49 protein-coding genes, 5 tRNA genes, 6 rRNA genes, 1 other RNA gene and 1 other annotated feature (1 of these 62 running past the window's edge) are annotated in these 57,671 nt (G+C 42.8%); of the genes, 54 read left to right on the forward strand and 7 right to left on the reverse strand.

Features of this window, described 5'->3' with window-relative positions; translation table 11 throughout:
* The 12 genes from dnaA to rrf (MHB69_RS00060) all read left to right on the forward strand — a co-directional run bounded on the left by dnaA (window position 1) and on the right by rrf (MHB69_RS00060) (window position 14,524).
* Entirely contained in the window at window positions 1–1,341 is a 1,341-nt protein-coding gene (gene dnaA / locus MHB69_RS00005) for a chromosomal replication initiator protein DnaA (protein ID WP_024424073.1), read from the forward strand.
* A gap of 196 nt (window positions 1,342–1,537) precedes the next feature.
* The gene (gene dnaN / locus MHB69_RS00010) at window positions 1,538–2,674 is read left to right on the forward strand and encodes a DNA polymerase III subunit beta (RefSeq protein WP_024424074.1); all 1,137 of its coding nucleotides are present in this window, start codon (window positions 1,538–1,540) and stop codon (window positions 2,672–2,674) included.
* 150 nt (window positions 2,675–2,824) lie between these two features.
* Complete coding sequence (gene yaaA / locus MHB69_RS00015; protein ID WP_144496518.1) at window positions 2,825–3,040, forward strand: S4 domain-containing protein YaaA; 216 nt, start codon at window positions 2,825–2,827, stop codon at window positions 3,038–3,040.
* A gap of 16 nt (window positions 3,041–3,056) precedes the next feature.
* A complete protein-coding gene (gene recF / locus MHB69_RS00020; protein WP_041105878.1) occupies window positions 3,057–4,169 on the forward strand; it encodes a DNA replication/repair protein RecF in 1,113 nt (370 codons plus the stop codon).
* 17 nt (window positions 4,170–4,186) lie between these two features.
* Complete coding sequence (locus tag MHB69_RS00025) at window positions 4,187–4,432, forward strand: extracellular matrix/biofilm biosynthesis regulator RemA family protein (RefSeq protein ID WP_034283648.1); 246 nt, start codon at window positions 4,187–4,189, stop codon at window positions 4,430–4,432.
* Between the two features lie 57 nt (window positions 4,433–4,489).
* On the forward strand, window positions 4,490–6,406 hold the full coding sequence (gyrB, locus tag MHB69_RS00030; protein ID WP_034283656.1) for a DNA topoisomerase (ATP-hydrolyzing) subunit B: 1,917 nt from the start codon (window positions 4,490–4,492) through the stop codon (window positions 6,404–6,406).
* A gap of 232 nt (window positions 6,407–6,638) precedes the next feature.
* Entirely contained in the window at window positions 6,639–9,143 is a 2,505-nt protein-coding gene (gene gyrA, locus MHB69_RS00035; RefSeq protein WP_034283649.1) for a DNA gyrase subunit A, read from the forward strand.
* 364 nt (window positions 9,144–9,507) lie between these two features.
* Window positions 9,508–11,056 (forward strand): 16S ribosomal RNA (locus MHB69_RS00040).
* Window positions 11,057–11,151: 95 nt separating this feature from the next.
* Window positions 11,152–11,228 (forward strand) — tRNA-Ile (locus MHB69_RS00045).
* Between the two features lie 14 nt (window positions 11,229–11,242).
* A tRNA-Ala gene (locus tag MHB69_RS00050) sits at window positions 11,243–11,318 on the forward strand.
* A gap of 98 nt (window positions 11,319–11,416) precedes the next feature.
* Window positions 11,417–14,347, forward strand: a 23S ribosomal RNA gene (locus tag MHB69_RS00055).
* Window positions 14,348–14,408: 61 nt separating this feature from the next.
* Window positions 14,409–14,524, forward strand: a 5S ribosomal RNA gene (gene rrf, locus MHB69_RS00060).
* Together the 16S, 23S and 5S rRNA genes with 2 tRNA genes alongside form the textbook arrangement of a ribosomal RNA operon.
* Window positions 14,525–14,535: 11 nt before the next feature.
* Here the strand turns inward: rrf (MHB69_RS00060) and MHB69_RS00065 are convergent.
* A complete protein-coding gene (locus tag MHB69_RS00065; protein WP_024426750.1) occupies window positions 14,536–15,504 on the reverse strand; it encodes a YaaC family protein in 969 nt (322 codons plus the stop codon).
* A 121-nt stretch (window positions 15,505–15,625) separates the two neighbouring features.
* On the opposite strand from MHB69_RS00065, the gene guaB reads away from it, so the two are divergent.
* Window positions 15,626–17,092, forward strand: coding sequence for an IMP dehydrogenase (gene guaB / locus MHB69_RS00070; RefSeq protein ID WP_024426749.1), 1,467 nt, complete (start codon window positions 15,626–15,628; stop codon window positions 17,090–17,092).
* Between the two features lie 160 nt (window positions 17,093–17,252).
* A complete protein-coding gene (locus tag MHB69_RS00075) occupies window positions 17,253–18,578 on the forward strand; it encodes a D-alanyl-D-alanine carboxypeptidase family protein (RefSeq protein WP_065214475.1) in 1,326 nt (441 codons plus the stop codon).
* A 41-nt stretch (window positions 18,579–18,619) separates the two neighbouring features.
* On the opposite strand, the gene MHB69_RS00080 is transcribed toward MHB69_RS00075, so the two are convergent.
* Window positions 18,620–20,098: a PLP-dependent aminotransferase family protein gene (locus MHB69_RS00080; RefSeq protein WP_342495879.1), complete on the reverse strand. Its 1,479-nt coding sequence runs from the start codon at window positions 20,096–20,098 to the stop codon at window positions 18,620–18,622.
* A 246-nt stretch (window positions 20,099–20,344) separates the two neighbouring features.
* Between MHB69_RS00080 and pdxS the strand changes: the two genes are divergently transcribed.
* The 5 genes from pdxS to MHB69_RS00105 all read left to right on the forward strand — a co-directional run bounded on the left by pdxS (window position 20,345) and on the right by MHB69_RS00105 (window position 24,784).
* Window positions 20,345–21,229: a pyridoxal 5'-phosphate synthase lyase subunit PdxS gene (pdxS, locus tag MHB69_RS00085; protein ID WP_039175840.1), complete on the forward strand. Its 885-nt coding sequence runs from the start codon at window positions 20,345–20,347 to the stop codon at window positions 21,227–21,229.
* Between the two features lie 20 nt (window positions 21,230–21,249).
* A complete protein-coding gene (gene pdxT, locus MHB69_RS00090; protein ID WP_025092700.1) occupies window positions 21,250–21,840 on the forward strand; it encodes a pyridoxal 5'-phosphate synthase glutaminase subunit PdxT in 591 nt (196 codons plus the stop codon).
* 53 nt (window positions 21,841–21,893) lie between these two features.
* Window positions 21,894–22,110, forward strand: a binding site (T-box leader).
* A 49-nt stretch (window positions 22,111–22,159) separates the two neighbouring features.
* Entirely contained in the window at window positions 22,160–23,434 is a 1,275-nt protein-coding gene (gene serS, locus MHB69_RS00095) for a serine--tRNA ligase (RefSeq protein WP_024426746.1), read from the forward strand.
* Between the two features lie 101 nt (window positions 23,435–23,535).
* A complete protein-coding gene (locus MHB69_RS00100) occupies window positions 23,536–24,366 on the forward strand; it encodes a methyl-accepting chemotaxis protein (RefSeq protein ID WP_024425758.1) in 831 nt (276 codons plus the stop codon).
* A 325-nt stretch (window positions 24,367–24,691) separates the two neighbouring features.
* Window positions 24,692–24,784: transfer RNA gene (locus tag MHB69_RS00105), tRNA-Ser, on the forward strand.
* 89 nt (window positions 24,785–24,873) lie between these two features.
* Here MHB69_RS00105 and MHB69_RS00110 read toward each other — a convergent pair.
* The 4 genes from MHB69_RS00110 to MHB69_RS00125 all read right to left on the reverse strand — a co-directional run bounded on the left by MHB69_RS00110 (window position 24,874) and on the right by MHB69_RS00125 (window position 28,140).
* The gene (locus tag MHB69_RS00110) at window positions 24,874–25,533 is read right to left on the reverse strand and encodes a deoxynucleoside kinase (RefSeq protein ID WP_003218104.1); all 660 of its coding nucleotides are present in this window, start codon (window positions 25,531–25,533) and stop codon (window positions 24,874–24,876) included.
* Window positions 25,530–26,153, reverse strand: coding sequence for a deoxynucleoside kinase (locus MHB69_RS00115; protein WP_024425759.1), 624 nt, complete (start codon window positions 26,151–26,153; stop codon window positions 25,530–25,532). The genes MHB69_RS00110 and MHB69_RS00115 overlap by 4 nt, the downstream gene beginning before the upstream one ends.
* 85 nt (window positions 26,154–26,238) lie before the next feature.
* A complete protein-coding gene (locus MHB69_RS00120) occupies window positions 26,239–27,540 on the reverse strand; it encodes a glycoside hydrolase family 18 protein (protein WP_342495880.1) in 1,302 nt (433 codons plus the stop codon).
* Window positions 27,541–27,585: 45 nt separating this feature from the next.
* Window positions 27,586–28,140 carry an isochorismatase family cysteine hydrolase gene (locus tag MHB69_RS00125; RefSeq protein WP_034284265.1) on the reverse strand — a complete coding sequence of 185 codons (555 nt, stop codon included), beginning with the start codon at window positions 28,138–28,140 and terminating at the stop codon, window positions 27,586–27,588.
* A 79-nt stretch (window positions 28,141–28,219) separates the two neighbouring features.
* On the opposite strand from MHB69_RS00125, the gene tadA reads away from it, so the two are divergent.
* The 25 genes from tadA to rsmI all read left to right on the forward strand — a co-directional run bounded on the left by tadA (window position 28,220) and on the right by rsmI (window position 47,222).
* Window positions 28,220–28,696, forward strand: coding sequence for a tRNA adenosine(34) deaminase TadA (gene tadA, locus MHB69_RS00130; RefSeq protein WP_034284264.1), 477 nt, complete (start codon window positions 28,220–28,222; stop codon window positions 28,694–28,696).
* Window positions 28,697–28,772: 76 nt separating this feature from the next.
* Window positions 28,773–29,037: signal recognition particle sRNA large type (ffs, locus tag MHB69_RS00135), an RNA gene on the forward strand.
* 330 nt (window positions 29,038–29,367) lie between these two features.
* Window positions 29,368–31,080, forward strand: a complete 1,713-nt coding sequence (gene dnaX, locus MHB69_RS00140) for a DNA polymerase III subunit gamma/tau (RefSeq protein WP_342495881.1) — start codon at window positions 29,368–29,370, stop codon at window positions 31,078–31,080.
* Window positions 31,081–31,106: 26 nt separating this feature from the next.
* Window positions 31,107–31,430, forward strand: a complete 324-nt coding sequence (locus MHB69_RS00145) for a YbaB/EbfC family nucleoid-associated protein (RefSeq protein WP_008342011.1) — start codon at window positions 31,107–31,109, stop codon at window positions 31,428–31,430.
* 15 nt (window positions 31,431–31,445) lie between these two features.
* A complete protein-coding gene (gene recR, locus MHB69_RS00150; protein WP_003218094.1) occupies window positions 31,446–32,042 on the forward strand; it encodes a recombination protein RecR in 597 nt (198 codons plus the stop codon).
* 18 nt (window positions 32,043–32,060) lie between these two features.
* Window positions 32,061–32,285, forward strand: a complete 225-nt coding sequence (locus tag MHB69_RS00155; protein WP_034284262.1) for a YaaL family protein — start codon at window positions 32,061–32,063, stop codon at window positions 32,283–32,285.
* A 66-nt stretch (window positions 32,286–32,351) separates the two neighbouring features.
* The gene (locus tag MHB69_RS00160; protein WP_034284261.1) at window positions 32,352–32,615 is read left to right on the forward strand and encodes a pro-sigmaK processing inhibitor BofA family protein; all 264 of its coding nucleotides are present in this window, start codon (window positions 32,352–32,354) and stop codon (window positions 32,613–32,615) included.
* 274 nt (window positions 32,616–32,889) lie between these two features.
* Window positions 32,890–34,438 (forward strand): 16S ribosomal RNA (locus MHB69_RS00165).
* 95 nt (window positions 34,439–34,533) lie between these two features.
* Window positions 34,534–34,610, forward strand: a tRNA-Ile gene (locus tag MHB69_RS00170).
* Between the two features lie 14 nt (window positions 34,611–34,624).
* A tRNA-Ala gene (locus MHB69_RS00175) sits at window positions 34,625–34,700 on the forward strand.
* 98 nt (window positions 34,701–34,798) lie between these two features.
* Window positions 34,799–37,729, forward strand: a 23S ribosomal RNA gene (locus MHB69_RS00180).
* 61 nt (window positions 37,730–37,790) lie between these two features.
* Window positions 37,791–37,906: ribosomal RNA gene (gene rrf / locus MHB69_RS00185) — 5S ribosomal RNA — on the forward strand.
* A gap of 171 nt (window positions 37,907–38,077) precedes the next feature.
* Complete coding sequence (locus MHB69_RS00190; protein WP_024425620.1) at window positions 38,078–38,269, forward strand: sigma factor G inhibitor Gin; 192 nt, start codon at window positions 38,078–38,080, stop codon at window positions 38,267–38,269.
* Between the two features lie 131 nt (window positions 38,270–38,400).
* Complete coding sequence (locus MHB69_RS00195) at window positions 38,401–39,015, forward strand: 5-bromo-4-chloroindolyl phosphate hydrolysis family protein (RefSeq protein WP_342495882.1); 615 nt, start codon at window positions 38,401–38,403, stop codon at window positions 39,013–39,015.
* Between the two features lie 18 nt (window positions 39,016–39,033).
* Entirely contained in the window at window positions 39,034–40,098 is a 1,065-nt protein-coding gene (locus MHB69_RS00200; RefSeq protein WP_034284132.1) for a toxic anion resistance protein, read from the forward strand.
* 77 nt (window positions 40,099–40,175) lie between these two features.
* Complete coding sequence (locus MHB69_RS00205; RefSeq protein WP_034284133.1) at window positions 40,176–41,585, forward strand: aminotransferase class I/II-fold pyridoxal phosphate-dependent enzyme; 1,410 nt, start codon at window positions 40,176–40,178, stop codon at window positions 41,583–41,585.
* Complete coding sequence (tmk, locus tag MHB69_RS00210; protein WP_034284135.1) at window positions 41,582–42,220, forward strand: dTMP kinase; 639 nt, start codon at window positions 41,582–41,584, stop codon at window positions 42,218–42,220. Before MHB69_RS00205 ends, tmk begins: the two co-directional genes overlap by 4 nt.
* A gap of 79 nt (window positions 42,221–42,299) precedes the next feature.
* On the forward strand, window positions 42,300–42,629 hold the full coding sequence (locus MHB69_RS00215; RefSeq protein ID WP_024425625.1) for a cyclic-di-AMP receptor: 330 nt from the start codon (window positions 42,300–42,302) through the stop codon (window positions 42,627–42,629).
* Between the two features lie 12 nt (window positions 42,630–42,641).
* Window positions 42,642–43,082 carry a YaaR family protein gene (locus MHB69_RS00220; RefSeq protein ID WP_024425626.1) on the forward strand — a complete coding sequence of 147 codons (441 nt, stop codon included), beginning with the start codon at window positions 42,642–42,644 and terminating at the stop codon, window positions 43,080–43,082.
* Window positions 43,083–43,093: 11 nt separating this feature from the next.
* Window positions 43,094–44,083: a DNA polymerase III subunit delta' gene (gene holB / locus MHB69_RS00225; RefSeq protein ID WP_024425627.1), complete on the forward strand. Its 990-nt coding sequence runs from the start codon at window positions 43,094–43,096 to the stop codon at window positions 44,081–44,083.
* A 2-nt stretch (window positions 44,084–44,085) separates the two neighbouring features.
* The gene (locus MHB69_RS00230; protein WP_024425628.1) at window positions 44,086–44,913 is read left to right on the forward strand and encodes a stage 0 sporulation family protein; all 828 of its coding nucleotides are present in this window, start codon (window positions 44,086–44,088) and stop codon (window positions 44,911–44,913) included.
* Window positions 44,914–44,927: 14 nt separating this feature from the next.
* Entirely contained in the window at window positions 44,928–45,281 is a 354-nt protein-coding gene (gene yabA, locus MHB69_RS00235) for a DNA replication initiation control protein YabA (RefSeq protein ID WP_024425629.1), read from the forward strand.
* 55 nt (window positions 45,282–45,336) lie between these two features.
* Window positions 45,337–46,080, forward strand: a complete 744-nt coding sequence (locus MHB69_RS00240) for a tRNA1(Val) (adenine(37)-N6)-methyltransferase (RefSeq protein ID WP_034284137.1) — start codon at window positions 45,337–45,339, stop codon at window positions 46,078–46,080.
* Window positions 46,067–46,366, forward strand: coding sequence for a GIY-YIG nuclease family protein (locus MHB69_RS00245; RefSeq protein WP_034284140.1), 300 nt, complete (start codon window positions 46,067–46,069; stop codon window positions 46,364–46,366). The genes MHB69_RS00240 and MHB69_RS00245 overlap by 14 nt, the downstream gene beginning before the upstream one ends.
* Window positions 46,341–47,222, forward strand: coding sequence for a 16S rRNA (cytidine(1402)-2'-O)-methyltransferase (rsmI, locus tag MHB69_RS00250; RefSeq protein WP_034284141.1), 882 nt, complete (start codon window positions 46,341–46,343; stop codon window positions 47,220–47,222). Before MHB69_RS00245 ends, rsmI begins: the two co-directional genes overlap by 26 nt.
* A gap of 45 nt (window positions 47,223–47,267) precedes the next feature.
* On the opposite strand, the gene MHB69_RS00255 is transcribed toward rsmI, so the two are convergent.
* Window positions 47,268–47,558: an AbrB/MazE/SpoVT family DNA-binding domain-containing protein gene (locus MHB69_RS00255; protein WP_087975202.1), complete on the reverse strand. Its 291-nt coding sequence runs from the start codon at window positions 47,556–47,558 to the stop codon at window positions 47,268–47,270.
* A gap of 514 nt (window positions 47,559–48,072) precedes the next feature.
* On the opposite strand from MHB69_RS00255, the gene metG reads away from it, so the two are divergent.
* The 10 genes from metG to purR form a co-directional block, all read left to right on the forward strand.
* Window positions 48,073–50,073, forward strand: coding sequence for a methionine--tRNA ligase (metG, locus tag MHB69_RS00260; protein ID WP_342495883.1), 2,001 nt, complete (start codon window positions 48,073–48,075; stop codon window positions 50,071–50,073).
* 80 nt (window positions 50,074–50,153) lie between these two features.
* Window positions 50,154–50,921 (forward strand): TatD family hydrolase, encoded by a 768-nt coding sequence (locus MHB69_RS00265; protein ID WP_342495884.1) that lies wholly within the window; start codon window positions 50,154–50,156, stop codon window positions 50,919–50,921.
* A 244-nt stretch (window positions 50,922–51,165) separates the two neighbouring features.
* Window positions 51,166–52,368 (forward strand): G5 and 3D domain-containing protein, encoded by a 1,203-nt coding sequence (locus MHB69_RS00270; RefSeq protein WP_041105711.1) that lies wholly within the window; start codon window positions 51,166–51,168, stop codon window positions 52,366–52,368.
* Between the two features lie 161 nt (window positions 52,369–52,529).
* Window positions 52,530–53,090 (forward strand): ribonuclease M5, encoded by a 561-nt coding sequence (gene rnmV, locus MHB69_RS00275; protein WP_024427200.1) that lies wholly within the window; start codon window positions 52,530–52,532, stop codon window positions 53,088–53,090.
* A complete protein-coding gene (rsmA, locus tag MHB69_RS00280; RefSeq protein ID WP_025093515.1) occupies window positions 53,083–53,961 on the forward strand; it encodes a 16S rRNA (adenine(1518)-N(6)/adenine(1519)-N(6))-dimethyltransferase RsmA in 879 nt (292 codons plus the stop codon). The genes rnmV and rsmA overlap by 8 nt, the downstream gene beginning before the upstream one ends.
* Window positions 53,962–54,075: 114 nt before the next feature.
* On the forward strand, window positions 54,076–54,960 hold the full coding sequence (gene yabG, locus MHB69_RS00285; protein WP_024427198.1) for a sporulation peptidase YabG: 885 nt from the start codon (window positions 54,076–54,078) through the stop codon (window positions 54,958–54,960).
* 213 nt (window positions 54,961–55,173) lie between these two features.
* On the forward strand, window positions 55,174–55,431 hold the full coding sequence (locus tag MHB69_RS00290; RefSeq protein WP_003217979.1) for a Veg family protein: 258 nt from the start codon (window positions 55,174–55,176) through the stop codon (window positions 55,429–55,431).
* A gap of 163 nt (window positions 55,432–55,594) precedes the next feature.
* Entirely contained in the window at window positions 55,595–55,780 is a 186-nt protein-coding gene (locus tag MHB69_RS00295) for a small, acid-soluble spore protein, alpha/beta type (RefSeq protein ID WP_012008653.1), read from the forward strand.
* A 146-nt stretch (window positions 55,781–55,926) separates the two neighbouring features.
* Entirely contained in the window at window positions 55,927–56,796 is an 870-nt protein-coding gene (gene ispE, locus MHB69_RS00300) for a 4-(cytidine 5'-diphospho)-2-C-methyl-D-erythritol kinase (protein ID WP_019743558.1), read from the forward strand.
* Window positions 56,797–56,851: 55 nt separating this feature from the next.
* Window positions 56,852–57,671: the 5' portion of a pur operon repressor gene (purR, locus tag MHB69_RS00305; RefSeq protein ID WP_120206882.1), read on the forward strand. The gene runs 14 nt beyond the window's last position; only the first 820 of its 834 coding nucleotides appear in the window; it begins with the start codon at window positions 56,852–56,854; its stop codon lies off the right edge, out of view.

Here is a 57,671-nt window from a genome sequence, read left to right on the forward strand (position 1 = left end):
ATGGAAAATATTTTGGATCTGTGGAATAAAGCACTTCAAAAAATAGAGACAAAATTGAGCAAACCCAGTTTTGAGACATGGATGAAATCGACAAAAGCCCATTCTCTTCAGGGAGATACGCTTACAATTACGGCACCTAATGAATTTGCTAGAGATTGGCTTGAGTCAAGATATCTTCACTTAATTGCTGATACCATCTATGAACTAACAGGTGAAGAGCTCAGCATTAAATTTATTATTCCTCAAAATCAGGACGAAGAGGAAGCCATGCCAAAGTCTCCTATCAAAAAAATGTCTAAAGAAGAGCCCGTTGACATTCCACAAAATATGCTGAATCCAAAATATACATTTGATACTTTTGTTATTGGTTCAGGCAACCGTTTTGCTCATGCCGCTTCACTTGCAGTCGCGGAAGCACCAGCAAAAGCATATAACCCGCTTTTTATTTATGGAGGCGTTGGTTTAGGAAAGACTCACTTGATGCATGCAATTGGTCATTACGTGATCGACCATAATCCATCGGCCAAAGTGGTCTATCTATCATCTGAAAAATTTACTAATGAATTTATCAACTCAATTCGAGATAACAAAGCTGTCGACTTCCGTAACCGCTATCGGAATGTAGATGTGCTTTTGATAGATGATATTCAATTTCTAGCAGGAAAAGAACAAACACAAGAAGAGTTTTTCCATACATTCAACACACTTCACGAAGAAAGTAAGCAAATCGTCATTTCTAGTGACCGGCCTCCGAAGGAAATTCCGACACTTGAAGACAGATTACGCTCTCGATTTGAATGGGGCTTAATTACAGACATTACCCCGCCAGATCTAGAAACGCGCATCGCAATTCTGCGCAAAAAAGCAAAGGCAGAAGGCTTGGACATTCCAAATGAAGTCATGCTGTACATTGCCAATCAAATCGACAGCAACATTCGTGAGCTGGAGGGTGCTTTGATTCGTGTTGTTGCTTATTCATCTTTAATTAATAAAGACATTAATGCAGATCTAGCAGCTGAGGCGCTAAAGGACATCATTCCTTCATCAAAGCCTAAGGTCATTACAATTAAAGATATTCAAAGAATTGTAGGGCAGCAATTTAATATTCGATTAGAGGATTTCAAAGCAAAGAAACGTACGAAGTCAGTTGCTTATCCAAGACAAATTGCCATGTACCTCTCTAGAGAAATGACCGATTCCTCTCTGCCTAAAATCGGAGAAGAATTTGGCGGTCGTGATCATACGACTGTCATTCATGCTCATGAGAAGATTTCGAAATTAATTGTTGAAGATGAACAGCTTCAGCAGCATGTCAAAGAGATCAAAGAACAATTAAAATAACCAAGCTGATATAATGAGTACGGGAAAATGTGAATAACTAGAGCATAGTCATACACAGTCTGTCCACATGTGGATAGGCTGTCTTTCCTTTCTTTTTCATGACTTATCCACATATTCACAAGCCCTACTATTACTTCTACGATTTTTATTAATAAAATATATATACATGTCATTAAGAAAATTTAGGAGGACCACTATGAAATTCACGATTCAAAAAGATCGTCTTGTCCAAAGTGTCCAAGATGTATTAAAGGCCGTATCCTCTAGAACAACGATTCCTATTTTGACAGGGATTAAAATTGTTGCGTCTGATGAAGGGGTTTCTCTAACAGGAAGCGATTCTGATATCTCAATTGAATCTTTCATTCCTCAAAGAGATGGAGATTTAGAGGTTATCACCATTGATCGTCCGGGAAGTATTGTGCTTCAAGCCCGCTTCTTTAGTGAAATTGTAAAGAAACTGCCTATGTCTACTGTCGAAATTGAAGTAGAACAAAATCACCTGACGATCATCCGCTCTGGTTCAGCGGAATTTAACCTAAACGGTTTAGATGCTGAAGAATATCCGCATCTTCCACAAATTGAAGAGCATCATGCATTTCAAATTCCGACAGATCTGCTTAAAAACTTAATTCGTCAAACTGTTTTTGCAGTGTCCACCTCAGAAACACGACCTATCTTGACAGGTGTAAACTGGAAGGTGGAAAAAGGTGAATTAATATGCACGGCGACGGATAGCCACCGTCTTGCTTTAAGAAAAGCGAAGCTAGATATTAACGAGGAAAGTTCGTATAATGTCGTGATTCCAGGGAAGAGTTTAACAGAGCTAAGTAAAATTCTTGATGATGGACAAGATCTTGTGAGCATCGTCATTACAGAAACCCAAGTTCTTTTTAAAGCACAAAATGTGCTGTTCTTCTCAAGGTTGCTGGATGGAAATTATCCAGATACAGCTCGTCTGATCCCGCAAGAAAGTAAAACGGATGTCGTGGTCAACACGAAAGAGTTCCTTCAAGCCATTGATCGTGCATCACTTTTGGCAAGAGAAGGACGTAATAATGTCGTGAAACTGTCAGCTGATCCTGAACAAAGCCTTGAAATCTCTTCTAATTCACCTGAGATCGGTAAAGTGGTGGAGACGGTTCAAGCAGATGACATTAAAGGGGAAGATCTTAAAATCTCCTTCAGTCCAAAATATATGCTGGATGCGTTAAAAGTATTAGAGGGAACAGATATTCATGTAAGCTTCACTGGTGCAATGAGACCGTTCCTGCTGCGTACGCCGAATGATGATTCTATCTTGCAATTGATTCTTCCGGTAAGAACGTATTAATTCAAACTAAAATGGCTGCTGTGTGAGTGCACAGCAGCTTTTCTTCTCGTTTTCCATGCTTTCTTTCATCCCAGTTGGCTTTCCCCCTTTCCTTCTTGTCTTGTTTTTTAGTACAATTAGATATTAGTGATATTGAAAGAGGTCGATACAATGCCTAATCTTATAACCATTGAAACAGAAATGATTACATTAGGGCAGTTTTTGAAATTAGCCGAAGTCATCCAATCTGGCGGAATGGCGAAATGGTTTTTAAGTGAACATGAGGTGCTCATTAATCAAGAGCCAGATAATAGACGGGGACGCAAACTATACCCAGGAGATGTTGTCGAGATTGAAGGTTACGGCACATTTCAAGTTGTGAATTAGAAACGGGTGACAATACATGTACATTCAAAGTCTGGCGTTAACTTCATACCGAAACTATGAACACACCGAGCTTCAATTCGACAATAAGGTGAATGTTATGATCGGTGAGAATGCCCAAGGTAAAACGAACTTGATGGAAGCGATCTATGTATTGTCGATGGCAAAGTCTCATCGTACGTCAAATGATAAAGAACTTATCCGATGGGACCAAGACTATGCTAAAATAGAAGGTAGAGTCATTAAAAAAAATGGTCCACTCCCAATGCAGCTCGTGATCTCAAAAAAAGGGAAAAAGGGCAAGGTCAATCACATTGAACAACAGAAGCTCAGTCATTATGTTGGTGCATTAAACACCATCATGTTTGCGCCAGAGGACTTAAGTCTTGTGAAGGGCAGCCCGCAAATCCGCAGAAGATTCCTCGACATGGAGATTGGACAAGTTTCTGCTGTCTACTTGCATGATTTATCGCTCTATCAAAAAATCCTTTCTCAGCGGAATCATTACTTGAAACAATTGCAGACAAGAAAGCAATCGGATCAAGCGATGCTGGAGATTTTAACAGAGCAGTTGATTGATGCGGCAGCGAAAGTGGTCAAAAGACGACTGACTTTTACGAAACAGCTCGAAAAATGGGCGCAGCCGCTGCATTTTGGGATTTCTAGAGAGCTAGAAACACTCACGCTCCAATACCAGACGGCAATAGAGGTATCAGAAGCGTCAGACTTGTCGAAAATAAAGAATAGCTATGAAGAATCGTTTCAGAAACTAAGAGAGAGAGAAATAGACCGAGGGGTGACACTGTGGGGACCTCACAGAGATGACCTGCTTTTCTTTGTGAATGGCCGGGATGTTCAGACATATGGCTCTCAAGGGCAGCAAAGAACAACAGCTCTTTCACTAAAGCTGGCAGAAATTGATCTGATACATGAAGAAATCGGAGAATATCCTATTCTTCTACTTGATGATGTGTTATCTGAACTTGATGATTACAGACAGTCTCATTTGCTCCATACCATTCAGGGGCGAGTACAGACCTTCGTCACCACAACAAGTGTTGAAGGCATCGATCACGCCACCCTGAAAGAAGCGGAAATTTTCAGAGTAGCCAGTGGAAAAGTAATTGACTGATAAATGAGGTGTGAGTCTTGTATATTCATTTAGGTGATGATTGTGTTGTTTCTACACGAGAGATTGTCGCAATTGTTGATTACAAAATGAGGTCGTCTTCTGTTGTAGAAGAATTTCTACAAAAACAGGAGAAACATATCATTTCGTTATCACAAGGGACACCCAAATCCATTGTCGTCACAACTGAGTCTGTTTATTACTCTCCTCTTTCCTCAAGCACGCTCAAAAAACGTGCTTCGTTTGTGATTGAAATTGAAGTCTAAAAGCTCAATTCATATAAATATATCGTTTAAGAAAAGTGTAGGTGAATGTACGTGGCAATGGAACAGCAACATAATAGTTATGATGAAAATCAGATACAGGTGCTTGAAGGACTAGAAGCTGTTAGAAAACGTCCAGGAATGTACATTGGGTCAACCAATGCAAAAGGACTTCACCATCTTGTATGGGAAATTGTCGACAACAGTATTGATGAGGCATTAGCTGGTTATTGTACAGACATTACAGTGCAAATTGAAAAGGATAACAGCATTACAGTAAAAGATAATGGCCGCGGGATTCCTGTTGGAATTCATGAGAAAATGGGGCGTCCTGCCGTAGAGGTCATTATGACTGTTCTTCACGCTGGCGGTAAATTTGACGGCAGCGGTTATAAAGTATCTGGCGGTCTGCATGGTGTAGGGGCATCTGTTGTAAATGCATTATCTACTACCTTAGACGTGACCGTATACCGTGACGGAAAAATTCATTATCAGCAGTTCAAACGCGGTGTTCCAGTGGGAGATTTAGAGGTTATTGGTGAAACAGATGTAACCGGGACAACAACCCACTTTGTGCCAGATCCAGAAATTTTCACGGAAACCATTGAATTTGATTACGATACACTTGCTAACCGTGTTCGTGAGTTAGCTTTCTTAACAAAAGGTGTAAACATCATCATAGAAGACTTGCGTGAAGGCAAAGAGCGGAAAAATGAATACTGCTACGAAGGCGGTATTAAGAGCTATGTAGAACATTTAAACCGCTCAAAAGAAGTCGTTCATGAAGAACCTGTGTACATCGAAGGTGAGAAAGACGGAATTACGGTTGAAGTGGCATTACAATACAACGATTCCTATACAAGCAATATCTATTCCTTCGCCAACAACATCAACACGTATGAAGGCGGAACACACGAAGCTGGTTTTAAAACCGGTCTAACGCGTGTCATCAATGACTATGCTCGTAAAAATGGCGTATTCAAAGATGGGGATGCGAATTTAAGTGGTGAAGATGTGCGAGAAGGCTTAACAGCCATTATCTCCATCAAACATCCAGACCCTCAATTCGAAGGGCAAACGAAGACAAAGCTTGGGAACTCAGAAGCGAGAACCATCACAGACTCCCTTTTCTCAGAAGCACTTGAGAAATTCTTGCTTGAAAATCCTGATTCTGCGAAAAAAATTGTGGAAAAAGGACTGATGGCAGCTCGTGCAAGAATGGCTGCCAAAAAGGCTCGTGAGCTGACAAGACGTAAAAGTGCGCTGGAAGTCTCCAGCTTACCTGGGAAACTGGCGGACTGTTCTTCTAAAGATCCTTCCATCTCTGAGCTCTATATTGTAGAGGGGGATTCTGCGGGCGGATCTGCTAAGCAAGGCCGTGATCGTCACTTCCAAGCGATCTTACCGTTAAGAGGGAAGATCCTAAACGTAGAAAAAGCTCGTTTAGATAAAATTTTATCGAACAACGAGGTTCGTGCAATGATTACAGCGTTAGGAACTGGAATCGGAGAAGACTTCACTTTAGAGAAAGCACGCTATCACAAAGTTGTGATCATGACAGATGCCGATGTAGATGGAGCGCATATCCGAACGCTTCTCTTAACATTCTTCTATCGTTACATGCGTCAAATCATTGAAAACGGTTATGTGTATATTGCACAGCCGCCTTTATATAAAGTGCAGCAAGGAAAACGTGTGGAGTACGTGTATAACGATAAACAGCTGGATGAGCTGTTAAAATCACTACCTCAAACACCAAAGCCTGGACTTCAGCGTTATAAAGGTCTTGGAGAGATGAATGCTACTCAGCTTTGGGAAACAACAATGGACCCTGATGCGAGAACACTTCTTCAAGTCACACTTGAGGATGCGATCGATGCTGATGAGACATTTGAAATGCTGATGGGAGATAAAGTAGAGCCGAGACGGAACTTTATCGAAGAAAATGCACAATACGTGAAAAACCTTGATATTTAGATGGATCCCTCCTGAGAACAACCTTATTTCTTGTTTGGAATAAGGTTGTTTTTCAAGAAACAGGGGTGTGAAACGAATGTCCTGGTTTTCCGTGTTTTCGCTGATTTTCTAGTAAATTAATGTGTATAAAGCCGAGATTATTGATATAATGAAGAATAGTCTTGTGAAGATAAATACATATTTTACTCCCACATAATTTATTTCATGTGATACGTAAAGGGAGGTTCTTATAGTGAGTGAACAACATACACCAAATGTACGCGAAGTGAATATTAGTCAAGAAATGCGTACGTCCTTTTTAGATTATGCAATGAGTGTTATTGTTTCGCGTGCATTACCAGATGTGCGAGATGGATTGAAGCCCGTGCATCGAAGAATTTTGTATGCGATGAATGACCTAGGTATGACAAGTGATAAACCATTTAAGAAATCTGCACGTATCGTTGGAGAAGTTATCGGTAAGTACCACCCTCACGGTGACAGCGCTGTATACGAAGCGATGGTTCGTATGGCGCAAGACTTCAACTATCGAAATATGCTGGTTGAAGGACACGGAAACTTTGGTTCTGTCGATGGAGACAGTGCAGCAGCAATGCGTTATACTGAGGCGCGTCTATCTAAAATTTCAATGGAAATCCTTCGTGATATCACCAAGGATACGATTGATTATCAAGATAACTACGATGGCAGTGAAAGAGAACCAATCGTCATGCCTGCTCGTTTCCCGAACTTATTAGTCAACGGGGCAACAGGTATCGCTGTAGGGATGGCAACCAACATTCCGCCTCACCAGCTAGGTGAAGTGATTGATGGTGTACTGGCAATTAGTCAAAGTCCAGAAATGACAACACAGGAACTAATGGAGATCATTCCAGGACCAGACTTCCCAACTGCGGGACAAATCATTGGCCGAAGCGGAATCCGTAAGGCATATGAAACAGGCCGGGGCTCTATTACATTACGTGCGAAGTCTATCATCGAAGAAACATCCAGCGGTAAGCAGCGGATTGTCATCAATGAAATTCCGTATCAGGTCAACAAAGCCCGTTTGATCGAAAAAATCGCTGATCTTGTGCGCGATAAAAAGATCGATGGCATTACAGATCTGCGTGACGAGTCTGATCGTAATGGAATGCGGATTGTGATTGAACTGCGAAGAGACGCGAACGCCCACGTTCTATTAAACAATCTTTATAAACAAACGACACTCCAAACATCATTTGGAATCAACTTATTGGCACTTGTCGATGGACAGCCTAAAGTCTTGTCCCTCAAACAATGTCTTGAATATTATCTAGAGCATCAAAAAGTGATTATTCGCAGAAGAACAGCATATGAACTTCGTAAAGCTGAAGCAAGAGCTCATATTCTAGAAGGTTTAAGAATCGCTCTTGACCACTTAGATGAAGTCATTGCATTAATTAGAAGCTCTCAAACTGCTGAAATCGCGAGAAATGGCTTGATGGAGAACTATAGCTTGTCCGAAAAACAAGCACAGGCCATTCTTGATATGCGTCTTCAGCGCTTAACTGGTTTGGAAAGAGAAAAGATAGAAGAAGAATACAAAGGGCTTGTTGATTTGATTGCTGAGTTGAAAGCTATTTTAGCAGACAATGAAAAAGTTCTTGAAATCATTAGAGAAGAATTAACAGAAATCAAAGAACGTTTCAATGATACGCGCCGTACTGAAATTGTGACAGCAGGTATCGAAACAATTGAAGACGAAGATTTGATTCCTGTTGAGAACATCGTGATTACGCTGACTCATAATGGTTATATCAAGCGTCTGCCTGCATCAACATACCGCAGTCAAAAAAGAGGCGGTAAAGGTGTTCAGGGAATGGGAACCAATGAGGATGATTTCGTAGAACAGCTGATTTCAACATCTACCCATGATACGATCCTCTTCTTCTCTAATAAAGGGAAGGTTTATCGTGCGAAGGGATATGAGATTCCTGAATTCGGACGGACAGCGAAAGGGATTCCGATTATTAACCTGCTTGAAGTAGAAAAGGGAGAGTGGATTAATGCCATTATTCCGGTAAGCGAATTTGATGAAGATTCGTATCTCTTCTTTACAACAAGACACGGTGTATCAAAACGAACCTCATTGTCTCAGTTTGCCAACATTCGAAACAATGGACTTATCGCATTAAGTCTTCGTGACGAAGATGAACTGATGGCTGTCCGTTTAACCAATGGAGAAAAACAAATCATCATTGGTACGAAAAAAGGTATGCTGATTCGTTTCGACGAGACAGATGTTCGTGAAATGGGGCGTACGGCAGCTGGCGTGAAAGGAATTACGCTTTCTGAAGATGACATCGTCGTTGGGATGGAAATCCTTGAGCCAGATGCAAACGTATTGATTGTCACCGAAAAAGGATATGGTAAGTTAACACCTGAAAAAGAATACCGTGTTCAAAGTCGGGGCGGTAAAGGTCTTAAAACATGTAAAATCACTGACAACAATGGTCCGCTTGTCGCAGTGAAGGCGACGAATGCTGAAGCTGAAGAGGACTTGATGATTATTACAGGAAGCGGCGTGATCATTCGTATGGCCGTTTCAGACATTTCAACAACAGGTCGAGTCACTCAAGGTGTCCGCCTGATCCGTCTAGGTGATGATGAACATGTCGCTACAGTGGCATTAGTTGAACAATCACAAGAAGATGATGAAGAGAATAGTGAAGAAAACGTAGAAACTATAGAGTCAGATCAAGAGCAATCTGAGTAAAAATAAAGCCGGTTTTTCACCGGCTTTATTTTTTTCTAAAAAAACATGAGTTTTTTTGAAATTTATAATGCTTTTTTCATAGATATGTGTTAATCTTTCAAAGGAGCAAAAAGAGGCTCTATTTTTTATCTCTTTTACAGTGGAAACTTCTTAAAAAAATAAAATGTTTTTCAAGAAAAATGTTGACTGTTGATAGAGATATATGATATATTTAAGTGGTCGCTTTAAGAGAGTGGTAAACAAGTTCTTTGAAAACTAAACAAGACAAAACGTACCTGTTAATTCGAGTTTTTATAAAAAAATCCTATGAAACTTCATAGGTAGTCAGTCAAACTGGCGAAAAGCAAAACTTCGGTTTTGTACTTTTTCGGAGAGTTTGATCCTGGCTCAGGACGAACGCTGGCGGCGTGCCTAATACATGCAAGTCGAGCGGACAGAAGGGAGCTTGCTCCCGGATGTTAGCGGCGGACGGGTGAGTAACACGTGGGTAACCTGCCTGTAAGACTGGGATAACTCCGGGAAACCGGAGCTAATACCGGATAGTTCCTTGAACCGCATGGTTCAAGGATGAAAGACGGTTTCGGCTGTCACTTACAGATGGACCCGCGGCGCATTAGCTAGTTGGTGGGGTAATGGCTCACCAAGGCGACGATGCGTAGCCGACCTGAGAGGGTGATCGGCCACACTGGGACTGAGACACGGCCCAGACTCCTACGGGAGGCAGCAGTAGGGAATCTTCCGCAATGGACGAAAGTCTGACGGAGCAACGCCGCGTGAGTGATGAAGGTTTTCGGATCGTAAAGCTCTGTTGTTAGGGAAGAACAAGTGCGAGAGTAACTGCTCGCACCTTGACGGTACCTAACCAGAAAGCCACGGCTAACTACGTGCCAGCAGCCGCGGTAATACGTAGGTGGCAAGCGTTGTCCGGAATTATTGGGCGTAAAGGGCTCGCAGGCGGTTTCTTAAGTCTGATGTGAAAGCCCCCGGCTCAACCGGGGAGGGTCATTGGAAACTGGGAAACTTGAGTGCAGAAGAGGAGAGTGGAATTCCACGTGTAGCGGTGAAATGCGTAGAGATGTGGAGGAACACCAGTGGCGAAGGCGACTCTCTGGTCTGTAACTGACGCTGAGGAGCGAAAGCGTGGGGAGCGAACAGGATTAGATACCCTGGTAGTCCACGCCGTAAACGATGAGTGCTAAGTGTTAGGGGGTTTCCGCCCCTTAGTGCTGCAGCTAACGCATTAAGCACTCCGCCTGGGGAGTACGGTCGCAAGACTGAAACTCAAAGGAATTGACGGGGGCCCGCACAAGCGGTGGAGCATGTGGTTTAATTCGAAGCAACGCGAAGAACCTTACCAGGTCTTGACATCCTCTGACAACCCTAGAGATAGGGCTTTCCCTTCGGGGACAGAGTGACAGGTGGTGCATGGTTGTCGTCAGCTCGTGTCGTGAGATGTTGGGTTAAGTCCCGCAACGAGCGCAACCCTTGATCTTAGTTGCCAGCATTCAGTTGGGCACTCTAAGGTGACTGCCGGTGACAAACCGGAGGAAGGTGGGGATGACGTCAAATCATCATGCCCCTTATGACCTGGGCTACACACGTGCTACAATGGACAGAACAAAGGGCTGCAAGACCGCAAGGTTTAGCCAATCCCATAAATCTGTTCTCAGTTCGGATCGCAGTCTGCAACTCGACTGCGTGAAGCTGGAATCGCTAGTAATCGCGGATCAGCATGCCGCGGTGAATACGTTCCCGGGCCTTGTACACACCGCCCGTCACACCACGAGAGTTTGCAACACCCGAAGTCGGTGAGGTAACCTTTATGGAGCCAGCCGCCGAAGGTGGGGCAGATGATTGGGGTGAAGTCGTAACAAGGTAGCCGTATCGGAAGGTGCGGCTGGATCACCTCCTTTCTAAGGATATATGGAGCAGCGTACGTTTTCGTCTTGTTTAGTTTTGAAGGAACTTGCAAAAGATCCTACAACATCATATCTTCGATATGAAAGATGGGCCTGTAGCTCAGCTGGTTAGAGCGCACGCCTGATAAGCGTGAGGTCGGTGGTTCGAGTCCACTCAGGCCCACCATCTTCTATTAAATCGGGGCCTTAGCTCAGCTGGGAGAGCGCCTGCCTTGCACGCAGGAGGTCAGCGGTTCGATCCCGCTAGGCTCCACCAACGTGTTCTTTGAAAACTAGATAACAATAAGTAATACATTCACATTGAATGCAATGCAAAGTTCATCACACATAGTGATTCTTTCTAAAGTAAGAAATGGTTAAGTTAGAAAGGGCGCACGGTGGATGCCTTGGCACTAGGAGCCGATGAAGGACGGGACGAACACCGATATGCTTCGGGGAGCTGTAAGCAAGCTTTGATCCGGAGATTTCCGAATGGGGAAACCCACTGCTCGTAATGGAGTAGTATCCATACTTGAATACATAGAGTATGAGAAGGCATACCCGGGGAACTGAAACATCTAAGTACCCGGAGGAAGAGAAAGCAAATGCGATTCCCTGAGTAGCGGCGAGCGAAACGGGAACAGCCCAAACCAAGAGGCTTGCCTCTTGGGGTTGTAGGACACTCTATACGGAGTTACAAAGGAATGATATAAGCGAAGAGGTCTGGAAAGGCCCGCCAAAGAAGGTAACAGCCCTGTAACTGAAATGTCGTTCTCTCCAGAGTGGATCCTGAGTACGGCGGAACACGTGAAATTCCGTCGGAATCCGGGAGGACCATCTCCCAAGGCTAAATACTCCCTAGTGACCGATAGTGAACCAGTACCGTGAGGGAAAGGTGAAAAGCACCCCGGAAGGGGAGTGAAATAGATCCTGAAACCGTGTGCCTACAAGTAGTCAGAGCCCGTTAACGGGTGATGGCGTGCCTTTTGTAGAATGAACCGGCGAGTTACGATCCCGTGCAAGGTTAAGCAGAAGATGCGGAGCCGCAGCGAAAGCGAGTCTGAATAGGGCGCATGAGTACGTGGTCGTAGACCCGAAACCAGGTGATCTACCCATGTCCAGGGTGAAGTTCAGGTAACACTGAATGGAGGCCCGAACCCACGCACGTTGAAAAGTGCGGGGATGAGGTGTGGGTAGGGGTGAAATGCCAATCGAACCTGGAGATAGCTGGTTCTCTCCGAAATAGCTTTAGGGCTAGCCTCAAGGTAAGAGTCTCGGAGGTAGAGCACTGATTGGACTAGGGGCCCCTACCGGGTTACCGAATTCAGTCAAACTCCGAATGCCGATGACTTATCCTTGGGAGTCAGACTGCGAGTGATAAGATCCGTAGTCGAAAGGGAAACAGCCCAGACCGCCAGCTAAGGTCCCAAAGTATACGTTAAGTGGAAAAGGATGTGGAGTTGCTTAGACAACCAGGATGTTGGCTTAGAAGCAGCCACCATTTAAAGAGTGCGTAATAGCTCACTGGTCGAGTGACTCTGCGCCGAAAATGTACCGGGGCTAAACGTATCACCGAAGCTGCGGACTGTTCTTACGAACAGTGGTAGGAGAGCGTTCTAAGGGCTGTGAAGCCAGACCGGAAGGACTGGTGGAGCGCTTAGAAGTGAGAATGCCGGTATGAGTAGCGAAAGACGGGTGAGAATCCCGTCCACCGAATGCCTAAGGTTTCCTGAGGAAGGCTCGTCCGCTCAGGGTTAGTCGGGACCTAAGCCGAGGCCGAAAGGCGTAGGCGATGGACAACAGGTTGATATTCCTGTACCACCTCCTCACCATTTGAGCAATGGGGGGACGCAGGAGGATAGGGTAAGCGCGGTATTGGATATCCGCGTCCAAGCAGTTAGGCTGGGAAATAGGCAAATCCGTTTCCCGTAAAGGCTGAGCTGTGATGGCGAGCGAAATTTAGTAGCGAAGTTCCTGATTCCACACTGCCAAGAAAAGCCTCTAGCGAGGTGAGAGGTGCCCGTACCGCAAACCGACACAGGTAGGCGAGGAGAGAATCCTAAGGTGATCGAGAGAACTCTCGTTAAGGAACTCGGCAAAATGACCCCGTAACTTCGGGAGAAGGGGTGCTTCTTAGGGTGTTAAAGCCCCGAGAAGCCGCAGTGAATAGGCCCAGGCGACTGTTTAGCAAAAACACAGGTCTCTGCGAAGCCGTAAGGCGAAGTATAGGGGCTGACGCCTGCCCGGTGCTGGAAGGTTAAGAGGAGCGCTTAGCGTAAGCGAAGGTGCGAATTGAAGCCCCAGTAAACGGCGGCCGTAACTATAACGGTCCTAAGGTAGCGAAATTCCTTGTCGGGTAAGTTCCGACCCGCACGAAAGGCGCAACGATCTGGGCACTGTCTCAACGAGAGACTCGGTGAAATTATAGTACCTGTGAAGATGCAGGTTACCCGCGACAGGACGGAAAGACCCCGTGGAGCTTTACTGCAGCCTGATATTGAATGTTGGTACAGCTTGTACAGGATAGGTAGGAGCCTTGGAAACCGGAGCGCTAGCTTCGGTGGAGGCATCGGTGGGATACTACCCTGGCTGTATTGACCTTCTAACCCGCTGCCCTTATCGGGCAGGGAGACAGTGTCAGGTGGGCAGTTTGACTGGGGCGGTCGCCTCCTAAAATGTAACGGAGGCGCCCAAAGGTTCCCTCAGAATGGTTGGAAATCATTCGCAGAGTGTAAAGGCACAAGGGAGCTTGACTGCGAGACCTACAAGTCGAGCAGGGACGAAAGTCGGGCTTAGTGATCCGGTGGTTCCGCATGGAAGGGCCATCGCTCAACGGATAAAAGCTACCCCGGGGATAACAGGCTTATCTCCCCCAAGAGTCCACATCGACGGGGAGGTTTGGCACCTCGATGTCGGCTCATCGCATCCTGGGGCTGTAGTCGGTCCCAAGGGTTGGGCTGTTCGCCCATTAAAGCGGTACGCGAGCTGGGTTCAGAACGTCGTGAGACAGTTCGGTCCCTATCCGTCGCGGGCGCAGGAAATTTGAGAGGAGCTGTCCTTAGTACGAGAGGACCGGGATGGACGCACCGCTGGTGTACCAGTTGTTCTGCCAAGGGCATCGCTGGGTAGCTATGTGCGGACGGGATAAGTGCTGAAAGCATCTAAGCATGAAGCCCCCCTCAAGATGAGATTTCCCATTCCGCAAGGAAGTAAGATCCCTGAAAGATGATCAGGTTGATAGGTCTGAGGTGGAAGCGTGGTGACACGTGGAGCTGACAGATACTAATAGATCGAGGACTTAACCTATATTCTAATGTGAAGCATGAACATTGTTATCTAGTTTTGAGAGAACATTCTCTCCATCAGGTTTGGTGGCGATAGCGAAGAGGTCACACCCGTTCCCATACCGAACACGGAAGTTAAGCTCTTCAGCGCCGATGGTAGTTGGGGGTTTCCCCCTGTGAGAGTAGGACGCCGCCAAGCTTCTATTAGGATCAGTTCCAGTCGGAACTGGTCTTTTTTGTTTTTTCTTCTAACAGCATCATAATGTATGCTGGGAACTTCTCTTCTGCAATCTCCATGTAGCGTTCAATCATGACGTAATCATCGCTAATGTATTGAGACAGCAGCTCGTACCACCATTCTGTTTCGTAGCGGGCAATCATACTAAGGTTATACATCAATAAGTAATGGCTGATGATTTCAGGAATCCCTAGAAAAGCATCTCGTGTTGAGGGTATAAACCATTGATCCATTTCTAAATCATAATGAAGATGAGTAGCAAGTGCTGGGTTTTCTTCAAGAAATACATCAAACGTCAGTTTTTTAGCCTCTCTCTGTTTGAGTTTCCAGCTTGTATGAAACTCAAAGTATTCAATAAAGCGTTCAGCAGACATGTTATAAAGTAATGGAATATGATCTTGAATCATCATTCCATTAGCCTTTTCTACTTTAACTAAAGTCGAGGGCTGCTTTTGAAACTCAAGAATATGACTCATTTCAGGTATTTTAGACAGGAGATGGATCATCGTAAATCGTTCATCTTCAAGACCATTTAATTGAAATAGATGCTTTAACACATGCATACATAGCCCATTTCTTTGGATTTTCACCTCATCTTCACTAAAACGGTAATGCTGTTTCTTTCTCTTTCTCGATGTTACGCCATGAGCTAAAACAGAGGTTTGAGAAGGATAATGGGGATCCACTGTCAGCAAACATGCTTTTAGCAGCTGTGCCATTCCATAAAACAATAAAATGGGTTTAAGTTCTAGAGGCGCGATCGCTGCCTGTTCATAGAACGTATGGCCATGTTTTAAAAAGTAAATAAATCGTTCACAGTTTTTATAGGCTTGCTGGTTTGCATCTTGAATGTTCCGTTTCTCATATTGTTGAAATAGAAACTTTTGGGAGGTTTCGAGCGAGTAAAAACGTTTTAAATCCTTCCATCCTGAACTTTTCATCTTCTTCCTCAACTCTCTTTATATTTTCTAAAAATTGCAACTGTTTGTTGCTTCCTTGACATGCTGTTTGCTAGTTGATAATCTACATATAATATTTTGCCGAAAAGAGGGGGATTTACTAATGTGGGAAAGTAAATTTTCAAAAGAAGGTTTGACGTTTGACGATGTTTTGCTTGTTCCAGCAAAGTCTGAAGTACTTCCGCGTGATGTCGATTTATCAGTGGAGCTAACAAGCACATTAAAGCTAAACATTCCAATTATCAGTGCGGGAATGGACACAGTGACGGAATCACAAATGGCGATTGCAATGGCACGTCAAGGTGGTCTTGGTATTATTCATAAGAACATGTCCATTGAACAGCAAGCAGAACAGGTGGATAAAGTAAAACGTTCAGAGCGCGGCGTTATTACAAATCCATTCTTCTTAACACCAGAGCATCAAGTATTTGATGCAGAGCATTTGATGGGTAAATACCGTATTTCAGGTGTGCCGATTGTCAACAACGAACAAGACCAAAAGCTTGTTGGTATTATTACGAACCGTGACCTTCGTTTTATTTCGGATTATTCAATGAAGATTAGCGACGTGATGACAAAAGAGGAACTTGTGACAGCTTCTGTTGGTACAACATTAGAAGAAGCTGAAAAAATCCTACAGCAGTACAAGATTGAAAAATTACCTCTTTTAGATGACGAAGGAACGTTAAAAGGTCTTATCACAATCAAAGATATTGAAAAAGTGATTGAATTCCCTAACTCCTCTAAAGATGCACATGGCCGTTTAATTGTTGGTGCCGCTGTTGGTGTCACTGGCGATACAATGACACGTGTGAAAAAATTAGTCGAAGCCAATGTGGATGTCATTGTCATTGATACAGCACACGGTCATTCTCAAGGTGTTCTAAACACTGTATCGAAAATCCGTGAAACGTATCCTTCTCTTAACATCATTGCTGGTAATGTTGCAACAGCTGAAGCAACTAAAGCATTGTTTGAAGCAGGAGCAGATATTGTGAAAGTTGGTATCGGACCAGGATCTATTTGTACAACACGTGTTGTTGCAGGTGTCGGTGTACCACAAATCACAGCGATCTATGACTGTGCAACAGAAGCAAGAAAACATGGTAAAGCTATTATTGCAGATGGTGGAATTAAATATTCAGGTGATATCGTGAAAGCATTAGCATCTGGCGGACATGCTGTTATGCTGGGAAGCCTTCTAGCTGGTACATCTGAAAGCCCAGGAGAAACAGAAATTTTCCAAGGTAGACGTTTCAAAGTTTATCGTGGTATGGGTTCTGTCGCTGCAATGGAAAAAGGAAGTAAAGATCGTTACTTCCAAGAAGATAATAAAAAATTCGTTCCTGAAGGTATCGAAGGCCGTACACCATACAAAGGGCCAGTCGTTGATACAGTGTATCAACTAGTTGGCGGTATTCGTTCTGGTATGGGCTATTGTGGAACGCAAGATTTACGCACTCTTAGAGAAGAAGCACAATTCATTCGTATGACGGGTGCAGGACTTCGTGAGAGTCATCCACATGATGTACAAATTACAAAAGAATCACCAAACTACACAATTTCTTGATAAATTGTGACAATCAAATTACATTTGACAGGGTCTATGACTCTGTCTATTTTTTTTGTCTTTATTGTGATAAAATTTATACTGTTGTGTTGAGATAAGCCCTTGTGGATTACATATATATGAAAAACGTCGAAAAAAGATGAATACGGAGGTATGACGATTGAACAGCAAGATGATGAAACAGCTTATGGTCTCTATCCTTGCATTGGCATTGATTGTTACAGCATTTACACCAATGTCCAAAGCAAAAGCTGCTGAAGATCCATTCAGTGTGAATGCGAAAGCAGCGATCCTTATTGAAGCTTCTACAGGTAAAATTCTTTATAGTAAAAACGCAGATCAAAGACTGCCTATTGCAAGTATGGCAAAAATGATGACAGAGTATCTATTACTAGAGGCAATTGCTGAAGGAAAAGTGAAATGGGATCAAAAGTATACGCCAGATGATTATGTATACGAAATTTCTCAGGACCGCAGCTTATCCAATGTTCCTTTGAGAAAAGATGGTTCGTATACAGTAAAAGAACTTTATCAAGCAACGGCTATTTATTCGGCAAATGCAGCAGCGATTGGTTTAGCAGAAGTGATCGCTGGATCAGAATCGAAGTTTGTTGAAAAAATGAACGCAAAAGCAAAAGAACTTGGTTTAACAAACTACAAATTTGTGAATGCAACTGGTCTGGAAAATAAAGACTTACATGGCCAACAGCCAAAAGGTACAGGTCCTGATGAAGAAAGTGAAGTATCTGCAAAAGATATGGCTTTGCTTGCACAGCATCTCATCAAAGACCATCCAGAAATTCTTGAAACAGCAAGTATTGCGAAAACAAAGTTCAGAGAAGGCACTGACGATGAAATGGACATGCCTAACTGGAACTTCATGCTTAAAGGACTTGTGAAGGAATATAAAGGTGTAGACGGGCTGAAAACAGGATCTACAGATTCAGCCGGTTCTAGCTTCACAGGTACAGCAAAACAAGGTGACATGCGTGTCATCGCAGTTATCTTGAATGCAAAAGGTAATCTTCATACAGCACGTTTCGACGTGGCAAAAAAACTATTCGACTATGCGTTTAAAAACTTCACGATGAAAGAAATGTACAAAAAAGGTCAACAAATTAAAGGACATGAAAACATCGAAGTGGATAAAGGCAAAGATAAAGAAGTACCTGTTGTGACGAAAGAAGCATTTTCTGTGCCAGTAAAAAATGGTGACGAAAAGAGCTATAAAGCAAAAGTAAATATCGAGAAAAAGAAACTAGAAGCGCCTATTAAAAAAGGAACGAAGGTTGGCATGCTGACGACTTCTTATTCTGGTGATGAGAAGGACTACGGTTATTTAAATAAAGACCAATCAGGTGTTGAGCTTGTGACGAAAACAAGCGATGAAAAAGCAAACTGGTTCATCCTTGCAATGCGTGGTGTAGGTGGATTCTTCGCTGGCATTTGGGGCGGAATCGTTGACACAGTAAAAGGCTGGTTCTAATAAAAAACTGCTCTCTATACACGAGAGCAGTTTTTTTATCGTTAAAAGAAGAGCGATTGCTTCTGATTTTGAGGAGTGGACAAGGCTTGCTGAAAAATACCACATAACTTTTCCACGCCCTCGGCCAGTGCTTTTTCATTCACATAAGAAAAGCTGAGGCGGATATAATTCTGTTTCGGCTCTCCAGGATAGCAGACAGAGCCAGGTAGAAAAGTAATTTGCTGCTTACGGGCCTCATGTAACAGTGCTCGTGTATCGACCCAGGAAGGAAAGCTGAGCCATAAATTGAGACCGCCCTGTGGAATTTGCCACGTTACATCTTTCGGTGCGTGCTTCGTTAACACATCCATCATCAAATCGCGTCTCACCTTCAAGGCGGTTCTTAGCTTCTTCGTATGATCAATCATTTTCTTCGATGTCAGAAACGGCAATATAGCCTTTTGTGTGAGGAGAGGGCTGCCTAAGTCATTATTGGCCTTTGCAGCTAATAAGCGGTTAAATATTGAGCCTGATGCGGTGATAATCCCTATTCTGCATCCTGGAGCCAGTGTTTTACTTAATCCTCGTAAATAAATGACGTGTCCATCATGGTCCAAGCTTTTAATAGGTGCTGGCGGCTTCTTTTCAAAATAAAGCTCACGATAAGGGTCATCTTCTACAATGAGACAATCAATGCTTTGAGCCAGTAAGAGAAGCTGTTTTCTACGCTTCATCGACATACTGGCTCCTGTTGGACTGTGGAAAGTAGGAATCGTATAGATCAGCTTCGGTTTATATTTATCACAAATGCTTTGAAGCTGCTTCATGTTCATTCCTTCATGATCGACAGGGACGGTAATGATTCTTGCTCCTCTGCCCATAAAGACATCAATGGCCCCAGGATAGGTCGGTGCTTCCATGACAACCACATCATCCGGACCAATAAACGTACGTGCCACCAAATCAAGCCCTTGCTGAGAACCACTTGTTACAAGGATATTTTCAGGGGTAGACGGCACATCCAACTTTTCTAAAAAGGACTGAATGACTTGTCGCAGCTGAAGATCACCTTGTATTTCACCATACTTCGACATGATTTGAGGATGTCTGGCTAGCACATGCTGCATTTCTTTTTCTAAATACCGGTTTGGCAAAAGACCTGGATCGATCATAGAGGAAGAAAGGTTAATGGCTTCTTCGACATAGTGATACTGGGCGAATTGAGACCGTGGTAAATAATCTGGAATCGATAACTGCCAATCGAAAGAAGTAGATGATGGAACCGGGGTTTCTGCCTGCTCTTGCTGCTCATCCACAAAAGTTCCTTTACCTTGCACTGTCGTTAAATATCCATCGTCCTTTAATCGGGTATATGCCTTAGCTGCCGTGACAAGACTCACATTGAGCTGCTTAGCTAAATCACGGACAGTTGGCAGCTTTTCTCCTTGCTGAAGCAAACCCGATTGAATGTGATCGATGATTGAAAAGTAAATTTGATTTGAAAGAGATGTATCAGAGTGTCGATGGATATCAATATGCATGAAATTCCTCCATAGAATGCAAAATTGTTATACATGAATTTTAATTGTTATAGTTGCATTATAGCATGTAAATCACACTTGAAAGAGAAAATGACATGTTTTTAGCTAAAAATCCTTTATATACAAGGGTTTATTCTTTTTTATCCGCTGGTTGAATTGTTATACTATTCTCTTTATTGTTATACTTCCTCGCTTGTATGATAAAGATGTTGAATGAATCGAATAGACAAATGGGAGGAAACTATTGTGAGCAATAAGGGAACTGAACGAGTGAAACGTGGAATGGCAGAAATGCAAAAGGGCGGCGTCATTATGGATGTCGTCAATGCGGAGCAGGCAAAAATTGCAGAAGAAGCAGGTGCGGTGGCAGTCATGGCACTAGAACGAGTACCAGCTGATATCCGTGCAGCAGGCGGTGTTGCCCGTATGGCAGACCCAAGAATCGTAGAGGAAGTACAAAATGCAGTAACGATTCCAGTCATGGCAAAAGCACGTATCGGCCACATCGTCGAGGCTCGTGTTCTTGAAGCACTTGGTGTTGATTATATCGATGAGAGTGAAGTGCTGACGCCCGCAGATGAGGAATTCCATTTAAATAAAAATGAATACACAGTACCTTTTGTCTGTGGATGCCGCGATTTAGGTGAGGCAACCCGCCGTATCGCAGAAGGCGCTTCTATGCTTCGTACAAAAGGAGAACCTGGGACAGGCAACATCGTAGAAGCTGTGCGTCATATGAGAAAGGTCAATGCTCAGATTCGTAAAGTATCGGCTATGAGTGAAGATGAACTGATGACAGAAGCCAAGAATCTTGGCGCGCCTTATGAATTATTGCTGCAAATCAAAAGAGATGGCAAGCTGCCAGTTGTGAACTTTGCAGCAGGAGGCGTTGCGACACCAGCAGATGCTGCATTAATGATGCAGCTTGGAGCAGACGGTGTATTTGTCGGATCTGGTATTTTCAAATCAGACAATCCCGCTAAATTTGCAAAAGCGATTGTTGAAGCAACGACTCATTACACTGATTACCGTCTCATTGCAGAACTTTCAAAAGAGCTTGGAACAGCTATGAAAGGAATTGAAATTTCAAATCTACTACCAGAAGAACGTATGCAAGAGCGTGGCTGGTAATTAAGGGAGCGCAAACGAACATGCTGACAATTGGTGTACTTGGGCTTCAAGGAGCGGTGAGAGAGCATATTCAATCGATTGAAGCCTGCGGCGCAGAAGGAAAGATCATCAAACGTGTAGAAGAGCTAGAATCCGTTGACGGTTTGATTATCCCTGGTGGAGAAAGTACGACGATGAGGAGACTTATGGATACGTATCAATTCATTGAACCGATCAAAGCGTTCGCTGCTAAAGGGAAACCGATTTTCGGGACATGTGCCGGTTTGATTATGCTGGCTAAGCATATCGAAGATCGAGAAGATGCTCATCTTGGCCTGTTAAATGTATCTGTTGCACGGAACTCTTTTGGCAGACAGGTAGACAGTTTTGAAGCAGATTTAAAAGTAAAAGGACTGGATGCGCCGTTTACAGGGGTATTCATCCGTGCGCCTCATATCATCAGCGCAGATAATGACGTAGAAATCATGGCTGAATATGATGGCAGGATTGTGATGGCGAAAGAAAACAATATCTTAGGCTGCTCTTTTCATCCAGAGCTGACAGACGATCACCGGTTAACACAGCTGTTTGTAGACATGGTGAAGTCCTACAAAACGAAGCTTGCTGTATAAAACGGTTGAAAAGAGATAAAACTTATAGTACATTAAAATCACAATCAAAGATCGAAAAAGCGTTGACGGGAAATAGTAAGAAGCCCCTCTTTCTCAGAGAGCCGATGGTTGGTGAGAATCGGTGAAAGATGCATTCTGAATCCATCCTTGAGCGAAATGCTGAAACACGAGAAGTAAGCATTTACGGTGATACCGTTACAGAGGAAAGAGGAAAGCGTGCTTCTGCATGTTTTCAATCAGGGTGGCAACGCGAGAGCTCTCGTCCCTTTCATGGGATGAGGGCTCTTTTTATTTTTCGATAAAAAAAGGAGTGTTACACATGCTTGATATTAAACAACTGCGCACGGACTTTGATCAAATCAAAGAAAAATTAGCACACCGAGGCGAAGATTTAGCGGATTTTGATAAGTTTGGTGAGCTAGATCAAAAAAGAAGAGAATTAATCGGGAAAACAGAAGAATTAAAGAGCCGAAGAAATGAAGTATCACAGCAAGTGGCCGTTCTAAAAAGAGAAAAGAAAGACGCCGATCACATTATTCAAGAAATGCGTGAGGTAGGAGATGAGATCAAGAAGCTGGATGATGAGCTAAGAACAGTAGAAGAAAGCCTGCAGCACATCCTGTTCTCAATTCCAAATATCCCTCATGACTCTGTACCAGTTGGTGAAACAGAAGACGACAACGTGGAAGTGAGAAAATGGGGCGAACAGCCAGCCTTCTCATTTGAGCCAAAACCACATTGGGACGTAGCTGATGAGCTAAAAATCCTTGATTTTGAACGTGCAGGAAAAGTGACAGGAAGCCGTTTCGTTTTTTATAAAGGGCTTGGTGCCCGCTTAGAGCGCGCATTGTATAACTTTATGCTCGATTTACATGTGGATGAGTTTGGTTTTACTGAAGTGCTTCCACCTTATATGGTCAACAGAGCAAGCATGACAGGAACTGGTCAGCTTCCAAAATTCGAAGAGGATGCCTTTAAAATACGTGAAGAAGATTACTTCCTCATTCCAACAGCTGAAGTGCCAATTACGAACATGCATCGTGACGAAATTCTCGAAGGTGAACAGCTGCCAATCAACTATGCAGCATTCAGTGCTTGCTTTAGATCAGAAGCTGGATCTGCTGGAAGAGATACACGTGGACTCATCCGTCAGCATCAATTTAACAAGGTAGAGCTTGTGAAATTTGTCAGACCAGAAGATTCTTATGAAGAATTAGAGAAACTAACAAATCAAGCAGAAAAAGTTCTTCAGCTATTGAACCTGCCATACCGTGTCATGAGCATGTGTACGGGAGATTTAGGATTCACAGCTGCGAAGAAATACGATATCGAAGTGTGGATTCCGAGCCAGAATACGTACCGTGAAATTTCTTCTTGCAGTAACTTCGAAGCATTCCAGGCAAGACGTGCAAACATTCGTTTCCGTCCAGAACCTAAAGCGAAGCCAGAACATGTCCACACATTAAATGGATCTGGATTAGCGGTAGGAAGAACCGTAGCGGCTATTTTAGAAAACTATCAACAAGAGGACGGCACAGTGATCATTCCTGAAGTACTGCGTCCTTATATGGGAAATAAAGAAGTGATGAAATAAGATGCCGTCAAGGCATCTTTTTCTTTTTACCAAAAGTCCTACAGTTTTCCTGAATTTAGCCGATAAAAAAATTAAAAGCTTCTAGGAAAGAAGGAATAACCTTGAATAGGCTTGACTATTATGTTGAAATGGCTCATTTACTTAGAAAGGTACTAGATGAAAGTATTCTTTTCGGCATCACAGATACAGAGAAGATACTTTGTTATTACCCGTCTAACACAATAGATTTTGGTATGAAAGTTGGAGACCCATTGAACCCAGAAGACCAAAATGTGGCGACGACATTAAGAGGACAAGAATATGACGGTCATTTACCAGAGCATTTATATGGTTATGAAATTGCTGTAAAAGGTTACCCGATTTTTGATGAAGATAGAAAAGTAATTGGCTCTTTTTTAGTGGCATTTTCACATCATCGTGAAAAGAAATTAAGCGGTTATATGGAGCAAATCAATAAAGTAGCGAAAGAACTCCAAGGTGGAATTGAGCAAATTGCTGCACATTCTCAAGAGCTGGCTGCCACAAGTTTAGAAATAAGCGAACAGGCAGGAAGAGCGGAAGAGAAATCTGCGAATATTGAAGAAGTCGTCAAAACCATTGGCGGGATCGCTAGACAAACAAATCTGCTCGGTTTAAACGCTGCAATTGAAGCCGCAAGAGCAGGCGAGAACGGAAAAGGGTTTGCTGTCGTTGCTGATGAAGTTCGCAAATTATCAGATGGCTCGAAGGAAGCGGCTGAAACCATAAATACATTTTTAAAAGAAATCCAAGACAGCATTGGCACTTTGTCTGAAAACATCTCACAAATCAGCAGTTCAACAAATGAACAAGCCAAACAAGTGACAGACTTTACGAAGATTATCGAGTCATTAAATGAGTTTAAAGTAGAGATGAATCAGTTTATTGAAGAAATTAGACAGGATACGAAATAGATCAAGAGCAGCCGTCAATGGCTGCTTCAGCGTGTAGACAAACCCTCGCATTCGTTGTCAGGTCTGCGCTTCGGTGCTCACGAATGTCAAATTCGCTCCGCTCCGGTGCTCGCCCTTCCTAGACTGCAAAGGTTTTCTATCACGCTGAAAAGAAGACAAAGGGCTAAAATCAAAATCATTTTAGCCCTTTGTCAACAATCTGGAGCAGCCATCAATGGCTGCTTTTTTATAGGCAAATATCATGTCGAAATCACATATTGAAATTTTTTTCGAAAAGATGTTGACTTCAAATAAAATGATATGGTATATTAATTCTTGTCGATACGGAGGAATACCCAAGTCCGGCTGAAGGGATCGGTCTTGAAAACCGACAGGGGTGTCAAAGCCCGCGGGGGTTCGAATCCCTCTTCCTCCGCCATATTGATTTTTTACCTTAGTTGAATTGAACGCAAGCATAAAAATTGGAAATTGTCAAACCGCTGCATTTCGCGAATGCAGCGGTTTTTTTTATTTTGTTTTAGAGCGATTTTTTTGAATAACAGAAGCTATTTCATGAAGAATGGGATCAAGTGAGCTTTCATCATGAAGTAAGTCGTAATCTTCAATATTAATTTTAATCACTGGGCATAAATCAAATTGTTCGATCCATTCCGTGTATCGAGTGTACATTTCTTCCCAATAAGCCCGGTCAGTTTGAGTTTCCATCTCTCTGCCGCGTTCCTCAATACGATGTAAAATATGATCTAAATCCCCGTGTAGATAGATGAGGACATCAGGGTGAGGGAAGTAAGGTGTCATCACCATCGCCTCAAATAGGCTTGTATACGTTTCATAATCAACCTCAGACATCGTACCTTTGTCCGCATGCATTTTTGCAAAAATGCCAGTATCCTCATAAATGGAACGATCTTGTACATATCCTCCGCCAGATTCAAAAATCCGCTTTTGCTCCTTAAAACGCTCAGCTAAGAAATAGACCTGTAAGTGGAAGCTCCATCTTTGGAAATCTGAATAAAAAGGCTCTAAATATGGGTTATCATCTACTTTTTCAAGAGAGGTTTGAAACCCTAGCTTGTCCGCTATTGTTTTGGTCATAGTTGATTTGCCGACACCAACAGTCCCGGCAATTGTGATGACTGCGTCCTTTGGTATTTCGATATTGTTCATAGCACTTGCTCCTTTATGTTCTGTACAATTTGCTGGTAATCTTGCTGTGAGGAAACGAAGTCTGTATGATCTCCTTCAATTGTAATGATAGGAAGCCCTGGCTCAGTCTGTTTTAAATGTTCAATAGCCAGCTCGTAATCTTCAATGAGTGTTTTTAAATAAGCTGGGTCAATGTCTTCTTCAAAAGAGCGTCCTCTCATCTGTATTCTTTCAAGTAAGGTGGGAAGGCTGGCTTTTATATAGATCATGGCATTTGGTTTAGGAAGATCGTCTGTTAGCAGGTGATAGATCTTTCTGTATTTATCCATGTGCTTTTTTGATAATGTTCTTTCTGCAAATATCATATTTTTATAGACGTGATAATCAGTGACAACTGGCTGCTGTTTATTCACATAGTTTTCTTCAATTGATTCTAACTGTTTGAACCGATTGCATAAAAAGAACATCTCAAGCTGAAAGCTCCATTGTTCCATATCTTCATAAAATTTATCTAAGAATGGATTTTCTTCTACAATCTCTTTTACTAAAGGAAATTGAAATTCCTTCGCAAGCATTGTAGCCAAAGTTGTTTTTCCGGCTCCAATCGGGCCTTCCACTGCAATAAAAGGGGCAGGATACATAGGCGTTCTCCTCTATCTATAAAGTTAAAGTTGTCAAACCAATGTATATTGTACCATACCCCTTCTAATAGATAGAGTGAATGGATTACGATGTCGTTCTTTTTTCAATATTAAATTGATCTAATAATAAGAGCCAATTTTGTGGGAAAGATAGACCTAATTTCCAATAAGCAATGCCGTTCAAATTTAGCTCTTTGATGAGGTTGAACTTTGCTTGAATTGATCTAGCGTCTTCGAACCAGACCTCATGCTCTTTGTTGTTGGCATCTGTATAACGAAAATGGGGTGCTTGTGCTGTTTCGTCGTATAAGATAGAGACATTGTGCTCTCTAGCAAGTGCAATTGCTTGTTGAGGACTGACGGCTTTGGCTATGGGACCGCCCTGGACGAAAGGAAGTGTCCAATCATAGCCGTATAAATTCTGCCCCATTACAATTTTATTGGCAGGTATGACAGTTAGTGTATATTCAATGACTTGGCGGACAGGTCCAATTGGAGAGACAGCTTGTGGAGGGCCGCCGCTGTACCCCCATTCATAGGTCATCAATACAACGTGATCGACGATCTTACCGATCGCTTCATAGTCATGGGCTTCATACCATTTGCCCTTTTGCTGACTACTTGTTTTTGGTGCAAGTGCAACAGATATTGTCCATCCTTCTTGATGGAAACGGGCTGTTGCTTCTCTTAAAAATTGAATATAAGCGTCTTTATCAGCAGGGCGTAAATATTCAAAATCAAAATGGATTTCCTTGAATTGATACTTTTTGGCAACACGAACAATTTCATTTAAAAATGCCGTTTTGACAGATTGGTTAGTTAAAAGAATACGCCCAAGTTCATCACTGAATTTTTCATTCTCTAGATTTGTCACCACCATGGTTAATACAGTTCTGTTCTGAGCGGCAATCTGGGGTAGTTGGTCTAACGGTGGTTCTCGCAGTGTCCCATCTCTTTGTGCTTGAAAACTAAAGACGTCTAAATGGGTTAAGTATGGGGAGGCCTCTCTAGCTGCCTGCTTTAAGTTTTCACTGACTTGATTTCCCCGTGGTTCAATATAAGCATTGGAATTAATGTTCCTTTTCGGTCTTTGTGGAATATAGAGCAAGAAACGAACAGGCAGTATCGCTTCAGGCCGAATTCTGTTCACGCGTGCCAATTCTTCCACTGAGATTTGAAACCGTCTACCAATTTGATATAGTGTGTCATTTTGTTTGACCTCATAAAATTGACCTCTAATTGGAATGACAATTGTTTGTCCAATGACGAGTTGATTTGGTGTTTCGATTTCGTTAGTACGGATGATTTCATTGACTGTCGTTTTAAAACGCATAGCAATGTCGTTTAAAGTATCTCCTCTTTTGACAACATAAATTTGAATAGTCAACGCCCCCTTTGTTATTGCTAACAATTTATGAGGGTTATGGCTAAATCATGTTTGATTTTCATTCGTGATTTCCTTAGCGGTAGTGATTTTGGCTAGAAGAACGTTCTCCATCATTGTTAAAGCGTAGTCGTTATCTCTGTCGTCGTTTGAAGCGATACAATCTTTAGGTACAATTAGATTGTATTCTCGCATGTATGCGTCATTTGCAGTGAACAAAACGCAAATGTTTCCGGCAATTCCAGTTAGAATAATGTCCTCAACACCTAATTCATTTAAGAGTGTCTCTAGTGCAGTACCGTAGAAGGCAGAATGCTTAGGTTTAATTAAGAAGTAATTATCTTTAGATGGTGTCATTTTCTCTAAAATAGGAGCGCTTCTTTCGTTTTTGCATGTTTCCAGAACAGCTTGGATATCAGCCTTCCAAAGTCCGTAGTGATCGTTGATATAAATGATTGGCCAATTTTCCTTGAAAGCATGTTGTTTAAGAGCTAAAATTTTATTGGTCATTTGCTCTGTTTTTTCTGCAAGCACATGTCCCATTTCAAAATCAAAATCATTAATCATGTCGATAATAAGCAGCGCCTTTTGGTGCTTTGACAAAATAAGACCCCCTTTAAAAGATTGTGATAATATGTTAACCTCAATTTCCTTTTAAAAAACATGAAAAGAGAGCCGTGCTATGACGAAAGATGAACAGTTTATGCAAGAAGCCATTTCTGAAGCCTTAAAAGCAGAACAAATAGGGGAAGTGCCGATTGGTGCGATCATTGTTGTTGATGATCAAATTGTGAGCCGGGCTCATAATTTAAGGGAAAGTGAGCAGCGTTCGATTGCACATGCAGAATTACTTGCTATTGATGAAGCATGTAAAGCGACAGGGAGCTGGCGTTTAGAAGATGCTGTGCTTTACGTTACGCTTGAGCCATGCCCAATGTGTGCGGGTGCTATTGTTCTCTCTAGAGTGAAAAAGGTCGTTTTTGGTGCATACGATCCAAAAGGTGGATGCGCAGGTACTTTAATGAATCTACTGGATGATGAACGGTTCAATCATCAGTCTGAGGTCATCGGTGGTGTACTTGAAAATGAGTGTGGTGAGCTGTTAAGTCAGTTCTTCCGAAATCTCCGTCAGCGAAAGAAACAAGCCAAAAGTAAATGAATGGATGCCGTTTGCAATTTGAGCTATAAGAAGGTATACTTATTTCTGCGTCACTAACAATTTAATATTCATTTTGCCGTGCTAAGCGGGGAGGTAGCGGTGCCCTGTACTCGCAATCCGCTCTAGCGAGGCCGAATCCCTTCTCGAGGTTCGTTTACTTCAAGGTCTGCCTTAAATAAGTGGTGTTGACGTCTGGGTCCTGCGCAATGGGAATTCATGAACCATGTCAGGTCCGGAAGGAAGCAGCATTAAGTGAAACCTCTCATGTGCCGCAGGGTTGCCTGGGCCGAGCTAACTGTTTAAGTAACGCTTGGGGTAGCGAATCGACAGAAGGTGCACGGTAAATCAATATTAAATGTAACTCATCTAGTTTAACTAGGTGAGTTTTTTGTTGCTGTTCAAAGAATAGCTGAATTGCTTTGGTTATACAAATAGATAAAAAGTCTTTTTGGTTCCATTTGTTTGTTTCACTAATCGCAATAAGAACTGGTGTTCTTTTTGGGGTTTCGGGTCTTTTTACAAAGCTAGAAAATACGTTTTTAATGCATGGAAAGTAGAAAATCTATAGTTGAAATCATCTTTTTGGCATATTAGAAAATAAAGGTGTGCTTTTGAATTGATCGGTGCATCATGTATAATGAAAAAGATGATAAATGGAGGAGGGCGTATTTGTGAGTTATCAAGCTTTATATCGAGTGTTCAGACCTCAAGTTTTTGAGGATGTTGTTGGACAAGAACACATCACAAAAACGTTGCAAAATGCCCTTTTGCAGAAAAAGTTTTCTCATGCTTACTTATTTTCAGGTCCTAGAGGAACAGGTAAAACAAGTGCTGCCAAAATCTTTGCTAAGGCAGTGAACTGTGAAAAGTCACCTGTTAGTGAGCCGTGTAATGCATGTGATGCCTGTAAAGGGATTACAAACGGTTCAATTTCAGATGTGATTGAAATAGATGCTGCCTCGAATAACGGGGTAGATGAAATCCGTGATATACGTGATAAAGTGAAATTTGCTCCTTCGGCGGTTACGTATAAGGTTTATATTATAGATGAAGTACATATGCTCTCTATCGGTGCATTTAATGCCCTCCTTAAAACGCTGGAAGAACCGCCTGCTCATTGTATCTTTATTTTGGCTACCACAGAGCCCCATAAGATTCCTCTTACCATCATATCTCGTTGTCAGCGATTTGATTTCAAACGAATCACGACTAAAGATATTGTTGGAAGAATGGAGAAAATTGTAGATGCAGAAGGCCTTAACGTACAGGAGGGTTCGCTCGAGATTATTGCTAGTGCAGCTGATGGCGGTATGCGTGATGCACTAAGTCTCTTGGATCAAGCGATTTCATTTAGTGGTGAACAATTGACAATTGATGATGCGCTGCTCATTACAGGTGCTGTATCTCAGCATTTCATTAGTCAGCTTGCTGAAGCAATTTTTGATCAAAATATTGCGACAGCGTTAGATACATTAAATGGGTTGCTCCAGCAGGGGAAAGATGCTGCTAAATTAATAGAGGATATGATTTTTTACTTTAGAGATATGCTGCTTTATAAAACGGCACCAGATCTCGAGGGGGTCCTTGAAAAGGTAAAGGTCGACGAAAGTTTCGTGGCGCTGTCAGATCGTGTGACACCTCAATTTCTGTATGAAACCATTGAAGTCCTGAATAAAAGCCACCAAGAAATGAAATGGACAAATCATCCAAGGATTTTCTTTGAGGTAGCTGTTGTAAAGCTGTGTCAGTCAACAGCAGGATTGACACAAGGTCATGCTGACGCTGATTTAACGGCGCTAACAGATAAAATAAACAGGCTGGAACAGGAACTATCAAGGCTAAGAGCCGAAGGTGTACCAATGTCTCCATCTCATAGTCCTCAAGAAAAAAGGGAAGCGCCTCGACCACAAACAAGTAACAAAAATGGCTATCGTGCTCCTGTCGGCCGAATTCATGAGATTCTAAAAGAAGCGAAACGGCCTGAGTTAGAAAAAATTAAAGGCAAATGGGGAGAGCTCCTTGCCCAGTTGAAACAGCAGAATAAGGTGTCTCACGCTGCGTTATTAACGGACAGTGAGCCAGTTGCGGCTGCTTCGCATGCCTTTGTTTTAAAATTCAAATTTGAAATACATTGTAAAATGGTTGCTGAAGATAAAAGTGGTGTTCGGACCAATCTTGAACAACTGCTAGAGTCTATGTTAGGAAAAAGAGTGGAATTAGTTGGCGTTCCTGACGCTCAATGGGGTAAAATAAGAGAAGAATTTTTAAGAGATCATCAGCCGGATGAACAAGCAGATGGTCAGGAAACTTCTTCTGAAGAGGATCCATTGATTGCGGAAGCAAAGAAATTAGTAGGAACCGATTTAATTGAAATTAAAGATTAATAAAAATGAAAGAGAGTGGTGTTCATATGCGCGGTGGAATGGGAAATATGCAAAAAATGATGAAACAAATGCAAAAAATGCAAAAGGATATGGCGAAGGCTCAAGAAGAGCTTGCAGAAAAAGTCCTTGAAGGTACAGCTGGTGGCGGTATGGTCACTGTAAAAGTAAATGGACAAAAAGAAGTCGTTGATGTAGCAATTAATGAAGAAGTTGTTGATCCAGAAGATATCGATATGCTTCAAGATCTTGTACTTGCTGCGACAAACGATGCATTGAAAAAAGTCGATGAGCTAACGAATGAAACGATGGGTCAATTCACAAAAGGAATGAACATGCCAGGTTTATTCTAGGAGGAATAACTGAAGATGCAATATCCTGAACCAATATCAAAGCTGATTGACAGCTTTATGAAATTGCCAGGAATCGGACCGAAAACTGCGGTCCGTCTGGCTTTTTTTGTTCTTAGTATGCAAGAAGATGTCGTACTAGATTTTGCGAAGGCGCTTGTAAATGCAAAGCGTAATTTAACTTATTGTTCGGTATGCGGTCATATCACAGACCAAGATCCTTGCTATATTTGTGAAGATACAAGAAGAGATCAATCTGTTATCTGTGTAGTGCAGGATCCAAAAGATGTAATCGCAATGGAAAAAATGAAAGAATACAACGGCTTATATCATGTGCTTCATGGTGCCATTTCGCCAATGGACGGAATTGGCCCAGAGGATATTAAAATTCCTGACCTATTAAAAAGATTGCAAGACGATCAAGTGACAGAGGTGATCCTTGCAACCAATCCAAACATTGAAGGAGAAGCAACAGCCATGTATATCTCCAGATTGTTAAAACCATCAGGAATTAAACTCTCTCGCATTGCTCACGGACTTCCAGTAGGCGGGGATTTAGAGTATGCGGATGAAGTTACACTGTCTAAGGCTCTAGAAGGCAGACGTGAGATGTAGGAAGGAGAAGTACGGTACATGGGTTTTCTTCGCAGAAAATCAATTCGAAAAGAATTCGATGAGAAATTAATTCAAGAGCTTTTTAAGCAAAAGGAAGAATGGAACAGACAAAAAAAGCTTGTCGCAAATAGCGTTGAGCCTTCACCGGACATTCTATTCGAATTAAAGCTTGCTCAAGCGAAGTACTTTTTCTATCTGAGAGAAGCGAAAAAGAGGAATTTACGTTTAAACAACTGGAAATAGCAGGTCTATTATACATAGTCCTCTCATATGCTTGTACTATTCATATGAAGAGGAGATGAGAGGATTATGGAACCTGTTATTGTGATCGGGTCAATTTTGCTAGCTGTGCTATTGTTGTTTATGTCAGGTGTGCAGGCGAATCCATTCAAATGGTTAGGGCTTATCGGAGTGAAGTTTGTAGCAGGCGCTCTTTTTTTATTTTGCCTCAACTTATTTGGCGAGAGTCTAGGATTACATGTCTCTATTAACCCTGTAACGAGTGGAATTAGTGGTTTATTGGGTATTCCGGGCGTAGCAGCTTTAATCGTCATTGAAAAGTTTATTATTTAATGAAAAATATTATTGACTTTGATTGGATAGGGTGGTAAATTAATATACGTCGCTGATGACGAAGAAACGAAAAAACATAATAACAAAAAAGTTGTTGACACTAACAACTTGGATGTGATAAGATGTTCTAGTCGCTTCTGAAGCGGTAAACAAGTTCTTTGAAAACTAAACAAGACAAAACGTACCTGTTAATTCGAGTTTTTATAAAAAAATCCTATGAAACTTCATAGGTAGTCAGTCAAACTGGCGAAAAGCAAAACTTCGGTTTTGTACTTTTTCGGAGAGTTTGATCCTGGCTCAGGACGAACGCTGGCGGCGTGCCTAATACATGCAAGTCGAGCGGACAGAAGGGAGCTTGCTCCCGGATGTTAGCGGCGGACGGGTGAGTAACACGTGGGTAACCTGCCTGTAAGACTGGGATAACTCCGGGAAACCGGAGCTAATACCGGATAGTTCCTTGAACCGCATGGTTCAAGGATGAAAGACGGTTTCGGCTGTCACTTACAGATGGACCCGCGGCGCATTAGCTAGTTGGTGGGGTAATGGCTCACCAAGGCGACGATGCGTAGCCGACCTGAGAGGGTGATCGGCCACACTGGGACTGAGACACGGCCCAGACTCCTACGGGAGGCAGCAGTAGGGAATCTTCCGCAATGGACGAAAGTCTGACGGAGCAACGCCGCGTGAGTGATGAAGGTTTTCGGATCGTAAAGCTCTGTTGTTAGGGAAGAACAAGTGCGAGAGTAACTGCTCGCACCTTGACGGTACCTAACCAGAAAGCCACGGCTAACTACGTGCCAGCAGCCGCGGTAATACGTAGGTGGCAAGCGTTGTCCGGAATTATTGGGCGTAAAGGGCTCGCAGGCGGTTTCTTAAGTCTGATGTGAAAGCCCCCGGCTCAACCGGGGAGGGTCATTGGAAACTGGGAAACTTGAGTGCAGAAGAGGAGAGTGGAATTCCACGTGTAGCGGTGAAATGCGTAGAGATGTGGAGGAACACCAGTGGCGAAGGCGACTCTCTGGTCTGTAACTGACGCTGAGGAGCGAAAGCGTGGGGAGCGAACAGGATTAGATACCCTGGTAGTCCACGCCGTAAACGATGAGTGCTAAGTGTTAGGGGGTTTCCGCCCCTTAGTGCTGCAGCTAACGCATTAAGCACTCCGCCTGGGGAGTACGGTCGCAAGACTGAAACTCAAAGGAATTGACGGGGGCCCGCACAAGCGGTGGAGCATGTGGTTTAATTCGAAGCAACGCGAAGAACCTTACCAGGTCTTGACATCCTCTGACAACCCTAGAGATAGGGCTTTCCCTTCGGGGACAGAGTGACAGGTGGTGCATGGTTGTCGTCAGCTCGTGTCGTGAGATGTTGGGTTAAGTCCCGCAACGAGCGCAACCCTTGATCTTAGTTGCCAGCATTCAGTTGGGCACTCTAAGGTGACTGCCGGTGACAAACCGGAGGAAGGTGGGGATGACGTCAAATCATCATGCCCCTTATGACCTGGGCTACACACGTGCTACAATGGACAGAACAAAGGGCTGCAAGACCGCAAGGTTTAGCCAATCCCATAAATCTGTTCTCAGTTCGGATCGCAGTCTGCAACTCGACTGCGTGAAGCTGGAATCGCTAGTAATCGCGGATCAGCATGCCGCGGTGAATACGTTCCCGGGCCTTGTACACACCGCCCGTCACACCACGAGAGTTTGCAACACCCGAAGTCGGTGAGGTAACCTTTATGGAGCCAGCCGCCGAAGGTGGGGCAGATGATTGGGGTGAAGTCGTAACAAGGTAGCCGTATCGGAAGGTGCGGCTGGATCACCTCCTTTCTAAGGATATATGGAGCAGCGTACGTTTTCGTCTTGTTTAGTTTTGAAGGAACTTGCAAAAGATCCTACAACATCATATCTTCGATATGAAAGATGGGCCTGTAGCTCAGCTGGTTAGAGCGCACGCCTGATAAGCGTGAGGTCGGTGGTTCGAGTCCACTCAGGCCCACCATCTTCTATTAAATCGGGGCCTTAGCTCAGCTGGGAGAGCGCCTGCCTTGCACGCAGGAGGTCAGCGGTTCGATCCCGCTAGGCTCCACCAACGTGTTCTTTGAAAACTAGATAACAATAAGTAATACATTCACATTGAATGCAATGCAAAGTTCATCACACATAGTGATTCTTTCTAAAGTAAGAAATGGTTAAGTTAGAAAGGGCGCACGGTGGATGCCTTGGCACTAGGAGCCGATGAAGGACGGGACGAACACCGATATGCTTCGGGGAGCTGTAAGCAAGCTTTGATCCGGAGATTTCCGAATGGGGAAACCCACTGCTCGTAATGGAGTAGTATCCATACTTGAATACATAGAGTATGAGAAGGCATACCCGGGGAACTGAAACATCTAAGTACCCGGAGGAAGAGAAAGCAAATGCGATTCCCTGAGTAGCGGCGAGCGAAACGGGAACAGCCCAAACCAAGAGGCTTGCCTCTTGGGGTTGTAGGACACTCTATACGGAGTTACAAAGGAATGATATAAGCGAAGAGGTCTGGAAAGGCCCGCCAAAGAAGGTAACAGCCCTGTAACTGAAATGTCGTTCTCTCCAGAGTGGATCCTGAGTACGGCGGAACACGTGAAATTCCGTCGGAATCCGGGAGGACCATCTCCCAAGGCTAAATACTCCCTAGTGACCGATAGTGAACCAGTACCGTGAGGGAAAGGTGAAAAGCACCCCGGAAGGGGAGTGAAATAGATCCTGAAACCGTGTGCCTACAAGTAGTCAGAGCCCGTTAACGGGTGATGGCGTGCCTTTTGTAGAATGAACCGGCGAGTTACGATCCCGTGCAAGGTTAAGCAGAAGATGCGGAGCCGCAGCGAAAGCGAGTCTGAATAGGGCGCATGAGTACGTGGTCGTAGACCCGAAACCAGGTGATCTACCCATGTCCAGGGTGAAGTTCAGGTAACACTGAATGGAGGCCCGAACCCACGCACGTTGAAAAGTGCGGGGATGAGGTGTGGGTAGGGGTGAAATGCCAATCGAACCTGGAGATAGCTGGTTCTCTCCGAAATAGCTTTAGGGCTAGCCTCAAGGTAAGAGTCTCGGAGGTAGAGCACTGATTGGACTAGGGGCCCCTACCGGGTTACCGAATTCAGTCAAACTCCGAATGCCGATGACTTATCCTTGGGAGTCAGACTGCGAGTGATAAGATCCGTAGTCGAAAGGGAAACAGCCCAGACCGCCAGCTAAGGTCCCAAAGTATACGTTAAGTGGAAAAGGATGTGGAGTTGCTTAGACAACCAGGATGTTGGCTTAGAAGCAGCCACCATTTAAAGAGTGCGTAATAGCTCACTGGTCGAGTGACTCTGCGCCGAAAATGTACCGGGGCTAAACGTATCACCGAAGCTGCGGACTGTTCTTACGAACAGTGGTAGGAGAGCGTTCTAAGGGCTGTGAAGCCAGACCGGAAGGACTGGTGGAGCGCTTAGAAGTGAGAATGCCGGTATGAGTAGCGAAAGACGGGTGAGAATCCCGTCCACCGAATGCCTAAGGTTTCCTGAGGAAGGCTCGTCCGCTCAGGGTTAGTCGGGACCTAAGCCGAGGCCGAAAGGCGTAGGCGATGGACAACAGGTTGATATTCCTGTACCACCTCCTCACCATTTGAGCAATGGGGGGACGCAGGAGGATAGGGTAAGCGCGGTATTGGATATCCGCGTCCAAGCAGTTAGGCTGGGAAATAGGCAAATCCGTTTCCCGTAAAGGCTGAGCTGTGATGGCGAGCGAAATTTAGTAGCGAAGTTCCTGATTCCACACTGCCAAGAAAAGCCTCTAGCGAGGTGAGAGGTGCCCGTACCGCAAACCGACACAGGTAGGCGAGGAGAGAATCCTAAGGTGATCGAGAGAACTCTCGTTAAGGAACTCGGCAAAATGACCCCGTAACTTCGGGAGAAGGGGTGCTTCTTAGGGTGTTAAAGCCCCGAGAAGCCGCAGTGAATAGGCCCAGGCGACTGTTTAGCAAAAACACAGGTCTCTGCGAAGCCGTAAGGCGAAGTATAGGGGCTGACGCCTGCCCGGTGCTGGAAGGTTAAGAGGAGCGCTTAGCGTAAGCGAAGGTGCGAATTGAAGCCCCAGTAAACGGCGGCCGTAACTATAACGGTCCTAAGGTAGCGAAATTCCTTGTCGGGTAAGTTCCGACCCGCACGAAAGGCGCAACGATCTGGGCACTGTCTCAACGAGAGACTCGGTGAAATTATAGTACCTGTGAAGATGCAGGTTACCCGCGACAGGACGGAAAGACCCCGTGGAGCTTTACTGCAGCCTGATATTGAATGTTGGTACAGCTTGTACAGGATAGGTAGGAGCCTTGGAAACCGGAGCGCTAGCTTCGGTGGAGGCATCGGTGGGATACTACCCTGGCTGTATTGACCTTCTAACCCGCTGCCCTTATCGGGCAGGGAGACAGTGTCAGGTGGGCAGTTTGACTGGGGCGGTCGCCTCCTAAAATGTAACGGAGGCGCCCAAAGGTTCCCTCAGAATGGTTGGAAATCATTCGCAGAGTGTAAAGGCACAAGGGAGCTTGACTGCGAGACCTACAAGTCGAGCAGGGACGAAAGTCGGGCTTAGTGATCCGGTGGTTCCGCATGGAAGGGCCATCGCTCAACGGATAAAAGCTACCCCGGGGATAACAGGCTTATCTCCCCCAAGAGTCCACATCGACGGGGAGGTTTGGCACCTCGATGTCGGCTCATCGCATCCTGGGGCTGTAGTCGGTCCCAAGGGTTGGGCTGTTCGCCCATTAAAGCGGTACGCGAGCTGGGTTCAGAACGTCGTGAGACAGTTCGGTCCCTATCCGTCGCGGGCGCAGGAAATTTGAGAGGAGCTGTCCTTAGTACGAGAGGACCGGGATGGACGCACCGCTGGTGTACCAGTTGTTCTGCCAAGGGCATCGCTGGGTAGCTATGTGCGGACGGGATAAGTGCTGAAAGCATCTAAGCATGAAGCCCCCCTCAAGATGAGATTTCCCATTCCGCAAGGAAGTAAGATCCCTGAAAGATGATCAGGTTGATAGGTCTGAGGTGGAAGCGTGGTGACACGTGGAGCTGACAGATACTAATAGATCGAGGACTTAACCTATATTCTAATGTGAAGCATGAACATTGTTATCTAGTTTTGAGAGAACATTCTCTCCATCAGGTTTGGTGGCGATAGCGAAGAGGTCACACCCGTTCCCATACCGAACACGGAAGTTAAGCTCTTCAGCGCCGATGGTAGTTGGGGGTTTCCCCCTGTGAGAGTAGGACGCCGCCAAGCTTCTATTAGGATCAGTTCCAGTCGGAACTGGTCTTTTTTGTTTTTTAAGAAAAGGAACAAACACTCGATCTGACATGGATACATATACTAAACTACCATCTAAAACATTCTTAATTTTGTATACAATTGAAAGCGCTAGGGCATACTGAAGCTATAAGTGGAGGTGTCACAATGAGCAAAAAAGAGCGAGAAGCGATTTGTTTGATTTGTGAAGAGAAAAAAACAAAGGGAATTTATTTATATCATCAGTTTTTGTGCCGAGAATGTGAGAGAAAGTTAATTTCTACATCGACCTCGGATCCTAGCTATGCCGATTATGTTAGAAAGCTTAAAAATCTTCATACGCCGCCTTTGTATTCATAGACCATTAGATGGTCTTTTTTTATGAGCTATGGAGGATTATTGGGCCTGTTTTTTGGAACTTAGTTTGGACATCATACGTAATTAATAATAAGATAAACAGAGAGCCTGATTATTCATAGGAGTCGATGAACATGAAATCAATCTTTTATACATTTATATGGGCCATCCTCTCTACTTTTTTTTCGCTTGTGATTTTAACCGTCAGTATTGGGGTTTTCCATCATCATGTTGGACTATCGATACTGTATGCGATGATGGGGTGGGGCGTAATGTTTGCAGGGAGCAGATGGGTTGCTTTCCAGTTGTTTTTAAAGAAACACGGACTGTCTCGTAGTGATTATGTATATATCAAACGGCATTTAAAAGAAGCAGGACAAAAGCTCGTACGTTTAAAGAAGGCTTTATTTGCTGTGAAGAACGTACAGACGATCAAACATAATTATGAAATTCTCCGACTTGCACGACGAATCTATACGATTATAAAAAAAGAGCCGACCCGATTTTATGATGCACAGCGTTTTTATTTCGAAAGCTTGGATTCTGTCGTTGAACTAACTGAAAAATATGCATTATTGTATAACCAGCCTGATCGCGGTCATGAGCTGGAAATGACACTGAGCCAAACTCGGGTGACGCTGACAGAACTGCAAAAGCAATTGACGAATGATTTGCAGCAAGTATTAGGAAGAGACATAGAAGCCCTTCATATTGAGCTTGAAGTGGCAGATAAAATGATAAAGAAATAATGAAAGGAGTCAAACGTAATGAAACCAGAAGATCACATCCCAACATCATCTGCTGCCACTACAGATCTTCAGTTTCAAGTGTTTGATACCTTATCTGATGAGGAGAAACAAGAAGCCTTGCAGCGTGCTGAGCAAATCCCTGACAATCCGCAAAAGCTGCTTTTCTATGGTACACGTGTTCAGGAACGATTATTGGAACAATCACAACAAATGATGAAATATGTTGAGAAAAAAGATATCGATCAAATAGGAGACGCGCTTGAGGCCTTTTTGCACCAGCTGCATGTAGTAGAACCGGAGGACTTACTGCCAAAGAAGCAGGGCTTTTTTTCGAAGTTATTTCGGCGGGAGAAGCGTTCTACTCAGGAAATCATATCGCGTTTTCAACATGCAAAATCACAGATCGAGAGATTATCAGCAAGGCTTCGTTACGCAAAAGGCGGATTAATTTCCGATCACATGTTATTAGAGCGTTTATTTGAAGAAAATCAAACCTTTTTCCAAGAGATGACGCTGCAGGTTGCAGCAGTTGAAGCGAAAATAACAACTTTAGAGAAGCAGATCATATCAGAAACGGAGCAGACTGGTAATCGGACTATAGAGGAGCAATTGATGAGTCAGGAAGTCAATGCAGAAGAATATATGGAGAGGTTGAAAGAACGGAAATATGATTTGCTGCTAAGCCGGCAAATTGCGTTGCAATGTAATGCCCAAATTCGAATGATCCAGCATACGAATCATACATTGGCCAATCACATTCAATCAACTGTTTCTGCATCTATTCCTCTATGGATCAACCAAATGTCGATTGCGTTAACGCATATTCAGCAGCGTGCCAATTCAGCTCTTGAGAATCGAATCAAAAAAACATATGAAAAGGTATCAAAGCAGCAGGGGGAGCTTCTTGAAGATGCAGCTTTTGCACCTATAGATACGTTGAAAAAGGTTCAACGCCAATTAGCTGAAACCTTACAGGAAACGTTACAGGTGAAAGAGCATGGAAGCCAAGAGCGAGCCCAATTGAAAAACAGCATGTATGAGGCAGAACAGCAGATGACGAATCACCAGCCAATTAAGGAATGAGAATCCATCTTTCGGTTCCCTTGTATGAACGTTATAATAGACATAAGATACCGTTAAAGTGAAAAGGGTCGATTTGTTTGAAAACACCTTTATATACAGCATTAGCACAACATGCGGAAAAGAAACCTTATTCTTTCCACGTTCCAGGACATCACAATGGAGATGTCTTTTTTGATGAGGCACGGACTTATTATGACTCAATTCTTCAGCTGGATGTAACAGAGCTTGAAGGGTTAGATGATCTCCATCATCCAACTGGTGTTATTCAAGAGGCTGAACATTTATTGGCAAAGCTATATGGATCAGATCAAAGCTTTTTCCTTGTGAATGGGACAACTGTCGGAAATTTAGCGATGGTGATGGCAGCCTGTCGTGCGGGAGATGAGATTTTCGTCCAGCGAAATTGTCATAAGTCTGTTTACCATGCGATTGAGCTTGCAGGAGCCACGCCTATTATGGTAGAAGCTGAGGTAGATCCACACCTGCATGTACCAACACATGTGACGGATGAAACAGTCAAAAAAGCCATATCCAAACACCCTAATTGCCGGGCGATCGTTTTGACTTATCCGAACTACTACGGACATGCAGCTGATTTATCAAAGCTAATTGACATGTGCCACGAAGCAGGCATGATCGTTTTGGTTGATGAGGCACATGGTGCACATTTTGTATTAGGCGGCGCTTTTCCCCCATCTGCTCTTTCCTATGGAGCTGACGTGGTGGTACAATCAGCACATAAAACCCTTCCGGCCATGACGATGGGATCCTACCTTCATCTACAGGGGGAGCGAATGGATGCAAAACGTTTGAAAACATTCCTCACGATGCTTCAAAGCAGTTCTCCATCCTATCCAATTATGGCCTCATTAGATGTGGCAAGAGCTTATGTCGAGGAGATCAAGAAAAAAGGGATCTTGGATGGAATCATGAAAGGGCTGGCAGAGCTGAAAAATGAGTTCAACCGTATACCTCAGCTTGAAGTGGTCGAGTCTGAATTGCTTTCTAACGATCCATTAAAATGTGTGATTCGATCAACAAAAGGGCTGACTGGTTATGAACTAAAACGAGTTTTTGAATCAGTGGAGGTTCACCCAGAGCTTGCGGACGAACATCAGGTTTTACTTGTCTTTGGTTTTGAACAGAAGAAGGATATACCTTTTAAACGAATAGAGCAGGTTCTTAATCAAAGCAATTCATTGCTCAAAGGAAAAGATCATTTCCAAAGAGAGGCGCTGGCTGATGACAACGAGGAGCATAGACAGGATATAGAAGCCGTCCCATTTGAACATGCAGCAGGACGGGTTAGTGCAGAATCGGTTATTCCATATCCACCGGGTATTCCTTTGATCGTTAAGGGAGAGCGTATTGAAATCGATCAGATTGCGGCTTTAAGCCGTTTGCTTGGACATCAGGTTCATGTTCAAGCCAGTCAGGTGATTCATCAGAGAAAATTATATGTTTATATAGAAGAGGAGACACTATGAGCGGTATGTTTATTACGTTTGAAGGGCCAGAGGGTGCTGGAAAAACGACAGTGATTCGAAAAGTGTATGAAGAAATGGAACGCCAAGGATATGCAGTGATGGCGACACGTGAGCCTGGCGGCATTGACATTGCAGAGCAGATTCGTGAAGTCATTTTAAATGAAAAAAACACAAAAATGGATGCGAAAACAGAAGCTTTGCTGTATGCAGCCGCAAGAAGGCAGCATTTGGCTGAGAAGGTAGAACCGGCATTACAGCGCGGGCAGACGGTTTTATGTGATCGTTTTGTTGATAGCTCCCTTGCTTATCAAGGCTATGCGAGAGGGCTTGGGATTGAAGAAGTAAAGTCAATTAACGACTTTGCTATCAATGGCACGATGCCGCAAATGACCATTTATTTTTCAATTACACCTGAGGAAGGGCTAAAGCGAATTGATGCCAACCAGGGAAGAGAAAAGAATCGATTAGACATGGAGACGCTAAATTTCCACCAGCTTGTCAGAGAAGGCTATGAACTGCTTATTGCACAATCGCCAGAACGATTCCGTGTAGTGGATGCGTCTCAGCCGATGCAGGCTGTCTATAAAGAAGTCCTTCAATTGATTCAGGACACATTAAAGCAAAATCAAATATGACCTAATTCCCAATCGTTGTTATAATATAGAGGAAGACATCGGCATGTCATCTGTGCCTAAAATAAAGGAGGCCAATCAAATGAAATTAATTGTTGCCGTTGTACAGGACCAAGATAGCAGCAAGTTGTTGAAAATATTGACTGAACATCATTTCGGCGTGACAAAATTAGCTTCAACTGGTGGGTTTTTAAAGTCTGGGAATACGACTTTTATTATTGGTTGTGATGATGTCCGAGTGGATAAAGCATTACAGCTTATAAAAGAAAATTGCCGTAAACGTGATCAAATGATCGCGCCTGTCTCCCCAATGGGCGGAAATGCAGATTCATACGTACCATACCCTGTTGAGGTTGAAGTTGGCGGAGCTACTGTCTTTATTCTGCCAGTTGAACAATTTCATCAATTTTAAGGATGGGTTGCTGTGAAAATTAATCAAGATATGCGGCTGCGTTTAGAAAAGCGTGAACTTCAAGCGATGAAAGGAAGCCAGACATCTGCCTCCTTTAAAGCTTCGATGGAGACGCAAAGCGGCAAACTGCGCTTAGAACAGCTGACGGTCATGCTGAGTGATATCGAAGTGTTCGGAAAAAAGCTCGCAAAGTCACGAAACCTAAAGGATTTGGCTAGGTTTAAAGGACTGGTGAAGCGCTTTGTGAAAGAGACAGTCGATAATGGATTAAATATAGAAACTTCAAGGAGCTTTGACATTTATGGCAATACACGTACACTTGCTTTAGTCAAAGCCTTAGATGAAAAGCTGATTGAATTAACCGAGGAAATGATGGATCAAGAAAAACCATCTATTGATTTGCTTGAACGTATTGGAGAAATAAAAGGTTTATTGATTAACCTTTACACATAGAGAGTGATAACATGGCAATTAGCTGGGATGACATGAATGATTTGCAGCCGCGCGTCATGCGGCTGATTTTTAATAGTATTGATAAAGACCGACTTGCGCACGCCTACTTATTTGAAGGAAAAAAAGGAACCGGAAAACTGGATGCAGCGATGCTTTTGGCTAAAAGCTTTTTTTGCTTGGAATCAGGAGTGAAACCATGTGAATCCTGTCAAAACTGCAAAAGGATTGCATCAGGAAACCATCCCGATTTACATCTTGTGCAGCCTGATGGCCAATCAATTAAGAAGGCGCAAGTGCAGGCACTGCAAGAGGAATTTACAAAAGCCGGTGTAGAATCTCACCGGAAAATGTATATTATTCTTCATGCGGACAAAATGACGGTCAATGCCGCGAACAGTTTATTGAAGTTCCTAGAGGAGCCTAATCGGGAAACGATGGCGGTTTTAATCACTGAGCAATCGCATAAAATGCTGGATACGATTATTTCAAGATGTCAGATGCTCAGCTTTCAGCCGCTGCAGCCACAATCCTTGGAGCAGCAGCTTTTACAAGAAGGCGTATCTCAGCATCTCGCAAGGCTTTTGTCGAATTTAACCAATAATTTAGCAGAAGCACTCGAATTAAGTCGAAATGATCAGTTTGCAGAGTCTAGAGCGAAAGTGATAAAATTGTATGAAGTCTTACACCAGCGAAAAGAACATGCATTTTTTTATATACAGGATCAATGGATGCCTTTTTTCAAAGAGAAAGACCTTCAAGAAACAGGTCTGGATATGCTTTTATTTATATATCGTGATGTATTGTCGATTCAAATAGGAAATGAAGATAAAGTCATTTATCAAGACTTATTCCAGACAATGAAGCAGCATGCGCTGCATTCCACACAGCAGATGGTGACCAGCCAGATCCTTGCTGTATTAGAAGCGAAAAAGAGACTTCAATCCAACGTGAATGCCCAAGGGCTGATGGAGCAATTGGTGTTGATGTTGCAGGAGGGATAAGCTTGTACAACGTAATTGGTGTTCGCTTTAAAAAAGCGGGCAAAATCTATTATTTCGATCCTAATGGATTTCATATAGAAAATGATAGTTGTGTCATTGTAGAAACGGTCAGAGGGGTTGAGTACGGACAAGTGGTCATCGCCAACAAAAAAGTAGATGAACACGATGTGGTTCTCCCTCTGCGTAAAGTCATTCGTGTAGCAGACGAACGAGACCGGCTCATCGTTGAGGAAAACAAAGAAGCAGCGATGACAGCCTTTGATACATGTCTTCAGAAGGTAAGTGAACATGGGCTGGAAATGAAATTGGTCGATGTTGAATTTACATTTGACCGAAACAAGGTCATCTTCTACTTCACAGCAGATGGCAGAGTTGATTTCCGTGAGCTAGTGAAGGATCTTGCATCAATTTTCAAAACGAGAATTGAACTTCGCCAGATTGGCGTAAGAGACGAGGCAAAAATGCTTGGCGGCATTGGTCCTTGCGGGCGAATGCTTTGCTGTTCGACATTCTTAGGAGACTTTGAACCAGTGTCGATTAAGATGGCAAAGGATCAAAACCTGTCGTTAAATCCGACAAAAATTTCCGGACTATGCGGCCGTTTGATGTGCTGCTTGAAATATGAGAATGATGAGTATGAAACAGCGAAGGAACAATTACCGGATATCGGCGAAACGATTCAAACGTCTAATGGCTCTGCCAAGGTAGTAGGGCTCAATATTTTAGAACGAATTTTGCAAGTTGAATTAACCGGGCAAGAAAAAGTGATAGAATATACATGGGAAGAATTATTACAAGAAGGCGTTGTATCTGCACAAACAACTGAGTAACGAGGTGTGCCACCTTGGATAAAAAGGAACTATTTGATACGGTGATTAATTTAGAAGAACAAATCGGTTCTCTTTATCGCCAGTTAGGTGATTTGAAAAATCATATCGGTGAAGTGATTGAAGAAAATCATCAGCTGCAGATGGAGAATCAGCACTTGCGTGAACGTCTGGATCAGTCCGATCGAGACAAATCGTCTGAGGCAGAGAATGATTCTGCCCAGAAGCCAAGTCATTCTGATATAGGAGAAGGTCATGATAACCTGGCCCGGTTATATCAGGAGGGCTTCCATATTTGTAATGTACATTATGGAAGCATTCGTAAAGAGGGAGACTGTTTGTTCTGTCTGTCATTTTTAAATAAAAAATGAGAAAAGGCTTCCGCTGAATCGGGAGCCTTTTTCACAGGAAAAGAAAGGATACATCATGGTTTCGTTAAGAGAAGATGAACGTTTAGATTACCTGCTCGCCGAAGATATGAAGATTATACAAAGTAAAACTGTGTTTGCCTTTTCATTGGACGCGGTGTTATTAGCTAAATTTGCGTATGTGCCAATCCAAAAAGGAGAGATCATTGATCTTTGTACCGGAAATGGCATCGTGCCATTGCTGCTTTCGACTCGTTCTAAGGCCTCGATTACGGGTGTTGAAATTCAAGAACGGCTGTTTGATATGGCAAAAAGAAGTGTGGAGTATAATCAACTTGCGCACCAGATTGAATTGATTCATGGTGATTTGAATGATATGCCGGAACGCTACGGCAACCATAAAGTTGATGTGATTACATGTAACCCGCCATATTTTAAAACACCTTCTAAGGATGAAATCAATGAAAATGAATATTTGGCGATTGCACGGCACGAAATTCATTGTACATTAGAAGATGTTGTTCGTGTTTCTTCCACGCTGCTAAAGCAAGGGGGAAAACTGGCGATGGTTCATCGACCAGGACGGCTGCTTGAGATAGTGGAATTAATGAAGAAATACCGAATTGAGCCAAAACGAATTCAATTTGTTTATCCCAAACAAGGGAAAGAAGCCAATACCATCTTGGTAGAGGGCATAAAAGATGGAAAACCAGATCTGAAAATTCTCCCGCCTCTTTTTGTTTATGGGGAAGATCAGGAGTATACAGATGAAATCAGGACGATACTGTATGGAGAAGCATAATCATTACTTCTATGTATTAAAATGTGCAGATGGCAGCCTGTATGCGGGTTATACAAATGATTTACAAAAGAGATTGATGACCCACAATAGTGGAAAGGGAGCAAAGTATACAAGAGCGAGACGGCCGGTTGAGCTTTTTTATCATGAATGTTTTGCAACCAAAAGAGAAGCCATGCAGCAAGAATATCGTTTCAAAACGTGGACGCGGAAAAAGAAAGACATTTATATAGAAGAAATGCGAATAGAAAAGGAGGCGGCACATGAAAAAGACACAGAAAAGCTTTGATGGTCAATCTGGTATGGGGATTCTTTATCTTGTCCCAACCCCGATCGGAAATCTAGAAGATATGACGTTCCGAGCGATACAAACATTAAAAGATGTAGACTATATTGCCGCAGAAGATACAAGGCAAACGAAAAAGCTTTGTCATGTATACGAAATTGATACACCCTTAACCAGCTATCATGAGCATAACAAAGACAGCAGCGGCCACAAGTTAATCGAATGGCTAAAAGAAGGGAAAAATATCGCACTCGTGAGTGATGCCGGTTTACCGACGATTTCAGATCCAGGGGCCGAAGTGGTTCGAGATTTTACTAGCATTGGGGGCTATGTCATTCCGTTACCTGGCGCTAATGCTGCACTAACGGCACTCATTGCATCAGGAATCGCGCCTCAGCCATTTTTCTTTTACGGTTTTCTCGACCGTCAAAAAAAAGAAAAGAAAAAGCAGCTTGAAGCCTTGAAGAAACGTCAAGAAACGATCATTTTCTATGAAGCACCCCATCGATTAAAAGAAACGCTGACTTTGATGAAGGAAGTGTGGGGGAATCGGAACATCGCAATTACGAGAGAACTGACGAAAAAATTCGAAGAGTTTATTCGTGGAGATTTAGAGTCTGTGCTGACATGGGCTGCGGAGAATCAAATCCGAGGTGAATTCTGTCTTGTGGTACAAGGAAATGATCAAGCTGAAGAAGAGCTGAATGAAGAAGCTTGGTGGACGTCCTTATCTGAAAAAGAACATGTGATCCATTACATAGAGGAAGGATTAACGTCGAAGGAAGCCATTAAACGTACAGCTGTCGAACGTGGTGTGCCAAAGCGCACGATATACGATGCCTATCATATTGAACAATAAAGAAAGGTTCTTGCAAACGGTGCAAGAACCTTTTTTATATGAACCTTATTTTTGTGATTGAAGTTGGTTTTGGATTTCGTTAATGATTTGCTCTGCACCTTCACGGCTAAGAACTAATTTACCATTAGCAAGCTTAAGGTTATCGTCTGATACTTCACCTGTTACTTGGCAAGTCATGTTTGGTTTATATTTTTTTAGGATAATTTTTTCATCATCAACATAAATTTCCAAAGCGTCTTTTTCAGCGATTCCTAGCGTACGGCGAAGTTCGATTGGAATCACCACGCGTCCTAATTCGTCAACTTTACGTACAATACCTGTAGATTTCATCTTCATTCTCCTCCCAAAAAGAACTTATTCTTAATATAATATTATCTTCGTCATTATTCGACAAATTCCTTACATTCCTAGCATAACAAGGTTTCCATAAATCGTCAATCATTTTGTTTACTATTGTTTGTAAAATATGACTCTTAAAGTCAAAAGACCTTGAAACTACTGGTGTATAAGGATTTTGTAGGCTTTTTCTATGAAAATATAAGAAATGACGAGATCAGATTAACAAGACTTTTGCCCTAATTTAGCCAATTGTAAATCTGGAAATAGATTTCATACGACAATATTCGACAAAATGTCGACGGGTTTGTCGTTTTTTTCGAAAAACTCATCTTTTTCGATCATTTCATCTTGTTCTATGTATATATGCTTGATCTTAAAGGCTAAGATGGTATCATAGAGAAAGTACAAGCGCAACAAATAATTAAGAAATGCACATTTTAATGATTTCATAACCGCTCTCGTCCATTGGGCGGGAGTTTTTGACATTTACACACACGCAGGAGGTTCCGACATGCCAGAAAAGAAAAAAACGTTTTATCTGACAACACCTATTTACTATCCGAGCGGAAAATTACATATTGGACATGCTTATACGACAGTAGCAGGAGATGCTATGGCTCGTTATAAACGTCTTCAAGGCTATGATGTGATGTATTTAACAGGTACAGATGAGCACGGACAAAAAATTCAGCAAAAAGCTGAAGAACAAAATATCACACCGATCGAGTATTTAGATCCAGTCGTTAAAGACATTCAATCATTATGGAAGAAACTCGACATTTCTAATGATGACTTCATCCGTACAACGGAAAAAAGACATACGAAAATCATTGAGCAAGTCTTTCAAAAATTGCTTGATCAAGGCGATATTTATTTAGATCAATATGAGGGCTGGTACAGTATTCCTGATGAGACATTCTATACGGAAACACAGCTTGTTGATGTTGAGCGTAATGAGAAAGGGGAAGTCATTGGCGGGAAAAGCCCTGACAGCGGCCACCCTGTTGAATTAATTAAAGAGGAATCATATTTCTTCCGCATGAGTAAGTATGCGGACCGTTTGCTCGATTATTACGAAAAAAATCCATCGTTTATTCAGCCTGAATCAAGAAAGAATGAAATGATTAATAACTTCATTAAACCAGGTTTAGAGGATTTAGCAGTATCAAGAACAACCTTTGATTGGGGAATTAAAGTTCCTAACAATCCAAAACACGTCATTTATGTATGGATTGATGCGTTATTCAACTATTTAACTGCGCTTGGCTATGGAACAGATCAAGATGAAAAATATAAAAAATATTGGCCTGCCAACGTACATCTCGTAGGAAAAGAAATTGTACGCTTCCATACGATTTATTGGCCGATTATGCTGATGGCATTAGATCTGCCTCTGCCGAAACAAATTTTCGCACACGGCTGGCTGCTCATGAAAGATGGCAAAATGTCTAAATCAAAAGGGAATGTGGTAGATCCGGTCACATTAATTGATCGCTATGGCCTCGATGCCCTTCGTTATTATCTGCTTCGCGAAGTACCATTTGGTGCGGATGGTGTGTTTACACCAGAAGGATTCGTGGAACGTGTAAACTATGACCTTGCCAATGATTTAGGTAACTTGCTTAATCGTACAGTTGCGATGGTGCAAAAATATTTTGACGGCACTTTAAGCAGCTATAAGGGTCCTGTTAATGAGTTTGATGAGGAGCTGAAAGCAGTAGCTGAGCAAACAGTCAAAGCCTATGAAGAAGCGATGGAAAATCTTGAATTCTCTGTGGCTCTTTCAAATGTTTGGACATTAATCAGCAGAACCAATAAATATATTGATCAAACAGCTCCATGGGTGCTGGCAAAGGATGAAACAAAACGAAAAGAACTGCATTCTGTTATGTATCATTTAGCAGCATCACTTCGAATCACTGCAGTACTCTTAACGCCGTTCCTAACGAAAACACCTGAGAAAATCTTCTTCCAGCTTGGAATTGAAGAAGAGAAGCTCAAAAGCTGGGATAGTATCCTATCATTTGGTGCGATTCAACAAGCGACGGTACAAAAAGGAGAGCCTTTGTTCCCGCGTTTAGAGGTTGAAGAAGAAGTAGCCTACATTAAAGAAAAAATGCAGGGAAGTGCACCTAAGGTAGAAGAAGAGAAAGTGGAAATCGAAGAAACGGAATTACCTGAGCTGGGAGCAGAAATTGCATTTGATGATTTCTCAAAAGTTGATCTTCGAGTTGCACAGGTATTGGAAGCAGCTCCAGTTAAAAAAGCGGATCGTCTCTTAAAGCTTCAGCTTGATTTTGGATTTGAAAAAAGACAAATAGTCTCTGGGATTGCCAAGCACTATCAACCAGAGGAATTAGTAGGGAAGAAGCTTGTTTGCGTAGCGAATCTTACACCAGTTAAACTCCGAGGGGAAATTTCCCAGGGAATGATTTTAACAGGAGAAACTGGCGGGAAATTGCAGGTTCTTGAAGTAGATCAATCTCTAGCAAATGGAACAAAAATTTTATAAATTAACAAAGGTGTTCCACGTGTAACATTTCGTCGAACACCTTTTGTTTTTAGGAGAATTGTCGAAAGGAGCAATCAACCATGTTATTTGATACACATGCCCACTTAAATGCAGAACAATACAATAAAGACTTAGAGCAGGTGATCGAAAGAGCGAAAAGCGAAAAAGTTGAGAAAATCGTGGTGGTAGGGTTTGACCGCCCAACCATTACGAGGGCGATGGAGTTAATTGAAGAGTATGATTTCATATATGCAGCTATCGGCTGGCATCCAGTCGATGCTATAGATATGACAGATGAGGATTTGGCTTGGATCAAAGATTTATCTCAACACGAAAAAGTGGTTGCGATTGGAGAAATGGGTCTGGATTACTATTGGGACAAGTCGCCAAAAGATGTGCAAAAGGAAGTATTTAGACGCCAAATTGCTCTTGCGAAGGAAGTGAAGCTTCCAATCGTTATTCATAATCGTGACGCAACGGAAGATGTCGTGACGATTTTAAAGGAAGAGGGAGCGGCTGAGGTTGGAGGTATTATGCACTGCTTTACTGGCAGTCTGGAAACTGCAAAAGAGTGTATGGAGATGAACTTTTATATTTCATTCGGTGGACCCGTGACATTTAAAAATGCCAAAAAGCCAAAGGAAGTTGTAAAGGAGATACCAAGTGACAAGCTTTTGATTGAAACAGACTGCCCATACTTAACGCCAGTGCCATTTAGAGGGAAACGTAATGAGCCAAGTTATGTCAAATATATCGCGGAACAGATTGCGGAGCTGAGAGAAATCAGCTTTGAAGAGCTTGCTGAATTGACAACAAAAAATGCAAAAAAAGTTTTCCGTATAAACTGACAGTATATGATGTCAATCCTTGTTTAAGCTTGTCCAATTGTGAAACATAACGAAAAAGTTCTACACGTTTGCGCCTCCTCATAGGATAAGTTGTCGATAAGTCTTTCTTCCCTTCCTTCCATAAATCTCCCATAATAGGTTTACAATCGAGCATTTTTGTACAGTGGGTGGAAGGGTTGACAGGTTTTGAGATACTCTATATAATCTCTCCGAGGAGAAGGAGGCGTTTTTCATCGTACAAAAAATGAAAAATCTGTTTTCTGTGAAGCTAGGAAAAGGCAAGGTTTTATTACTAGTTGTTTGCTTGCTTTTAGCTGGAACTGGAACGGCTTACGGTGCGCATGAGCTCACTAAGCAGTCTATTACCATTTCAATCAATGGTAAAGAGAAGACAATTCGTACACATGAAGAGACAGTAGCACAGCTGCTTTCAGACCTTGGAATAAGGACCAAGGCGGAGGATCATATCTCTCCAAGTCTAAATACAAAGATTCAAGACAATATGAACATTGTGTATGATGCGGCTATACCGGTTCATCTGACCCTAGATGGGAAAGAGAAAACGATATGGACTACAGATCAGACGGTTGGAGCATTATTGAAGAATGAGAAGATAGATATAGGGAAGCACGATCAAGTAACACCAGGAAAGAATGACAAGTTAAAAAAGGATATGAATCTTGTGGTTCAGCAGGCCTTCCAGGTCAGCTTAAATGATGGAGGAAAAGATAAAAAAGTGTGGACCACTTCGACTACGGTCGCTGACTTTTTAAAGCAACAAGAGCTAAAGCTCAAGAAGCACGATAAGATCAAGCCTGCGTTACATAGTAACCTTTCTAAAAAGAGCGCAGATATAAAGATCACTCGGGTGGAAAAGGTCACCGATGTAGTGGAAGAGAAAATTGCTTTTGATACCAAACATAAAAAGGATCATTCTCTTGAAAAAGGGAAAGAGAAGGTACTTAAAAAAGGTGAAGAAGGTAAATTGAAGAAGCACTATGCCATTGTGAAAGAAAACGGCAAAGTGGTGTCTAAAGAATTGATTAAAGAAGTGACCGAAAAAGATAGTAAGGACCGATTAGTGGCTATTGGTACACAAGTGGCCAAAAAGGAACCTACAGCGTCCCCTGCGGTTTCACGAAGCAATGAATCGTCAGGAAAAGAATTTTATGTGGCATCAACAGCCTATACAGCGAGCTGTGCTGGATGTACGGGCAGAACGTCTACAGGCTTTAATTTAAAAGCAAATCCAGGTGCAAAGGTTATAGCAGTTGATCCGAGTGTCATTCCGCTGGGCTCAAAAGTGTATGTGGAAGGCTATGGATATGCCGTTGCATCAGACACTGGATCTGCTATAAAAGGGAATAAAATTGATGTGTTCGTCCCAAGTAAGTCGGCAGCTTATCAATGGGGAAATAAACGAGTAAAAATTAGAGTACTCAAATAAACACATCAAATCATTTATATGAACAGAGGGCTTTGCGCACCCTCTGTTTTTTTGGTTATAATAGAAGCACTGTTTTCTAATTAATTAGACGCAAAAGCAGCATGAAAGGTTTCGTTTTTTTAACCAAAAAATGTAGATTGTTTTTGCAAGCGGAGGAATACATGAAAATCAAAGAAATCATTGTGGTGGAGGGTCGTGATGACACTGCCAGAGTGAAGATGGCAGTGGATGCAGATACGATCGAAACAAACGGATCTGCCATTGGCGATACAGTCATTCAACAAGTGCGTCTTGCTCAGGAGACGAGAGGGGTCATTATTTTAACAGATCCTGATTTTCCTGGTGAGAAGATCCGTAAAACCATCGCAGAGGCAGTTCCTGGCTGTAAGCACGCTTTTTTGCCAAAACATCTTGCGAAGGCGAAGCGGGATAAAGGAATTGGTGTCGAGCATGCTTCCTTGGACAGTATTCGGGAATGTCTTGCCCATGTCCATGAAGAAATGGAAGTAACGGAAAGTGACATTACTTTAGATGACTTATTTGACGCAGGCCTTATCGGAGGCGAAGCATCGAAACGCCGCCGCGAACGACTAGGAGTGCTTTTAAATATAGGATATACCAATGCGAAGCAGCTGCAAAAGCGCCTTCACATGTTCCAAATAACCAAACATGATTTTATTGCGGCCTTAAAGACCGTCATGCAGGAGGAAGCCGATGAATAAAGATATTGCGACACCCGTCAGAACGAAGGAAATACTGAAGAAGTACGGTTTCTCTTTTAAAAAGAGCTTAGGGCAGAACTTCTTAATTGATACAAATATTTTAGATCGCATTGTTGATCACGCAGAGGTTACAGATGAGACCGGCGTCATTGAAATTGGGCCTGGTATCGGCGCATTGACAGAGCAGCTCGCTAAACGTGCAAAGAAAGTCACCGCTTTTGAAATCGATCAGCGTTTATTGCCTATTTTAAACGATACGCTCTCTCCATATGATAATGTCACGATCATTCATCAAGACGTATTAAAGGCGGATGTGAGAAAGGTCATCGAAGAAAATTTTGCTGACTGTAAAGAAGTGATGGTCGTAGCCAACCTTCCATATTATGTGACAACACCGATTATTATGAAATTGCTTGAAGAAAACCTTCCATTGAAAGGGATTGTGGTCATGTTGCAAAAAGAAGTAGCAGATCGTATGGCAGCTGTCCCTTCATCAAAGGAATATAATTCACTGTCTATCGCAGTTCAATTTTATACGGAAGCAAAAACGGTGATGGTTGTGCCTAAAACGGTTTTTGTTCCTCAGCCCAATGTTGATTCGGCTGTGATTAAGCTGACTGTTCGTGAAACGCCTGCTGTCTCAGTAGAAAATGATGCGTTTTTCTTTCAATTGATCCGAGCAAGCTTTGGCCAGCGCCGGAAAACATTGATGAATAATTTGATGAACAATCTCCCTGATGGAAAAAAACATAAAGCGATCATCGAAGAAGCACTTCAAACAGCAGATATTGATGGAAAGCGCCGCGGAGAATCATTATCCATTGAGGAATTTGCCCGTTTGTCGAATGTTTTACAAAAAGCCCTATCGTAAGGGCTTTTTTCTTTTGTTTTTCACCACTTCAACTGTTCGGGCATAGGCTAGAAAGAACAGCATATATGAAAGACGATACCAACAGGATATGAGCCTGATTGTGGAGTGAACAGCATGCAATTTCAAATAGGAGATATGGTGACGAGGGCATCCTATCAAATGGATATTATGTTTCGAATCATTCGAATTGATGAGACAGATCAGCACGAAGCCACTGCCATATTGCATGGGAATGAAGTGAGGCTGATTGCTGATGCTAAGATGTCGGATCTCGTCTTGATTCAAAAAGAGGAGCAGCTGACAAGGGAAAAGGACGACGAACGGAAAATTAACGAATCGCTCGACTTACTAAGACAGGATTATCAGCTGCTGCGTGAAAAACAAGAGTATTATACTTCTGGACAATATCAGCATCAGGAGCAGTATTTTCACATGCCTGGAAAGGTCCTTCATTTAGATGGAGATGCTTCATACTTAAAGAAATGCTTAGATGTATATGAACGAATTGGTGTACCTGTGTACGGAGTGCATTGTCATGAGAAGAAAATGCCAAGCGTGATCGATTCGTTACTTGATCAATATCGGCCTGATATTTTGGTCATTACAGGGCATGATGCGTATTCCAAGCAAAAGGGCGGCGTAAATGATATCGGTGCCTATCGCCATTCTCGTCATTTCGTTGAGACGGTTCAAAAAGCAAGAAAGAAAATTCCTCATTTAGATCAGCTTGTGATCTTTGCAGGCGCCTGTCAATCTCATTTCGAATCATTGATCCAAGCAGGTGCCAATTTTGCAAGCTCACCTTCACGTGTGAACATCCATGCGCTCGATCCCGTCTATATCGTTGCGAAGATCAGCTTCACTCCATTTGTAGATCGAATCAATGTGTGGGATGTGCTTCGTAATACATTAACAAGAGAAAAAGGTCTCGGAGGCATCGAGACGAAGGGTGTTTTAAGGGTAGGTATGCCATATAAAAAAGACCATGAATCGACATAACCCGACTGATTTCAGTCTGGTTTTTTTTATGTGTAAAAAGAAATTTCAAACGGATACATAATTCACCGGAATTTGAGAAAAATAGGGAGGAGAAAAGGTAGAAGTTTGTCAAAATTATTTTGTTGACAATGGCTCGTGTTGGTTGATATAATTTAATTTTTATTTGACAAAAATGGGCCGTTGTTGTATAATTATCTCAGTGAGGTGGATGCAATGGCGAAGACTTTGTCCGACATCAAAAGATCGCTTGATGGTAACTTAGGTAAACGTTTGACGTTAAAGGCTAACGGAGGCCGCCGTAAAACAATTGAGCGTTCGGGCATTTTAGCTGAAACGTACCCTTCTGTATTTGTGATTCAATTAGATCAAGATGAGAATTCGTTTGAAAGAGTTTCTTACAGTTATGCAGATATACTGACTGAGACGGTCGAATTAACGTTCGATGATACCGCTAGCTCAGTCGCCTATTAATGGGCAGTGAACTTCTTGTTTACTGCTTTTTGTTTTGCCTTTTTTTCTGAATGGGAGTCTGTCCATTTTTTGAAAGGGGTAAAAGAAAGGATTCGATACAAAATAAGAAAGCCACAAAAGCAGTGGCACTGATTCGAATTCTCGACTAAAGGGGCTGTTTCGTTTGGGTAGACGCCGAGGCATTATGTCAGATGAGTTCAAATACGAGCTGGCGAAGGATCTTGGATTTTATGATACCGTCAAAAATGGAGGCTGGGGAGAAATTCGTGCGCGTGACGCAGGTAATATGGTCAAACGTGCCATCGAATTAGCTCAGCAGCACATGGCTCAGGATGAGAATCAACGATAGAAAAATGGTCAGGGATACCTCAGGTGTCTCTGGCTTTTTTTGCTGAAAAAGTCAGTGTGCTGGGCGTAAAAGCCAATATTCATCAGATCCATCAAATGTGATACAATATTGATACTTATGTTTAGATGGAGAAGTAGGTGAAATGTTTGCGTATTTTAGAAAAAGCACCGGCAAAAATTAATCTCTCACTTGATGTCCATGGAAAAAGACCGGATGGATATCACGAAGTAGAGATGGTGATGACAACAATAGACCTTGCAGATCGACTTGAGCTGACGGAGCTGGACAAAGACGAAATCCGTGTATCATCTCATAATCGATTTGTGCCAGATGATCAGCGTAACTTGGCTTATCAGGCGGCTAAATTACTCAAAACAAGGTTCGGTATTCAAAAAGGAGTATCGATTGTCATCACAAAAGCAATACCTGTTGCAGCAGGTTTAGCTGGAGGCAGCAGTGATGCTGCAGCAGCGCTTCGCGGTTTAAACCGTTTGTGGAAGTTGAATCTCACGTTAGATGAACTAGCTGAGCTTGGAGCGGAGATCGGCTCAGATGTGTCTTTTTGTGTACACGGAGGCACAGCACTAGCGACAGGACGTGGAGAGAAACTGAAGCATATCGCCACACCGCCGCATTGCTGGGTGATTTTAGCGAAGCCGGTGATTGGGGTATCTACAGCTGAAGTTTATAGACAATATGACGCAAGCAAAGTAGAACACCCAAATGTACAGCGTATGATTGAAGCCATTGAAGCGAAAGATTATAAAGAGATGTGCGGCTCACTCGGTAACGTTCTGGAGTCTGTGACATTAAAGATGTATCCGGAAGTAGATATGATCAAAAGACAGATGAAGCGTTTCGGTGCTGATGCTGTATTAATGAGTGGAAGCGGCCCAACGGTATTTGGCTTGATTCAATATGAATCGAAGGTACAAAGAATATATAACGGACTGAGAGGATTTTGTGATCAAGTATACGCTGTCCGCATGATCGGCGAACAAAATGCCCTTGATTAAATCCGTATATTAAGTTATATTATTCATAAATTATTCGGGTTCTGGGGGTAAGTTCATGAAGTTTCGTCGAAGCGGCAGATTGGTGGACTTAACAAATTATTTGTTAGCCCACCCGCACGTACTAGTACCTTTAACTTTTTTTGCAGAACGTTATCAATCTGCAAAGTCCTCCATTAGTGAAGACTTAACGATTATCAAACAGACCTTCGAACAGCAGGGAATAGGCACATTGCTTACTGTACCTGGCGCTGCTGGCGGAGTGAAATATATTCCTAAAATTCACCTAAAAGAAGCAGATGACGTAGTAAACGATATCGGAGAGGCATTATCAACTCCTGAACGTGTACTTCCTGGCGGTTATTTATATTTAACCGATGTTTTAGGCAATCCATCGATTCTTGCGAAAATCGGTAAGCTGTTTGCGACCATCTTTGCGGACCGTGCGATTGATGTCGTCATGACCGTTGCGACAAAGGGTATTCCAATTGCCTATTCTGTTGCGGGTTATTTAAATGTGCCTGTTGTGATCGTTAGAAAAGATAATAAGGTAACCGAAGGATCAACAGTCAGTATTAATTATGCATCAGGTTCGTCTAACCGAATTCAAACCATGTCCCTTGCAAAGCGCAGCTTAGATAAAGGCTCCAATGTGCTGATCATTGATGACTTTATGAAAGCGGGCGGAACCATTAACGGCATGATGAATTTGCTTGAGGAATTTAATGCAAATGTTGCAGGGATCGGTGTTCTTTTAGAAGATGAGGGCGTAGATGAACGTCTTGTCGATGAATATGTCTCGTTGTTAAAGCTTTCTACCATTGATATGAAGCAAAAAATCATTGAGATCAATGAAGGCAATTTCCACGAGTTTTTTC

The organism is Bacillus sp. FSL K6-0994, assembly GCF_038630815.1.
Lineage (GTDB): Bacteria > Bacillota > Bacilli > Bacillales > Bacillaceae > Bacillus > Bacillus safensis.

Bases quoted from the DNA above. Each gene is read 5' to 3' on its own strand.
- dnaA (WP_024424073.1), top strand. From the start codon at position 1: ATGGAAAATATTTTGGATCTGTGGAATAAAGCACTTCAAAAAATAGAG.
- dnaN (WP_024424074.1), top strand. From the start codon at position 1,538: ATGAAATTCACGATTCAAAAAGATCGTCTTGTCCAAAGTGTCCAAGAT.
- yaaA (WP_144496518.1), top strand. From the start codon at position 2,825: ATGCCTAATCTTATAACCATTGAAACAGAAATGATTACATTAGGGCAG.
- recF (WP_041105878.1), top strand. From the start codon at position 3,057: ATGTACATTCAAAGTCTGGCGTTAACTTCATACCGAAACTATGAACAC.
- gyrB (WP_034283656.1), top strand. From the start codon at position 4,490: ATGGAACAGCAACATAATAGTTATGATGAAAATCAGATACAGGTGCTT.
- MHB69_RS00065 (WP_024426750.1), bottom strand. From the start codon at position 15,504: ATGAAAAGTTCAGGATGGAAGGATTTAAAACGTTTTTACTCGCTCGAA.
- guaB (WP_024426749.1), top strand. From the start codon at position 15,626: ATGTGGGAAAGTAAATTTTCAAAAGAAGGTTTGACGTTTGACGATGTT.
- MHB69_RS00080 (WP_342495879.1), bottom strand. From the start codon at position 20,098: ATGCATATTGATATCCATCGACACTCTGATACATCTCTTTCAAATCAA.
- pdxT (WP_025092700.1), top strand. From the start codon at position 21,250: ATGCTGACAATTGGTGTACTTGGGCTTCAAGGAGCGGTGAGAGAGCAT.
- serS (WP_024426746.1), top strand. From the start codon at position 22,160: ATGCTTGATATTAAACAACTGCGCACGGACTTTGATCAAATCAAAGAA.
- MHB69_RS00110 (WP_003218104.1), bottom strand. From the start codon at position 25,533: ATGAACAATATCGAAATACCAAAGGACGCAGTCATCACAATTGCCGGG.
- MHB69_RS00115 (WP_024425759.1), bottom strand. From the start codon at position 26,153: ATGTATCCTGCCCCTTTTATTGCAGTGGAAGGCCCGATTGGAGCCGGA.
- tadA (WP_034284264.1), top strand. From the start codon at position 28,220: ATGACGAAAGATGAACAGTTTATGCAAGAAGCCATTTCTGAAGCCTTA.
- MHB69_RS00145 (WP_008342011.1), top strand. From the start codon at position 31,107: ATGCGCGGTGGAATGGGAAATATGCAAAAAATGATGAAACAAATGCAA.
- recR (WP_003218094.1), top strand. From the start codon at position 31,446: ATGCAATATCCTGAACCAATATCAAAGCTGATTGACAGCTTTATGAAA.
- MHB69_RS00155 (WP_034284262.1), top strand. From the start codon at position 32,061: ATGGGTTTTCTTCGCAGAAAATCAATTCGAAAAGAATTCGATGAGAAA.
- MHB69_RS00160 (WP_034284261.1), top strand. From the start codon at position 32,352: ATGGAACCTGTTATTGTGATCGGGTCAATTTTGCTAGCTGTGCTATTG.
- MHB69_RS00190 (WP_024425620.1), top strand. From the start codon at position 38,078: ATGAGCAAAAAAGAGCGAGAAGCGATTTGTTTGATTTGTGAAGAGAAA.
- MHB69_RS00195 (WP_342495882.1), top strand. From the start codon at position 38,401: ATGAAATCAATCTTTTATACATTTATATGGGCCATCCTCTCTACTTTT.
- MHB69_RS00200 (WP_034284132.1), top strand. From the start codon at position 39,034: ATGAAACCAGAAGATCACATCCCAACATCATCTGCTGCCACTACAGAT.
- tmk (WP_034284135.1), top strand. From the start codon at position 41,582: ATGAGCGGTATGTTTATTACGTTTGAAGGGCCAGAGGGTGCTGGAAAA.
- MHB69_RS00215 (WP_024425625.1), top strand. From the start codon at position 42,300: ATGAAATTAATTGTTGCCGTTGTACAGGACCAAGATAGCAGCAAGTTG.
- holB (WP_024425627.1), top strand. From the start codon at position 43,094: ATGGCAATTAGCTGGGATGACATGAATGATTTGCAGCCGCGCGTCATG.
- MHB69_RS00240 (WP_034284137.1), top strand. From the start codon at position 45,337: ATGGTTTCGTTAAGAGAAGATGAACGTTTAGATTACCTGCTCGCCGAA.
- MHB69_RS00245 (WP_034284140.1), top strand. From the start codon at position 46,067: ATGGAGAAGCATAATCATTACTTCTATGTATTAAAATGTGCAGATGGC.
- rsmI (WP_034284141.1), top strand. From the start codon at position 46,341: ATGAAAAAGACACAGAAAAGCTTTGATGGTCAATCTGGTATGGGGATT.
- MHB69_RS00255 (WP_087975202.1), bottom strand. From the start codon at position 47,558: ATGAAGATGAAATCTACAGGTATTGTACGTAAAGTTGACGAATTAGGA.
- metG (WP_342495883.1), top strand. From the start codon at position 48,073: ATGCCAGAAAAGAAAAAAACGTTTTATCTGACAACACCTATTTACTAT.
- MHB69_RS00265 (WP_342495884.1), top strand. From the start codon at position 50,154: ATGTTATTTGATACACATGCCCACTTAAATGCAGAACAATACAATAAA.
- MHB69_RS00270 (WP_041105711.1), top strand. From the start codon at position 51,166: ATGAAAAATCTGTTTTCTGTGAAGCTAGGAAAAGGCAAGGTTTTATTA.
- rnmV (WP_024427200.1), top strand. From the start codon at position 52,530: ATGAAAATCAAAGAAATCATTGTGGTGGAGGGTCGTGATGACACTGCC.
- rsmA (WP_025093515.1), top strand. From the start codon at position 53,083: ATGAATAAAGATATTGCGACACCCGTCAGAACGAAGGAAATACTGAAG.
- yabG (WP_024427198.1), top strand. From the start codon at position 54,076: ATGCAATTTCAAATAGGAGATATGGTGACGAGGGCATCCTATCAAATG.
- MHB69_RS00290 (WP_003217979.1), top strand. From the start codon at position 55,174: ATGGCGAAGACTTTGTCCGACATCAAAAGATCGCTTGATGGTAACTTA.